Raw genomic sequence first — 57,671 nt, 5'->3', positions numbered from 1 at the left:
GCGTATATGTCTTATATTTCGCAAATTTCTTTAGAGGATATTAAAGATGGTAAGGCTAAAAGGGTTTCGGTTTTTTTAAAATCCTTGATGTTTGTGGTAGGGTTTTCGCTCGTGTTTTTGGGCGTGGGCATGTCTATGGCCAAGCTTATCCATAGCTTTTCGTTTTCCTGGGTGAATTATATCGCTGGGGGGATTGTGATCCTTTTTGGTTTGCATTTTTTAGGCGTGTTTCGTTTTTCATTTTTGTATAAAACTCAAAGCGTTCGTTTAGCGAGCAAATCTAATAGCATGCAACGCTTTTACCCCTTTCTTTTGGGCATGAGTTTCGCTTTGGGCTGGACGCCATGCATCGGGCCGATATTCACTTCCATTGTGATCATGAGCGCGAGCAAGGATACTTATGGCTTAATCCTTATGGTGGTGTTTGTAATGGGCTTAGCGATCCCTTTTTTATTGGTGGCTTTAATGCTAGAAAGAGCGCTTTTATTTTTAAAATCATTAAAGAAATACAACCGTGCGATTGAGATTGTTTCAGGGTTGGTGCTTATTTTAATGGGAATATTGATCATGACAAATTCTTTAGAAAGCTTGACTAACTTTTTACAAAATTAGGAGGGTTTGATGCTGTTAAAAAACGCTTCGTTTTATGATGATGAGGTTTTAAAAAGAGCGGATATTCGCTTAAAAGATTCCCTCATTATAGAGATTGAAGAAGACTTAAGCCCTATTAATAATGAAGAAGTGGTTGAGTGCGGCAATTTATTCGTGCTGCCAAGCTTCATTGATTTGAGCGTTACTGATTTGGAGGGTTATGAAAATTTAAAACAAAAGGCTTTTAAAGGAGGGGTAGGGTTACTCAATGTTTTTAATTGCGATCAAAGCGGCATTAAAAACATCATAGCACTCAAAAACAACCAACTAGCCGACATCGCCACGCTTAAAAATAAAGGAGGGGAAATTTTAATCGCACCATCTGACGCTTTTTTAGAACTCATCAGCCACTACGCCAAATCCTACAACTTACCCCTTTTAATTTCTTTAGAAAATTCTTTTGAAACCCTAAATAGTGGGGCATTAGCCTATGAATTGGGACAAAATTTTGTGGAAAATGCGTTTGAAAACACGCGCTTGGTGCGTTTCATGGAGGTTTCTAGAGCGTTACAAATCCCTGTGCTTTTAGATAAAGTGAATAGCACCACCACGCTCAAACTCATCAAAGCCTTTAATGATTTAGGGGCGAAATTACAAGCCCAAACGCCCTTAAGCCATTTAGTTTTAGATGAGAGCGTGTATGAAGATTATGAGCCACGATTTAAAATCGCTCCTCCTTTAAGGGATAAGGAAGGTCAAAACGCCCTAAAAGAAGCCCTAAAAAATAACGAAATCGCTATGCTCACAAGCCTTCATGCTTCTAAAAATTCTAACGCACAGCTTTTTGAAGAAAGCGCGTTTGGGTGTGAGAGCATAGAGGACGCTTTTAGCGTGGCTTACACTTTTTTAGTTCAAAAAAAGGTTATCAGTTTCCAACAGCTCATTAAAGTCATGGCAATCAATCAAGCGAAGTTTTTAAAACTCAATGCAGGCGAGGTTAAAGAAAACCAATTAGCCAATTTGATGATTGTGGATTTAAACGCTCAAACAAGAGTGAGTAATCAAAATTCGCCCTTTTATGGTTTGGAATTGTATGGCGAAGTGCAAAGAATGATCTTAAAAGGGCAAACCACATTTATTAAGGAGAATGCATGCAAGAAATCATAGGAGCGTCTTTAGTTTTTTTGTGTAATGAAAAATGCGAAGTGTTAGAAGATTATGGCGTGGTCTTTGATGAAAAGATTGTTGAAATAGGCGATTATAAGAATTTAACGCTTAAATACCCCCACTTAAAGGCGCAGTTTTTTGAAAATTCCGTTCTGTTGCCCGCTTTTATCAACGCGCACACCCATTTTGAATTTTCCAACAACAAGGCGAGTTTTGATTACGGGAGTTTTTCTGGTTGGTTAGGGAGCGTGTTAAACAATGGGGGGGCGATTTTAGAAAATTGCCAAGGGGCTATTCAAAACGCCATCATTACGCAATTAAAAAGTGGGGTGGGGAGCGTGGGAGCGATTTCTAACCACCTGATAGAAGTTAATTTATTGAAAGAAAGCCCTTTGAGTGCTGTCGTGTTTTTAGAGTTTTTAGGGAGTAGCTATTCTTTAGAAAAATTAAAAGCGTTTGAGGCCAAATTTAAAGAATTAAAAGATTTGGAAGATAAAAAACTTAAAGCGGCTTTGGCTGTGCATGCCCCTTATTCGGTCCAAAAAGACATGGCTTTAAGCGTCATCCAATTAGCCAAAGATTCACAAAGCCTGCTTTCTACGCATTTTTTAGAATCGCTTGAAGAATTAGAATGGGTAGAAAATTCTAAAGGGTGGTTTGAAAATTTTTACCAGCATTTTTTAAAAGAGTCTAATTTCAAATCGCTCTATAAGGGCGCGAACGATTACATTGACATGTTTAAAGACACGCACACTTTATTTGTGCATAACCAGTTCGCTTCTTTAGAAGTATTAAAAAGGATTAAATCTCAAGTCAAAAACGCTTTTTTAATCACATGCCCCTTTTCTAACCGCTTGTTGAGTGGGAAAGCGTTGGATTTAGAGAGAGTTAGAGAAGCCGGTTTGAGCGTGAGCGTGGCCACTGATGGCTTGAGTTCTAACATTTCGCTGAGCCTTTTAGACGAATTAAGAGCGTTTTTGCTCACCCATAACATGCCGTTATTAGAATTAGCTAAGATCGCTCTTTTAGGAGCTACACGACATGGGGCTAAAGCTTTAGTTTTAAATAATGGCGAGATAGAAGCCAACAAAAGAGCGGATTTGAGCGTGTTTGGTTTTAATGAAAAATTCATTAAAGAGCAAGCGATTTTGCAATTTTTATTGCATGCTAAAGAAGTGGAGCGCTTGTTTTTAGGGGGGAAAAGGGTGATCTAATTTGTTTTAAAGACAGAATGCGTTAAAATGGGAAATCCAAATCAATTAAGGAAAGAGTCAATGAAATTAGTTTTAGCCAAGAATACGAGAAAATCAGACGCTAAGAGCGTGGAATTGGAGGATTTGTATCACAAATTCAGTGAAGATAAGCGTTCTATTTTTTATTTTGCCCCCACGAACGCCCATAAAGATATGCTCAAAGCGGTGGATTTTTTCAAAGAAAAAGGCCATACAGCTTATTTAGATGAGGTGAGGGTCAGCACTGATGAAAAAGATTTTCTTTATGAATTGCACATTATTTAAAGGCTTGTATTGAAAGTTTATATTGAAACGATGGGTTGTGCCATGAATTCTAGGGATAGCGAGCATCTACTAAGCGAACTATCCAAATTGGATTATAAAGAAACTAGCGACCCTAAAACAGCGGATTTGATCTTAATCAACACTTGCAGCGTGCGCGAAAAGCCTGAAAGGAAATTGTTTTCAGAAATCGGTCAATTCGCTAAAATCAAAAAACCCAACGCCAAAATCGGGGTTTGCGGGTGCACCGCAAGCCACATGGGAGCGGATATTTTGAAAAAAGCCCCAAGCGTGAGCTTTGTGTTAGGGGCTAGGAATGTGTCTAAAATCTCTCAAGTGATCCATAAAGAAAAAGCGGTTGAAGTGGCGATTGATTATGATGAAAGCGCGTATGCGTTTGAATTTTTTGAAAAAAAGGCTCAAATCCGATCGTTACTAAACATCTCCATAGGTTGCGATAAAAAATGCGCTTATTGCATTGTCCCGCACACTAGGGGGAAAGAAATTTCTATCCCTATGGATTTAATTTTAAAAGAAGCTGAGAAATTAGCTCATAACGGCACTAAAGAGCTCATGCTTTTAGGGCAGAATGTGAATAATTATGGCGTTCGTTTCAGTAGTGAGCATGCGAAAGTCAATTTTAGCGATTTGTTGGATAAATTGAGCGAAATTCCAGGCATTGAAAGGATACGATTCACTTCGCCTCACCCCTTGCACATGAATGATGAATTTTTAGAACGCTTTGCCAAAAACCCTAAAGTGTGCAAGAGTATCCACATGCCCTTACAGAGTGGATCTAGTGCGGTGTTAAAGATGATGCGAAGAGGTTATAGTAAAGAGTGGTTTTTAAATCGGGTGGAGAGGTTAAAAGCCTTAGTGCCTGAAGTGGGCATTAGCACGGATATTATCGTGGGCTTTCCTAATGAGAGCGATAAGGATTTTGAAGACACGATGGAGGTGCTAGAAAAAGTGCGCTTTGACACGCTCTATAGTTTTATTTACTCCCCACGCCCTTTCACTGAAGCGGGAGCTTGGAAAGAAAGAGTGTCATTAGAGGTTTCATCTTCAAGGTTAGAGAGGTTGCAAAACAGACACAAAGAAATTCTAGAAGAAAAAGCCAAGTTGGAGGTGGGTAAAACGCATGTGGTGTTGGTGGAAAACAGGCGTGAAATGGATAATCAAATCGTGGGTTTTGAAGGGCGCAGCGATACGGGGAAATTCATTGAAGTAACTTGTAAGGAAAAAAGAAATCCGGGCGAGCTTGTAAAAGTGGAGATTGTTTCTCATTCCAAAGGGCGCTTGATAGCGGCCATTAAAGGCAACTAATCAAAATAACCAATGAAGAGCGGGTTTAAAGGCGAGAATTGAGCTTAAAATTTTTCAGGAAAAATATCGTTTTAAAGGTTGTCCCTCGTTTGGCGTTTGGAGTCCTTTGGTTGTTGCATAAAACTTGTAAAAACCGCTATTTTTTAGCTCAAAATTTAAAAGAAAAACCCTTTATTGTAAGCTGTTGGCATGGGGAGCTTGGCATGATCGGGTTTGCGTATTTAAGGCTTGAAAAACCTTCTGTTTATGTGATCGCAAGCCAGCATTTTGATGGCTCTATTGCGGCGGGTTTGTTTGAAAGCTTTGGTTTTAAAAACATTAGAGGCTCTAGCAAAAAAGGGGGGGTTAAGGTTTTGATAGAAGGGCTTAAGCGTTTGAAAGAAGGTTGCGATGTCGCTATCACTCCTGATGGCCCCAAAGGCCCACGGCACAGCATAGCGGATGGGGTGATCGCTCTAGCTCAAAAATCAGGCGTGGGGATTAGCGCTTGTCGGGTGGTTTGCAAAAACGCATGGCAATTGAACACTTGGGATCAATTTGAAATCCCTAAGCCTTTTAGCGAAGTGCATTATTACATGCTAGAATCGGTAATCATCCCTAAAGAATGGGAGCTTTCAAAGGCTAAAGAATATTTAAAGACGCGCATGGATTCTGTTGGGTTTGAAGAACCTCAAAGGGGTTTGGGTGCTTAAAGGGTTAAAAAAAGCGTTTAAGGAGAGGTTTTGCTCTCAAGTGTATATCTCTTTTAATGTGGATCACAATCTTTTATCCACTCAAGTCATAAGGATCAAAAACGATCGCATTAAAGAGAAATTTTTTAAAACTTTTGAGACTAAAGTGGAGACTAAAAATGGTGAAGTCCCTATTCAAGCCTTAAAAATCGCCAGAACTTATAGCCAAAAATACCCCTACACTTATTTTAGTGCAATGAGTAAAGCTAAAGAGGTTTTATGCGAAAAGCAGGCGTTTGAACAAATCAAACAAGAAAATCAAGATTATCATGCTTGCGAAGTCAATCAAAAGTATTGCGTTTATGTGGAATCTAAGGATTTTTTAAAGGATTTTAAGCGTTTTAAAGTCCAGGATGTGGATTTTTTGTTTTCGCCTTTTAGCCTTATTTATGATTTTGTGCGCGATAATTTAGAAAATAAGCCGTTGTTGTATTTGCTTTTGGAGCGTTCAAGATTTTATTTTTTGATTGCGGATAAAAAAGAGATTTTTTTAGCCAAATCCGTGTTTTTAGAAGAACAACCTGAAGAGTTTATAGAGAGCAAAGAAGAAGATTTTATGGGAATGGATAATGAGGCTGTGGATTTGTTTTTGAGTGAAATCCAAGAAGATATTGACAGCCTTGAAGAAGCGATAGGCCTAGACAGCAGTAAGGATAATAGCGAAAAAATAACAGAGGACGCTTATAGTTTGATTGAAGGTATGACGAATATCCCCTTGATTGCAGATGTTTTGCAAGAGGGATTGCGCAGCGTCTATCATTCTAGAGAGATAGACTTTGTAGAAAAAGTGGTTGTTTTAGACAGCTGTCAAATCCACCACAAAGCGTTAGTGCATTTGCAAGAAACTTTGATGATAGAAGTGGATAGGCTTGATTTTTCTTTAGTGGAGCGGTTGAATATTTTAGCGCGCATGGAGAATGAAAAGCATGCGTTTTAGTTATATTGAGCCAAGAGCGAAATACCTTATCAGCAAGCTTTCTAAAATTTGGGTTTTTTACATTTTTTTATCTTTTGTGGTAATAGGGGGGTTAGTGTGGTTTATGCACAACGCCATTAAAAGCACTCAAGACAACGCGTCTAGTTTGACGATCCAAGAAAGGCTCTACCGCCATGAAATCAGCCGCTTACAGGTTAAGACTGATGAAACCTTAAAACTCATTAAAGAAGCCAAAAAGCGTTTGAATTACAACGATGATATACGAGATGTTTTGCAAGGGCTTTTAAATATTGTGCCGGATTCCATCACTATTAATAGCATTGAAATAGACCAGCAAAGCGTGGTGGTTAGTGGTAAAACCCCTTCTAAAGAAGCTTTTTATTTTTTGTTTCAAAACAAACTAAACCCCATGTTTGATTATTCTAGGGCGGAATTTTTCCCTTTAAGCGACGGGTGGTTTAATTTTGTCTCCACCAACTTTTCTAATTCCTTACTGATAAAAAATCCGGAGTCTATTAAATGAAGCCATTGCATTTTTCACACTTAGACAGAGAGCAATCAGGCGATGTAGGGTTTATCATCAAAAACCTTATTTTTTTAGGGGTTTTTTCCTTATTGGGTTGGCTCAATACCGAGTATTTTCTATGGCCTAACATGTTGGAATTAAAAAAAATCCTTTTAGAAGAAAATCGTAAAAAAAGCGTTTTAGAATACGCGCAAAGGCATTTTGAAACAGCCCTAGCGAACTATCGCAATCAAAAAGAAACCAGCGAATCCTTATTAAAGATTTTTAATGATGAAGAGTCCAGGCGGATCTTAGAAAAGATTTTAAAAAAATGTTTTGATGCTTATAAAATCAAACCCTTGCTCTCTCAAAACCCCTCTCAAAAAACCCAATTTTTTATCATGGCCAGAGCGAGCGAATTAGAAAAAACCTATCTTTTTTTCACCTTAATCAACAAGTATTTACCGAGTGCTCAAAGCCAATTGCCCTTAAAAATTTCTAAAGATGATGAAGGGTTGTTGGTGCAATTTAGCGTGAGTATTGATCTCCAATAGGATAGGGGTAGTTTAATGCAAGATTTTGATTTCAGTTTTAATCCTAAGGCATGCGAGGGTTGTGGGGCAAAGTGTTGCGTGGGAGAAAGCGGGTATATTTTTTTAAATATCCAAGAAATGCAACAAATTAGCGCTTTTTTAAAATTAGAATTAGAAGAATTCAGTCAAAAATACGTTAAAAAGGTGGGGTATAAGTTTTCTTTATTAGAAAAAGACGCTAAAGAGTTGGGTTTGGCGTGCGTGTTTTTGGATTTGGAGACGAAAAAATGCCAGATTTATAGCGTACGCCCTAAGCAATGCCAAACTTTTCCTTTTTGGGAGAGCGTGAAAACTTTCTCTAAAGAGCAAAAAAAGGCTTTTTGCCAAAGTTGTCCGGGCATCACACAAAAAACCAAAGAAACTAAAGTGCGCTAAAATTCACTATAGTGATACAAAAAAGGAAATAAAATAATGAATATTCAAACAAAGAAAAGATTTTTAGCAAATTTATTGCTTTTGAGCTTGTTTTCTTGCCTTAAGGCTGAAACCCTTTCAGAAGATCATCAAATCCTGTTGAGTTCAGACGCTTTCCATAGAGGGGATTTTGCTGCCGCTCAAAAAGGCTATATGAATCTCTATAAGCAAACCAATAAGGTGGTGTATGCTAAAGAAGCGGCCATTTCAGCGGCGAGCTTAGGGGACATTAAAACCGCTATGCATTTAGCCATGCTCTATCAAAAAATCACCAATAATCGTAACGATGTTTCTATCAATAAGATTTTAGTGGATGGCTATGCGCAAATGGGGCAGATTGATAAGGCGATTGAACTATTACACAAAATCCGTAAAGAAGAAAAGACCATAGCCACAGATAATGTGTTAGGGACTTTGTATTTGACTCAAAAGCGTTTGGATAAGGCTTTCCCGTTGTTGAATAAGTTTTATAACCAAGTGCATGATGAAGACAGCCTAGAAAAACTCATTACAATCTATTTTTTGCAAAACCGCAAAAAAGAAGGCTTAGACTTGTTGCAATCTCATATAGACAGGTATGGTTGCTCAGAGCAATTGTGCCAAAAAGCGCTCAACACCTTCACGCAATTTAACGAGCTTGATTTGGCTAAAACAACTTTCGCTCGTTTGTATGAAAAAAACCCTATTGTTCAAAACGCCCAATTTTACATAGGGGTATTAATCTTGTTAAAAGAGTTTGATAAGGCCCAGCAAATCGCAGAATTATTCCCTTTTGACAGGCGTTTATTGCTAGATTTATACACCGCGCAAAAAAAATTCGATCAAGCTTCCAAACAAGCTTCTTTGATCTATCAAGAAAGAAAAGACCCTAAATTCTTAGGATTAGAGGCCATTTATCATTATGAAAGCTTGAGCGCGAAAAATAAAAAACTCACCAAACAAGAGATGTTGCCTATCATTCAAAAATTAGAAAAAGCCACTAAAGAGCGCCAAGCTTGGCTTGCTAAAACTAAAGATAAAGAAGACGCGCAAGACGCTTTCTTTTATAATTTTTTAGGGTATTCCTTAATAGATTATGACATGGATATTAAAAGGGGCATGGATTTTGTGAGGAAAGCCTTAGCGTTGGATTCTGGATCAGTGCTTTATTTGGATTCTTTAGCATGGGGTTATTACAAATTGGGGAATTGTTTGGAGGCTAAAAAAATTTTTTCTAGCATCGCTAAAGAGTCTATCCAAGCCGAACCCGAATTAAAAGAGCATAATAAGATCATTCAAGAATGCAAGAAATAGGGATTTTAGAAAATTTACAAAAAAGCTTAGCCTTAAAAGAGGGCATGCTTTCTTATGAAATGCTGGGTAAAAGCCTGTCGTATAACCCTTACTTGCCTAGAATCATTCCTCAAACTAAAGATTGTGTTTTTGTAACCCCTGATGAGGTTTTAGAAACGCTTTTGAAAGAAAACACCCGCACCGATTGCATCATTGTCAATTTCAAAGGATTATACGAAATAGGCGTGCCAAGCGTGTTTGATCTAGAAATCTTAGGGTTGTTGCGCCGTCATGCGAGTTCTTTGATTGTCCATCAGGATCTTTTCATCAGCCACTACCAGCTTTTAGAATCGCTTGTTCAAGGCTCTGATGGGGTCGTTTTAGATGAAGAGCTTTTAAAAGAGGATCTAAAAGGCATGGTAGAGTTCGCTCGGCGTTTGGGCTTGAGCGTGTTTGTAGAGACCCACAAGCCCGATTACACTCATTTAAAAGATTTAGGGGTTTTAGGCGTGCTGGAAAAAAACCCCCATTCTTATAATCAAAAAAAAATAGTCTTTTTAGATTGAATTTTAAGCTAATTTAGAGTAAAAATCGTATTCAAACTTTTTAAAAGGAGTTAGTCATGTCATTATTAGTGAATGATGAATGCATTGCGTGCGATGCTTGCAGAGAAGAATGCCCTAGTGAGGCGATTGAAGAGGGTGATCCCATTTATAGTATTGATCCAGATCGATGCACGGAGTGTTACGGGTATGATGATGATGAACCTCGTTGCGTGAGCGTATGCCCTGTAGATGCGATTTTACCGGATCCTAACAACGCAGAGAGCAAAGAGGAGTTGAAATACAAATACGAAATCTTAAAAGAGCAAGACTAAAGGCTAGTAATGGCTAAAATCACAACCGTGATTGACATAGGCTCTAATTCGGTGCGTTTGGCTATCTTTAAAAAGACGAGTCAGTTTGGGTTTTACTTGCTTTTTGAGACCAAGTCTAGGGTCAGGATTTCAGAGGGCTGTTATGCGTTTAATGGAATCTTGCAAGAAATCCCCATGCAACGAGCCGTTAAAGCCTTGAGTGAATTTAAAGAAATCGCCCTCAAATACAAAAGCAAAAAAATCCTGTGCGTAGCGACCTCAGCGGTGCGCGATGCCCCTAATCGATTAGAGTTTGTAGCGAGGGTGAAAAAGGCTTGCGGTTTGCAAATCAAAATCATTGACGGGCAAAAAGAAGCGCTCTATGGCGGGATCGCGTGCGCGAATTTGTTGCATAAAAATTCAGGGATCACGATAGATATTGGAGGGGGTAGCACCGAGTGCACGTTGATTGAAAAAGGCAAGATTAAGGACTTAATCTCGCTTGATGTCGGTACGATTCGCATTAAAGAAATGTTTTTAGACAAGGACTTAGACGTCAAATTGGCTAAAGCCTTTATCCAAAAAGAGGTCTCTAAACTGCCCTTTAAGCATAAAAACGCCTTTGGGGTGGGGGGGACGATTAGGGCGTTGAGTAAGATACTCATGAAACGCTTTGATTACCCTATTGATTCTTTGCATGGCTATGAAATAGATGCACATAAAAACTTAGCATTCATTGAAAAAATTGTCATGCTTAAAGAAGATAAGTTACGGCTTTTAGGGGTGAATGAAGAGCGTTTGGATAGTATTAGGAGTGGGGCGTTGATTTTATCAGTCGTTTTGGAGCATTTAAAAACTTCCTTGATGATCACTAGTGGGGTAGGGGTGAGAGAAGGCGTGTTTTTGAGCGATTTGTTGCGCCACCATTACCATAAATTCCCCCCCAATATCAACCCCTCTCTCATCTCTTTAAAAGATCGCTTTTTGCCCCATGAAAAGCACAGCCAAAAGGTCAAAAAAGAATGCGTGAAATTGTTTGAAGCCTTATCGCCTTTGCATAAAATAGATGAAAAATACCTTTTCCATTTAAAGATTGCGGGGGAATTAGCGAGCATGGGTAAGATTTTAAGCGTCTATTTAGCCCACAAGCACAGCGCGTATTTCATTTTAAACGCTTTGAGTTATGGCTTTAGCCACCAGGATAGAGCGATCATTTGCTTATTAGCGCAATTCAGCCATAAAAAAATCCCTAAAGACAACGCTATCGCCCACATGAGCGCGATGATGCCAAGCCTTTTAACCTTACAATGGCTGAGTTTCATCCTTTCTTTAGCTGAAAATCTGTGCCTGACAGACAGCCACCATTTAAAATACACGCTAGAAAAAAACAAGCTTGTGATCCATTCTAACGACACGCTTTACTTGGCTAAAGAGATGCTCCCTAAACTCATTAAGCCCATTCCTTTAATGATAGAGTTTGCTTGAAAATAGCGATTGTCAGGCTTTCAGCGCTCGGGGATATTATCGTGAGCGCGGTGTTTTTAGCGGCTATTAAAGAGCGTTTCACTGACGCTCAAATAGAATGGTTCGTAGATGAAAGATTTAGCGCGATTTTAGAGCATTCCCCCTATATTGATAAATTACACCCCATCGCTTTAAAAAGCGCACTCACAACCTTGAACCCTTTGAAGATTTTCAAACTTTTTAAAAATTTAAGGGTTTATGAATACGATATAATCATTGACATGCAAGGCCTAGTCAAATCCGCCCTCATCACGCAAATGTTAAAAGCCCCTAAAAGAGTCGGCTTTGATTACGCTTCGGCTAGAGAGGGTTTGAGCGCGTTTTTTTACTCGCAAAAAGTTTCTATCGCTTATGATGAGCCTGTTTTAAAGCGCAATTTCACGCTCCTTTCTCAAGCCCTAAACTTGCCAGAAAAAGAAATTTCAGAGGGCTTAAGCTCTAGATTTAAAGTGTTTTCTTACCAAGATTCCCCAAAAATCAATGCGTTAAATTGGAATCAAAATAAACCAAAAATCCTTTTTGTTTTAGAAACTTCTAAAATCAATAAAACTTACCCCATAGAGCGTTTTAAAGAATTAGCGTTAATGTTAGAAAATTTTCAAATTTGCTTGTTATGGCATGCTGATGAAAAGAAGGCCACTACGCTTTATCACGCTTTAAAACACCAGCGCGATGTATTATTGCTCCCTAAACTCACTTTAAACGAAGTCAAGGCGTTGCTTTTTAAAATGGATGTGATTATTGGGGGCGATACGGGTATCACGCATTTAGCATGGGCGTTGCAAAAAGCTAGCATCACCCTTTATGGCAACACGCCCATGGAGCGTTTTAAATTAGAAAGCCCGATCAATGTTTCGCTCACTGGTAATTCAAACGCTAGCTATCATAAAAAGGATTTTTCTATCCAAAACATAGATCCTAAAAAAATTAAAGAATGCGTTTTAAACATTTTAAAGGAAAAAGAATGACTTATAAAGAACGACTCATACACGAAAAAATATTGAAACAAGACGACAAGGGTTTTAAAACAGAACTGCTCAATGTTTCGCTCACCGGTAATTCAAACGCTAGCTATCATAAAAAGGATTTTTCTATCCAAAATATAGAGCCTAAAAAAATTAAAGAATGCGTTTTAAACATTTTAAAGGAAAAAGAATGACTTATAAAGAACGACTCATACACGAAAAAATATTAAACAAAGACGACAAGGGTTTTAAAACAGAACTGCGCATTTTGAGTATTTTTATCGTGGAATCTTTAGTGAATATTTTGGGGTTTATTTTGGCTAAAATGCCCCATTCGTGGTTTTTAAGGTGCATTAAAGCTGTGGCGTGGCTGATGAGAACCTTTGATAGGCGCCGTTATTTTGACGCTAAAGCCAATTTGGATTTTGTGTTTGGGGATTCTAAAAGCGAAGAAGAGAAAAAAAGGATCATTAAAAAGGGTTATGAAAATTTTGCTTTCATTATTTTAGAAACCATTAGAGTGATTTTTATCCCTAAAGATGAATACGACGCTCGTTTCACGCTCATCAATGAAGAGAATGTGTGGAAGTCCTTAAACAAGGAAGGCCAAGCGATCACTTTATGCATGCATTTTGGCTATTGGGAAGCGGTAGGCACGACTTTAGCGCAATATTATAAGGATTATGGTAGGGGGTGTTTGGGGCGTTTGACTAAATTCGCCCCCATCAATCACATGATTATGAGTAGGCGAGAAGCGTTTGGGGTGCGTTTTGTCAATAAAGTGGGAGCGATGAAAGAACTCATTAAAATGTATAATCAAGGCAATGGCCTTGTGGGGATTTTAGTGGATCAAAATGTCGTGCCTAAAGATGGGGTGGTGGTGAAATTCTTTAATAAAGACACTACGCACACCACGATCGCTTCTATTTTATCGCGCCGCTACAATATAGATATTCAGCCAGTATTCATTGATTTTAATGACGATTATTCGCATTATACAGCGACTTATTATGAAAGCATTCGATCTAAAATCACCGATAACGCTGAAAACGATATTTTAGAATGCACGCAAGCCCAAGCGAGTTTGTGCGAAGAGGTGATTAGAAACCACCCGGAAAGTTATTTTTGGTTCCACAGGCGTTTTAAAAGCACCCACCCTGAGATTTATCAAAGGTAGGGTTTTGAGTGGAATGATAAAAATTAAAAAATGCTAAAAGGCATTTTTTAAAAATAAATAGTAAAGAGCTTGATTTTAATCAAGCGATAATTTCTTAAGGCGGTCTTCTTGGGTTAGGGGATTTTAAGGAGGTTAAGGGGGAGAGTTAAGCGCAAAATACCCCCCTATCCCCTTAAGAAAATGAGTTTTACTATAAAAATAAAGTTAAAAATCCTATTTTTTTAAAAAAATTAAAAAGTTTTAGTTATTACCACTCAATGCGAACAAGAGTGGTATTTTTCTAAAAATTCTTTTTTAAAACTCAAAAACCGCTTTTCTAAAATGGCGTTTCTAGCGTTCTTCACTAGCTCTAAATAAAAATGCAAATTGTGCAAACTGGCTAAACGAGCGTAAGTGAGTTCTTTAGCCCTAAAGAGGTGGTGCAAATAGGCTTTAGAATAGCGTTTGCAAGCATAACAGGTGCAATTTTCTTCAATAGGGGTATCATCCAATTTATAGGGTGCGTTTTTGATAGAAATTTTGCCAGAATGCGTGAAAAGGGTAGCGTTTCTGGCGTTTCTGGTGGGCATCACGCAATCAAACATATCCACCCCCAAACTGATAGCGTCTAGGATATTTTCAGGCGTGCCTACGCCCATTAAGTAGCGAGGCTTGTCTTTGGGGAGCAAGGGGGCGGTGTGTGCGATGGTTTCTAGCATTTCATCTGCGCTTTCCCCCACCGCTAAACCGCCTATAGCATAGCCATCAAAACCCTCATGCGTTAATCCCACGCTAAGGCTGCGCATTTTCAAATGCGTCCCGCCCTGGATAATGGCAAAAAGGTTGTTGTTGGGGCGGTTTTTTTCTTTGTGGTATTCTAGGCTAAGATTCGCCCATTTAGCGCTTCTTTTAATGGATTCTTCAAGGCGTTTTAAGGGAGCGGGCAAGCCCACTAAATCGTCTAAAACCATCATAATATCGCTATTCAAAGAATATTGAATGTCCAAAACTTTAGCGGGCGTGAAGAAATGCTTGCTCCCATCAATATGGGATTTAAAAACAATCCCGTCTTCTTGCAATTTGATGTTATCGCTCAAGCTAAAGGCTTGAAACCCTCCGCTATCGGTTAAAAAACTCCCCTGAAATTGAGCGAAACGATGCAAGCCTCCTAATTGTCCAACTACTTTCTCGCCCGGTCTTAAATACATGTGATAGGTGTTGGCTAAAATGAGTTTAGTGCCTAAAATTTCTTGCATATCCATAGCGTCTAAAGATTTGATGCAGCCTTGAGTGCCTACTGGCATAAAAATGGGTGTCTCTACTTGAGAATGAGCTAAATTCAAAACGCCAGCTCGCGCGTGTTTGTCAGTAGCTTGGAGGTGAAAATCCATCGTTTAAGCCTTAATCTTGGATATAATGGCGTAATCATTTTTTAGGAAGTTTGGAATTGAAGAAAATCGCCCTTATTTTAGATGGCATTGTAGCAAAAAATTTTTTAGACTTGGTGCTAAGGCATTATTCTAATCATAATTTTTATATAGTGGTTGTCAAAGATGAGAGCCTTATCCCTAAAAACTACCCAAGCACTTTCGCTTTTTATTGTTTTGATGCGACTTCCAGTTTCAGGCTTTTGCAGGTGTTAAACGATGAGGTGAGCGATGCGTTTTTAATCATACAAGATTTTAAAGAGCAACGCATCATTCATAAAATCATTCAAACCCATTTCAAACGCATGCGTGTGGTTTTGAGCGTGAAAAAAGATAGCGAAAAAACTTTAGAAAACAATGGAGAAAATAAAGATGAAAAGCTTATTTTGATTGATGAATTTGAAGTTTTAGCCAATAAATTCATTTCTCGTTTGCCTAATATCCCTAGCACCCCTAGAGAGTTTGGGTTAGGCAAGGGCGAGATCATGGAGATTGATGTGCCTTTTGGGAGCATTTTTGCTTACAGGCATATTGGCTCTATCAGGCAAAAAGAATACAGGATTGTAGGGCTTTATCGTAACGATGTTTTGTTGCTTTCCACTAAGTCTTTGGTTATCCAACCACGAGACATTCTTTTAGTGGCGGGCAATCCGGAAATTTTAAACGCGGTGTATCATCAAGTCAAAAGCAATGTGGGGCAGTTTCCAGCCCCCTTTGGTAAGAGCATTTATTTATACATTGATATGCGCTTACAAAGCCGAAAAGCGATGATGCGCGATGTGTATCAAGCCTTGTTTTTGCACAAACATTTAAAGAGCTACAAACTCTACATTCAGGTTTTACACCCCACTAGCCCTAAGTTTTATCATAAATTTTTAGCGTTAGAAACCGAAAGCATTGAAGTGAATTTTGATTTTTATGGGAAAAGTTTTATCCAAAAACTCCATGAAGACCACCAAAAAAAAATGGGCTTAATCGTGGTAGGCAGAGAGCTTTTTTTCTTGAAAAAACACCGAAGAGCCTTGCACAAAACAGCCACCCCGGTTTATAAAACCAACACTTCTGGCCTGTCTAAAACCACTCAAAGCATTGTGGTTTTGAATGAAAGTTTAAGCATTAATGAAGACATGTCTTCAGTGATTTTTGATGTGTCTATGCAAATGGATTTGGGCTTGTTGCTCTATGATTTTGACCCTAACAAGCGCTATAAAAACGAGATTGTCAATCATTACGAAAATTTAGCCAACACCTTTAACCGCAAGATTGAGATTTTTCAAACCGATATTAAAAATCCTATCATGTATCTCAATTCTTTAAGAAATCCCATTTTGCATTTCATGCCTTTTGAAGAGTGTATCACGCAAACGCGCTATTTGTGGTTTTTATCCACTAAAGTGGAAAAATTAGCGTTTTTAAACGATGATCACCCTCAAATTTTTATCCCCATAGCGGAGTGAAAGAATGCAAGAAATTGTAATCCCTTTAAAAGAAAAAAGCTATAAAGTGTTTTTGGGGGAACTGCCTGAAATAAAATTGAAACAAAAAGCGCTCATCATTAGCGATAGCATCGTATCTGGGTTGCATTTATCGTATTTATTAGAGCGCTTGAAAGCCTTAGAAGTCAGAGTGTGCGTGATAGAGTCCGGAGAAAAATACAAAAATTTTCATTCGTTAGAGCGGATTTTGAACAACGCCTTTGAAATGCAATTAAACCGCCATTCTTTAATGATAGCCCTTGGTGGGGGAGTGATAAGCGATATGGTGGGGTTTGCGAGCAGTATTTATTTTAGGGGGATTGATTTTATTAATATCCCTACGACTTTACTCGCTCAAGTGGATGCGAGCGTGGGGGGGAAAACAGGGATCAATACGCCTTATGGCAAAAACTTAATCGGATCGTTCCACCAGCCTAAAGCGGTTTATATTGATCTGGCTTTTTTAAAAACCCTTGAAAAAAGGGAATTTCAAGCAGGGGTGGCTGAAATCATTAAAATGGCGGTGTGTTTTGATAAAAACTTGGCAGAAAGATTGGAAACAAAGGATTTAAAAGATTGTTTAGAAGAAGTGGTTTTCCAAAGCGTCAGTATCAAAGCTCAAGTTGTTATGCAAGATGAAAAAGAGCAAAACATCAGGGCTGGGTTGAACTATGGGCATACCTTTGGGCATGCGATAGAAAAAGAGACTGATTATGAGCGATTTTTGCATGGCGAAGCGATCGCTATTGGCATGCGCATGGCGAATGATCTAGCTCTTTCTTTAGGCATGCTCACTCTAAAAGAATACGAACGCATAGAAAATTTATTGGAAAAATTTGATTTGATATTCAATTACAAAATCCTTGATCTTCAAAAATTTTACGAACGCTTGTTTTTAGACAAAAAAAGCGAGAATAAGACAATCAAATTCATTCTGCCTAAAGGCGTTGGAGCGTTTGAGGTTGCCTCTCATATCCCTAAAGAAACGATTTTAAAGGTGTTAGAAAAATGGCATTAAGGGTATTGTTATTCTTTTGTTTTTTGTTGTTGCAAGCAGACGATAAAAGCCAAAACAAAAGCCAAGAGCTATTGTCCATACAAAAACAAATGGCTTTGGTGGATAAAAAACTCGCCAAAGACAATAATGTGTGGTTGAAAAAATTTGAAAACTACAAGATCTACAACCAAATTTATACCGAAAAAGAGAGCGTGAGACAGGAGTTAAGGCACTTAAAAAATAAAAAAAGCAAGGATTTATTAAAGATTAGCACCTTAGAGCACACCTTAAAGGCTTTAGAGTCCCAACAAAAAATGTTTGAAAGCTATGGGGTCAATCCTTTTAAGGACTTGATAGAGCGCCCCAATATCCCCAATATCCCCAATATCGCTAACCCTATTGCGATCATTGATGGCATTTCTTTCATTAAAAGCATGCGTTTAAAGCATGAGAATCTTAAAAGCAACCAAACTACTTTAGAAGAAGTTTTAAGGCTTTTAGATCAAAAACACCAGCTTTTAAATGAGTGGCACGCTTTGGATAAAAGCGCGAAATTAAGCGATGAGATTTATCAAACCCAAGCCAAACGACTAGAATTGCAAGGGGCTCAAAACATTCTAAAAACCACGATCGGGATTTTCCAAAAAGACAGCGATGAAGCTATAAGCATTGTCAAATCTCAAGTTAAAAACCAGCTTTTTAAATTGGTTTATGTGTTTTTAGCGGCCCTTTTGAGCGTGGTGTTTGCGTGGATTTTAAAAATCATTTCCAGTAAATACATTGAAAATAATGAGCGCGTCTATACCGTGAATAAAGCCATTAACTTCGTGAATGTGAGCGTGATTATTTTAATCTTTCTCTTTTCTTATTTAGAAAATGTTACTTACTTGGTAACGGTTTTAGGCTTTGCGAGCGCGGGCTTAGCGATCGCGATGAAAGATTTGTTTATGAGCTTGCTTGGGTGGTTTATTATTTTGATTGGAGGGAGCGTGCATGTGGGCGATAGGGTGCGTATCGCTAAGGGGACGGATATTTTTATTGGCGATGTGTTGGATATTTCTATGTTGCACATTACGATTTTAGAAGATGTAACTTTCACCACTTACACGAACAACAGAAGAGCGGGTCGGATTATTTTTGTACCTAATAATTACATTTTCACTACCATGTTTGCCAATTACAGCCATTTTGGGATGAAAACGGTTTGGGATGGGGTGGATTTTTGCGTTACATTTGATTCTGATTTTAAAAAAGCTTCTAAAATTGCGCTCAACATCGCTACGGAATTGTCTAAAGAATACACGGATATTACCTATAAACAGCTCAATAAAATGCGCGACCGGTATTCTTTAAGGAGCTTGAGCGTGAAACCACGATGCTTTTTGATGCCTGAAAATAACGGGATAAAGATCTCGGTGTGGTATCAAACCAATTCGTATGCAACCATGTCTTTAAGGAGCAAGATTGTGGCTGAAATCGTTGAAGCTTTTTTGAAAGAAGAAAATATCCATATCGCTTATACGACCAGCAAGCTGCTTAAAGTGGATGCTGATGCTCTAGGCGATGGTTTTGGGAATAAAAGGGAACAAAAATGAAAAAAGTCTATTTCAAAACTTTTGGGTGCAGGACGAATCTTTTTGACACGCAAGTGATGGGCGAGAATTTGAAGGATTTTAGCGCGACTTTAGAAGAACAAGAAGCCGATATTATTGTGATCAATTCTTGCACCGTGACTAATGGGGCCGATAGCGCGGTAAGGAGTTACGCTAAAAAAATGGCGCGATTAAATAAAGAAGTGCTATTTACTGGCTGCGGGGTGAAGACTCAAGGCAAAGAGCTTTTTGAAAAAGGGTTTTTAAAGGGCGTTTTTGGGCATGACAATAAAGAAAAGATTAACGCGCTTCTACAAGAAAAAAAGCGTTTTTTTATAGATGACAATTTAGAAAACAAGCATTTAGACACCACGATGGTGAGCGAGTTTGTGGGAAAAACCAGGGCGTTTATCAAGATCCAAGAAGGCTGTGATTTTGATTGCAATTATTGCATTATCCCAAGCGTGAGAGGGAGGGCTAGGAGTTTTGAAGAGAGGAAGATTTTAGAGCAAGTGGGCCTTTTATGCTCTAAAGGGGTTCAAGAAGTGGTTTTAACCGGCACCAATGTGGGGAGCTATGGGAAAGATAAAGGAAGCAATATCGCAAGGTTGATTAAAAAATTAAGCCAGATTACTGGATTAAAACGCATAAGGATTGGGAGTTTAGAGCCTAATCAAATCAACGATGAATTTTTAGAGCTTTTAGAAGAGGATTTTTTAGAAAAACATTTGCATATCGCTTTACAGCACAGCCATGATTTCATGCTAGAGAGGATGAATCGAAGAAACCGCACCAAAAGCGATAGGGAATTATTAGAAACAATCGCTTCTAAGAATTTTGCTATCGGCACGGATTTTATTGTGGGGCATCCGGGCGAGAGCGAAAGCGTTTTTGAAAAGGCGTTTAAAAATTTAGAGGGCTTGCCTTTAACGCACATCCACCCTTTTATTTACAGCAAACGAAAAGACACCCCCTCTAGTTTGATGCGTGATAGCGTGAGTTTGGAAGATTCTAAAAAGCGTTTGAATGCGATCAAAGATTTGATTTTTCATAAAAATAAGGCGTTCAGGCAATTGCAGCTCAAGCTCAATACGCCCCTAAGAGCCTTAGTGGAAGCGCAAAAAGACGGCGAATTTAAAGCCTTAGATCAATTTTTTAACCCCATTAAAATCAAAAGCGATAAGCCTTTAAGGGCTAGTTTTTTAGAAATCAAAGAGTATGAAATTAAGGAGAGGGAAAACCATGCCGTTTTCTAAATTTTTAGAAAACCTCACCGCTCCCTTTAAACGCATCAAAAACCGCTCGCTTGTTTTGGCGTTAGGGTTTTTGATCCTTACTTTTTGTTTGCTTCTTTTTTTAGTTTTGAGCGATGTTTCTAGGCTCATATCGGGTAAGGACTTTTTTTATGTGATCCAATCCCACCCTAAGCAAACTCTAATTGAAGATGAAAATTATTTTTATGCTAACAAGGGTCTTTACAAGACCAACAAAGAAGCCTTTTTAAGGGCTTATAAAATCCCAGAAAGCATGCCCATAGAAAAACGAGAAAGTTTAAATAAGGTTTCTAAAATCTTTTTAGCGTTGCTTTTTTTCATTTCTAGCATGCTTTTTGGGATCTTTTGGCGCTTGCCCAAACGATTGGACACTAAAATGAGTTTAGAGAGCGCACACAAAAACGAATTAGAAAATGCATTCCAGCGATACGATGCGCTAGGGGTGCGTTTTGAAGACATTGCAGGGGTGGATGAAGTCAAAGAAGAATTACTAGAAGTGATAGATTATTTAAAAAACCCTAAAAAATACCAGGATTTAGGGATTTTCCTCCCTAAAGGCGTGCTTTTAATTGGGCCTCCTGGAGTGGGGAAAACCATGATCGCTAAAGCCTTAGCGAGTGAAGCCAGAGTGCCGTTTTTTTATGAAAGCGGGAGCGCGTTTTCTCAAATTTATGTGGGGGCTGGGGCTAAAAAAGTGCATGAACTTTTCATGCACGCTAAAAGGCATGCCCCCTCTATTATTTTCATTGATGAAATTGACGCTTTGGGTAAGGCTAGGGGAGGGCATCGGAGCGATGAAAGAGAGGCCACGCTCAACCAGCTTTTAACCGAAATGGATGGGTTTTTACAAAACGATGAGGTGGTGGTGATAGGAGCGACTAACCAAATGGAAGTGATGGATGAAGCGCTATTAAGGAGCAAACGCTTTGATCGGCGTATTTTCATTTCTTTACCGGATTTACTAGAAAGGCAGAGCATTTTAGAAAAGCTTTTAGAAAACAAAAAGCACACGCTAGATTATCTTAAGATCGCTAAAATTTGCGTGGGTTTTAGCGGAGCGATGTTAGCGACTTTAATCAATGAAAGCACTCTAAACGCCCTAAAACACGAACGAAACGAAATCACTGAGAGCGACATTTTAGAAGTGAAAGACAAGATCGCTTACGGCAAGAAAAAGCCCCAAACCTTAGACGAAAACCAAAAGGAATTAGTCGCTTTGTATCAAAGCGCGAAAGCCTTGGGCGCGTATTGGCTAGAAATTGAATTTGATAAAGCGCCATTATTAGGGGAATTTATCGCTTTTAATGAAAATAAAATCCATAGCGAAAGCGAGATTAAAAATTACATTAAAGTGTATTTGAGCGGGACGATTATTTTAGAGTTGCTTTATAAGGAGCGTTATAGTCTGTCTAAACAAGACTTGCAAAAAGCGAAATTTTTGAATGAATTTATGGCTAGCGAGCTTCTTTTAACCCCTACAAAAGAGTCTTTAAGCGTTCTTTATGAAGAGCAATTGGAGTTTTTAAAACCGCAAATTGCAGCTTGTAAGCGGTTGAGCGCTCTACTATTGGAGCAAGAATGTTTAGAACATTCTAATTTGTATGATTTGTTGAACGGGTGAAAATGCGTTTTTTTAGTGGTTTTGGGCTTATCAATGAAAGCGTTTTGTTTGAAGAGTGGCTTTTAAAAGGCGCTTATGATGTCTCAGGATTTTCTATGGGAGCGATTAAGGCGATAGAATACGCTTATAATGAAGTCTTACAACAGCGGCGCATCCATTCCTTATTATTGTTTTCGCCTTGCATGTTAGCGCATAAGAGTTTGGCGTTCAAACGCTTGCAACTTTCTTCGTTTCAAAAAGACCCGCAAAGCTACATGGATAACTTTTATCAAGAAGCGGGATTGAGCGCTCAATTGGAGCGTTTTAAAAAAATGGGTTCTTTAGAAGAATTAGAATTTTTATTGGATTACAAGTATAATGATCGTATAATCAGATTTTTATTAGAAAAAGGCGTGAAGATTGAAGTGTTTATCGGTTTAAAAGATAAAATCACTGACATTCAAGCCCTTTTAGAATTTTTTATGCCCTTAGTTCAAGTGTGGCAGTTTAAGGATTGTAACCATTTGTTGCAAAAATCTTAAAAAAGGTGGAAGATGAAAAAAATTAGTTTAGGGGTGTATTTGCTTATTTTAGGTATTTTGGGCGGCTCTTTGATTATTTTAGGAGCGATAGTTGCGCCCATTGTTTTCAAAGCTTCAAGCATTTTGCCTGAATTGAATCTGACTCCCTTTGAGAGCGGGAAACTCATGGCGCAAATCTTTGTGCGTTTCAATTATGTTTTAGGCGCGATCGGTTTTGTGGTGTTGCTGTATGAAATCGTTTCGTTTATTTATTATAAAAGATCGTTAGTGTATTTGATCCTTGGTGTGGCGATAGGGGCGTTGTGCTTGCTCTTTGTTTTTTATTACACGCCTTATATTTTAAACGCTCAAAAAATAGGCGAAGTTGCGCTTCAAAGCACTGAATTTGCCCGCTTGCACACTCAAAGCGAATGGCTGTTTAAGGAATTGTTTGTGCTGGTGTGTGCTTTGTTTTTTTGGCGTTTGTTTGGAAAAAGTGTGGTTTGATTAAAGAGGAGGTTTTACTATCTAGGAAATGAGAAGGTAGCGTTTAAATGAAACAATTTAAAAAGAAACCAAAAAAGATAAAACGATTGCATCAAAATCAAAAAACAATCTTAAAGCGTCCTTTATGGCTCGCACCTTTACTCATCAGCGGGTTTGCTAGTGGGGTGTATGCGAATAATAATCTGTGGGATTTGTTAAACCCAAAAGTGGGGGGTGAGTATGTGCATTGGGTTAAGGGCATTCAGTATTGCTCATGGTGGGAATTTGGAGGGTGTTTAAGGAATGTATGGGGGGCAAATCATAAAGGCTATGATGCTGGAAATGCCGCTAACTACTTGTCTTCTCAAAACTATCAAGCTATTTCTGTGGGCAATGGGAATGAAACGGGGACTTATAGTTTAAGCGGTTTTACCAATTATGTTGGGGGCAATCTCACGATCGATCTAGGCAATAGCGTTGTTTTAGATTTAAGCGGTTCTAATAGTTTCACTTCGTATCAAGGTTATAATCAAGGTAAAGATGATGTAACATTTACGGTTGGCACAATCAATTTAAACGGCACTTTAGAAGTGGGCAATCGTGTGGGATCGGGAGCGGGCACGCACACGGGAATAGCCACTTTAAACTTGAACGCTAATAAGGTTACTATCAATTCCAATATCAGTGCGTATAAAACTTCGCAAGTGAATATAGGCAACGCTAACAGCACCATTACCATTAATTCGGTTTATTTAAGTGGGGATACTTGCAGTTCTTTAGCTAGCGTTGGTGTAGGGGCTAATTGCTCCACTTCAGGGCCTAGCTATTCTTTTAAAGGGACGACTAACGCTACTAATACGACCTTTAGCAATGCAAGCGGCAGTTTCACTTTTGAAGAGAACGCTACTTTTAGCGGGGCGAAATGGAATGGGGGGGCATTCACTTTCAATAAAGGATTTAGCGCTACCAATAATACCGCCTTTAATAGCGGTAGTTTTAATTTTAAAGGCACAAGCTCTTTTAATGGCGCTTCGTTTAGTAATGCTTCCTATACTTTTGAGAATCAAGCCACTTTCCAAAACAGCTCCTTTAATGGGGGGACTTTTACTTTTAATAACCAAACTAATCCAGCTAACAGCGCTCAGCACCCCCAAATTCTGTTTGAAAACAGCTCTTTTAGTGGTAACGCTACCACTCTTAAGGGCTTTGTGAACTTTCAACAAGCCTTTAACAATTCAAACCACCAACTAACGATCCAAAACGCTTCCTTTAATAACGCCACTTTCAATAATACCGGTAAAATCACCATTAATGAGGGCGCGAGTTTTAACAACACGACATTCAACGCTTCTATTAATACAAACAACATGAGTGTTATCGGTAGCGTTACTTTAAGCGGTAAGAATGACTTGAACAATGGATCAACCCTTGATTTTGGGAGTTCTAAAATCACTCTCACTCAAGGGACGACTTTCAACCTCACAAGTTTAGGGAGCGAGAAGAGCGTAACGATTTTAAACTCTAGCGGTGGGATCACTTACAATCATCTTTTAAACCATGCAATCAATGGTTTGACAAACGCCTTAAAAACGAATGAAAGCTCTTCAAAACCGCAAAGTTTCGCTCAAGGTTTGTGGGAGATAATCACTTACAATGGGGTTACCGGGCAGCTTTTGAGCGAAAGCGCTGCAACATCTAAAAACACTGACTCTTCGCCCCCTAAATCCTCTTCAAACTCTACGCAAGTCTATCAAGTGGGCTACAAAATAGGGGATACTATCTACAAACTGCAAGAAACTTTTAGCCCTAATTCCATTATTATCCAAGCTTTAGAGAGCGGGACTTACACGCCACCCCCTGTTATTAACGGCTCCAAATTTGACTTATCCGCTTCAAATTATATTAATGCTGACATGCCTTGGTATGATCATAAATATTATATTCCTAAATCTCAAAATTTTACAGAGAGCGGGACTTATTACTTGCCGAGCGTTCAAATATGGGGGAGTTACACCAACTCGTTTAAGCAAACCTTTAGCGCGAATAATAGTAATTTGGTGATTGGGTATAACGCAACATGGACTGGAAATAGCGTTTCTTCTAGCGGCACGGTGTCTTTTGGGGACACTTCAGGGAGCGCTCTTAATGGGCATTGCGGGCCTTGGCCCTATTACCAATGCACAGGCACGACTAATGGCACTTATAGCGCTTATCATGTGTATATCACAGCGAATCTGCGTTCTGGCAATCGTATAGGCACCGGTGGGGCAGCCAATCTGGTCTTTAATGGGGTAGATAGTATCAATATCGCTAACGCTACTATCACGCAACATAACGCCGGGATTTATTCAAGCTCTATGACTTTTTCCACGCAAAGCATGGACAATTTGCAGAATTTGAGTGGGCTAAACGCTAACGGCAAACTTTCCGTGTATGGCACCACTTTCACTAACCAAGCCAAAGACGGGAAATTCATTTTCAATGCAGGGCAAGCGACTTTTGAAAACACCAACTTTAATGGAGGGAGTTACCAATTCAGCGGTGATAGCTTGAATTTTTCAAATAACAACCAGTTCAATAGCGGTTCGTTTGAGATTGGCGCAAAAAACGCTTCGTTCAATAACGCTAACTTTAACAACAGCGCTTCTTTTAATTTCAATAACTCTAACGCAACCACTTCGTTTGTGGGGGATTTCACTAACGCTAATTCAAATTTGCAAATCGCCGGGAACGCTGTTTTTGGGACTAATAGTAATGGCTCTCCAAATAACGCTAATTTTAATAATACCGGCTCTGTGAATATTGCAGGGAATGCAACTTTTGATAATGTGGTGTTTAATAGCCCCACAAACACGAGCGTGAAAGGGAAAGTTACTCTCAATAACATCACTTTAAAAAATTTAAACGCTCCTTTGTCTTTTGGCGATGGGACGATTAGTTTTAGTGCTCATTCGGTGATTAATATTGATGAAGCTATCATTAATGGCAACCCTATCACCCTTGTAAGCTCTTCTAAAGAAATTGAATACAACAACGCTTTTAGTAAAAATCTGTGGCAGCTCATCAACTACCAAGGGCATGGGGCTAGCAGTGAAAAACTCGTCTCTAGCGCGGGTAATGGTATTTATGATGTGGTGTATTCTTTCAACAACCAAACCTACAATTTCCAAGAGGTTTTTTCACAAAACAGCATTTCTATCCGGCGTTTGGGCGTTGGCATGGTGTTTGATTATGTGGATATGGAAAAATCGGATCACTTATATTATAAAGATGTTGTCGGTTTTATGACCTACATGCCTAACAGCTATAACAATAATTTAGGGAATGCAAACAACACCATTTACTATTACGACAACAGCATTGATTTTTATGCGAGCGGGAAAACTCTATTCACTAAAGCGGAATTTTCTCAAACGTTCACCGGGCAAAACAGCGCGATCGTTTTTGGGGCTAAAAATATATGGACGAGCGTAAGCGATGCGCCGCAATCTAATGTGATCATTCGCTTTGGGGACAATAAGGGAGCAGGGAGTAATGATGCGAGCGGGCATTGCTGGAATTTGCAATGCATAGGCTTTATCACAGGGCATTATGAAGCGCAAAAGATTTACATCACCGGCAGCATTGAAAGCGGGAACCGCATTTCTAGCGGTGGGGGTGCGAGCCTCAATTTTAACGGGCTTCAAGGCATTCTTTTAACGAACGCGACTTTGTATAACCGCGCCGCTGGCACGCAAAGCTCGTCTATGAATTTTGTTTCTAACAGCGCGAACATTCAGGCTCAAAACTCCTATTTTATAGACGATACCGCACAAAATAAAGGCAACCCTAATTTTAGTTTCAACGCTTTGAATCTGGATTTTTCTAACAGCTCTTTTAGGGGCTATGTGGGGGCAACGCAATCTGTTTTTAAATTCAATGCCGTTAATGCGATCAGTTTCACTAACAGCTCTAATTTAAGCTCTGGTTTGTATCAAATACAAGCTAAAAGCGTGTTGTTTGACAATTCCAATTTAAGCGTTTCAGTGGGGACAAGCAGTATTAAAGCCAATGCGATCAATCTTTCTCAAAACGCCTCTATCAATGCGAGCAACCATTCAACCTTAGAACTTCAAGGCGATTTGAATTTGAACGACACCAGCTCGCTCAACCTCAACCAAAGTGCCATTAATGTTTCCAACAACGCCACGATCAACGATTATGCGAGCTTGATTGCGAGTAATGGCTCTCACCTTAATTTTAACGGAGCGGTTAATTTCAATTCAGCGAATATTACTACGAGTTTGAATAATTCCTCTATCGTGTTTAAGGGATCGGTCTCTTTAGGAGGGCAGTTTAATTTAAGCAATAACTCTTCTTTAGATTTTCAAGGCTCTAGCGCTATCACCTCTAACACGGCGTTTAATTTCTATGATAACGCTTTTTCTCAAAGCCCCATCACTTTCCATCAAGCCCTTGATGTTAAAGCGCCCTTGAGTTTAGGAGGCAACCTCTTAAACCCTAACAATAACAGCGTGCTGAATTTGAAAAACAGCCAGCTTGTTTTTAGCGATCAAGGGAGCTTGAATATCGCTAACATTGATTTACTAAGCGATCTAAACGACAATAAAAATCGTGTGTATAACATCATTCAAGCGGACATGAATAATAATTGGTATGAGCGTATCAGCTTCTTTGGCATGCGTATCAATGATGGGATTTATGATGCTAAAAACCAAACTTATAGTTTCACTAACCCCCTTAATAACGCCCTAAAAATCACCGAGAGCTTTAAAAATAACCAACTAAGCGTTACACTCTCTCAAATCCCGGGTATTAAAAACACGCTCTATAACATTGGCTCTGAAATCTTTAACTACCAAAAGGTTTATAACAACGCTAACGGCGTGTATTCTTATAGCGATGACGCACAAGGCGTGTTTTATCTCACGAGCAGCGTGAAAGGCTATTACAACCCAAACCAATCCTATCAAGCCAGTGGTAGTAATAACACAACGAAAAATAACAATCTAAGCTCTGAGTCTTCTGTCACTTCGCAAACCTATAACGCGCAAGGCAACCCTATCAGCGCGTTGCACGTCTATAACAAGGGCTATAATTTCAGTAATATCAAAGCGTTAGGGCAAATGGCTCTCAAACTCTACCCTGAAATCAAAAAGATATTAGGGAATGATTTTTCGCTTTCAAGTTTGAACGATTTAAAAGGCGATGCATTAAACCAGCTTACCAAACTCATCACGCCTAGCGATTGGAAAAACATTAACGAGTTTATTGATAACGCAAACAATTCGGTGGTGCAAAATTTCAATAACGGCGCTTTGATTATAGGAGCGACTAAAATAGGGCAAACAGACACCAATAGCGCGTTAGTTTTTGGGGGCTTGGGCTATCAAACACCTTGTGATTACACCGACATTGTGTGCCAAAAATTTAGAGGCACTTATTTAGGGCAGCTTTTGGAGTCCAGCTCGGCTGATTTGGGCTATATTGACACGACTTTTAACGCTAAAGAAATTTATCTTACCGGCACTTTAGGGAGTGGGAACGCATGGGGGACTGGGGGGAGCGCTAGCATAACTTTTAACAGCCAAACTTCGCTCATTCTCAACCAGGCTAATATCGTAAGCTCGCAAACCGATGGGATTTTTAGCATGCTAGGCCAAGATGGCATCAATAAGGTTTTCAATCAAGCCGGGCTCGCTAATATTTTGGGCGAAGTGGCGGTGCAATCCATTAATAAAGCTGGGGGATTAGGGAATTTGATAGTAAATACGCTAGGGAGTGGTAGTGTGATTGGGGGGTATTTAACGCCTGAACAAAAAAATCAAACCCTAAGCCAACTTTTGGGGCAGAATAACTTTGATAACCTCATGAACGATAGCGGTTTGAACACGGCGATTAAGGATTTGATCAGACAAAAATTAGGCTTTTGGACCGGGCTAGTGGGGGGATTAGCCGGACTAGGGGGTATTGATTTGCAAAACCCTGAAAAGCTTATAGGGAGCATGTCCATCAATGATTTATTGAGTAAAAAAGGGTTGTTCAATCAGATCACCGGCTTTATTTCCGCTAATGATATAGGGCAAGTGATCAGCGTGGTGTTGCAAGATATTGTCAAACCGAGCAAGGCTTTACAAAACGATGTAGTGGCTTTAGGCAAGCAAATGATTGGCGAATTTTTAGGTCAAGACACGCTCAATTCTTTAGAAAGCTTGCTGCAAAACCAGCAGATTAAAAGCGTTTTAGACAAAGTCCTAGCGGCTAAAGGCTTAGGGCCTGTTTATGAACAAGGTTTGGGGGATTTGATCCCTAATCTTGGTAAAAATGGGCTTTTCGCTCCCTATGGCTTGAGTCAAGTGTGGCAAAAAGGGGATTTTAATTTCAACGCGCAAGGCAATGTTTTTGTGCAAAATTCCACTTTCTCTAACGCCAATGGAGGCACTCTCTCTTTTAACGCAGGGAATTCGCTCATTTTTGCCGGAAACAATCGTATCGCTTTCACTAACCATTTTGGAACGCTTCAATTATTGTCTAATCAAGTTTCTAACATTAGCATCACCATGCTTAACGCTAGCAACGGCCTTAAGATTAATGCCGGTAGTAACAATGTTTCCGTATCTCAAGGCGATCTGTTTATCAACGCTAGTTGCGCGCAACAAAGCGATCCAACGACAGCTAACGCTACAAACCCTTGCGTGCTTAGCGCCCAAAGCGTAAATGGCGCTTCTTCTAGTAATGCGTCAAATAACGCGCCAATCGCTTTGAACAATAACGATGAGAGCTTGATGGTTACGGCGAATGATTTCAATTTTTCAGGCAATATTTACGCTAATGGGGTGGTTGATTTTTCAAAGATTAAAGGTTCTGCAAACATTAAAAACCTGTATCTTTACAATAACGCTCAATTCCAAGCCAACAACCTCACGATTTCCAACCAAGCGGTGTTAGAGAAAAACGCTAGCTTTGTAACGAATAACTTAAACATTCAAGGGGCGTTTAACAACAACGCCACGCAAAAAATAGAGGTGCTTCAAAATTTAGCAATCGCTTCAAACGCTTCTTTAAGCACTGGGATTTATGGGTTAGAAGTAGGGGGGGCTTTGAATAATTTAGGAACGATCCATTTTAATTTAGAAAATTCTCAAACGCCTGTAAATCCACTCATTCAAGCAGGAGGTGTGATCAATCTCAACGCCACCCAAACGCCTTTTATAAACATCAATAACAGCATGGCCAATAACACGACTTACACTTTATTAAAAAGTAGCCGTTACATTGATTACAATATCAACCCCAACAGCTTGCAATCGTATTTGAAGCTCTATACTTTAATCAATATCAACGGGAACCACATAGAGGAAAAAAACGGCGTATTGACTTATTTGGGCCAACGGGTTTTATTGCAAGATAAGGGGTTATTATTAAGCGTAGCGTTGCCTAACTCAAACAACGCCTCTCAAAACCATATTTTAAGCCTTTCTGTCCTTTATGACCAGATTAAAATGTCTTATGGCAACAAGATCATGGATTTTACCCCCCCTACCTTACAAGATTACATTGCGGGCATTCAAGGGCAAAGCGCGCTCAATCAAATTGAAGCTGTTGGGGGGAACGCTATCAAGTGGCTTTCAACATTGATGATGGACACTAAAGAAAACCCGCTTTTTGCGCCGATTTATTTAAAAAACCACTCTTTGAATGAAATCTTAGGCGTAACAAAAGATCTTCAAAACACCGCAAGCTTGATTTCTAACCCTAATTTTAGAAATAACGCTACCAACCTTTTAGAATTGGCGAGTTACACCCAACAAACCAGCCGTTTGACAAAACTCTCTGATTTTAGGGCTAGAGAGGGAGAGTCTGATTTTTCTTTGTTAGAGCTTAAAAACAAGCGTTTTAGCGATCCTAACCCTGGAGAGGTTTTTGTCAAATACTCTCAACTTAGCAAACACCCAAATAACCTTTGGGTTCAAGGGGTGGGAGGAGCGAGCTTTATTTCTGGGGGCAATGGCACGCTTTATGGCTTGAACATGGGCTATGACAGGTTAGTTAAAAATGTGATCCTTGGGGGTTATGTGGCTTATGGCTATAGCGACTTTAATGGGAATATCATGCATTCTTTGGGTAATAATGTGGATGTGGGGATGTATGCGAGGGCTTTTTTAAAAAGAAACGAATTCACTTTGAGCGCGAATGAAACTTATGGAGGCCATGCAACTAATATCAATTCTTCTAATCCCTTGCTTTCTGTGTTGAACCAACGCTACAACTACAACACCTGGACAACGAGCGTGAACGGGAATTATGGCTATGATTTCATGTTCAAACAAAAAAGCGTGGTGCTAAAACCTCAAGTGGGCGTGAGCTATCATTTTATAGGCTTGAGCGGGATGAAAGGCAAAATGAATGATGCCGCTTACAAACAATTTCTCATGCATTCAAACCCCTCTAACGAATCGGTTTTAACGCTCAACATGGGGTTGGAGAGCCGTAAATATTTTGGTCAAAATTCCTATTATTTTGTAACGGCGAGATTGGGTAGGGATCTTTTGATCAAATCTAAAGGCGATAATGTGGTGCGTTTTGTGGGCGGAAACACTTTATTGTATCGCAAGGGGGAAGTTTTCAACACTTTTGCGAGCGTGATCACAGGAGGCGAAATGCATTTGTGGCGTTTGATGTATGTGAATGCAGGGGTGGGGCTTAAGATGGGCTTGCAATACCAAGACATTAATATAACCGGGAATGTGGGCATGCGAGTGGCGTTTTAGCTTTTTTGCTATAATGCTTCGTTTAAATTTTATGGTTAGGTTTTTCCATGTTTAATTATGAAGAGCTGTTTCAAACTCACAAAACCCCTTTTTACCTCTATGATTTTGACAAAATCAAACAGGCTTTTTTAAGCTATAAAGAAGCGTTTAAGGGGCGTAAATCTTTGATTTGCTACGCTTTAAAGGCGAATTCTAATTTGAGTATCCTCTCTTTATTAGCCCATTTAGGGAGCGGGGCGGATTGCGTTTCCATAGGCGAGATATATAGGGCTTTAAAAGCCGGGATCAAGCCTTATAGGATTGTGTTTAGCGGGGTGGGTAAGAGCGCGTTTGAAATAGAACAAGCCCTAAAACTCAATATTTTATTTTTGAATGTAGAAAGTTTTATGGAATTAAAAACGATTGAAACAATCGCTCAATCTTTAGGGATAAAGGCCAGGATTTCCATTAGAATCAACCCCAACATTGACGCTAAAACGCACCCTTATATTTCTACCGGCTTGAAAGAAAACAAGTTTGGCGTGGGAGAAAAAGAGGCTTTGGAAATGTTTCTTTGGGCTAAAAAAAGCGCGTTTTTAGAGCCTGTTAGCGTGCATTTTCATATCGGATCACAGCTATTAGATTTAGAGCCGATTATAGAAGCGAGCCAAAAGGTGGCTAAAATCGCTAAATCTTTGATCGCTCTAGGGATAGATTTGCGTTTTTTTGATGTGGGCGGAGGCATTGGCGTGAGCTATGAAAATGAAGAAACGATCAAGCTTTATGATTACGCGCAAGGGATTTTAAACGCGCTTCAAGGCTTGGATTTGACCATTATTTGTGAGCCGGGCCGCTCGATCGTGGCTGAGAGTGGGGAATTGATCACGCAGGTTTTGTATGAAAAAAAGGCTCAAAACAAGCGCTTTGTGGTTGTGGATGCGGGCATGAATGATTTTTTACGCCCCAGTTTGTATCATGCTAAGCATGCCATAAGGGTTATAACGCCCTCTAAGGGTCGTAAGATCTCGCCTTGCGATGTGGTAGGGCCTGTGTGCGAGAGCAGCGACACTTTTTTAAAAGACGCCAATTTGCCAGAATTAGAGCCAGGCGATAAAATAGCGATTGAGAAGGTTGGGGCTTATGGCTCTAGCATGGCCAGTCAATACAATTCGCGCCCCAAACTCTTAGAATTAGCCCTAGAAGATCACAAAATCAGAGTGATAAGAAAAAGAGAGGTTTTAGAAGATTTATGGCGGCTAGAAGAAGAAGGCTTAAAAGGGGTTTGATTAGATGCAAAAAAGTTTGGATAGTCTTTTAGAAAATTTAAGGGCTGAAATTGATGCGCTGGATAATGAATTGAGCGATCTTTTAGACAAACGCTTAGAAATCGCTTTAAAAATCGCTCTCATCAAACAAGAAAGCCCCCAAGAAAGCCCCATTTATTGCCCTAAAAGAGAGCGAGAAATTTTAAAACGACTCAGCCAAAGGGACTTCAAACATTTGAATGGAGAAATTCTTACGGGTTTTTATACAGAGGTTTTTAAGATTTCTAGAAAATTTCAAGAAAACGCCCTCAAAGAGTTAAAAAAATAAAAGAGAGTTGTTATGTTTGAAAAAATTACCCTAGCACATAAGGACTTGTTTTCAAGATTTTTAAGCGCTCAAAAAATCGTTTTATCGGATGTGAGTTTTACGAATTGTTTTTTATGGCAGCACGCAAGGCTTATTCAAGTGGCGGTGATTAAGGATTGTTTGGTGATTCAAACCACTTATGAAAATCAAAAACCCTTTTATTTCTACCCTATCGGCAAGAATACGCATGAATGCGTAAAAGAGCTTTTGAAATTAGAAAAAAATTTAAGATTCCACTCCCTGACTTTAGAGCAAAAAGACGATTTGAAAGACAATTTTGTAGGGGTGTTTGATTTCACTTACAACAGAGACAGGAGCGATTATGTTTATTCTATTGAAGAATTGATCGCGCTCAAAGGGAAAAAATACCATAAGAAAAAAAACCACCTGAACCAGTTTTTAACCAATTATGCGAATTTTGTTTATGAAAAAATTTCTCCTCAAAATAAAAAGGAAGTTTTAGAAGCCTCCAAAGAATGGTTTTTAGAAAACCAAACCGATGATATAGGGTTAATCAACGAAAATAAGGGTATTCAAAGCGTGTTAGAAAATTATGAAAGCTTGGATGTGAAAGGGGGTCTTGTTAGGGTTAATGGGGAAATAGTCTCGTTTAGTTTTGGAGAAGTTTTAAACGAAGAGAGCGTGCTCATCCACATTGAAAAAGCCCGCACAGATATTGCAGGCGCGTATCAAATCATCAACCAGCAATTGCTTTTGAATGAATTTAGCCATCTAACTTACGCTAACAGAGAAGAAGATCTAGGGTTAGAGGGCTTAAGAAGGTCTAAAATGAGCTATAACCCGGTGTTTTTGATAGACAAATACGAAGCGGTTGCTAGAAATTAAATGATTTTTGGGGATTTTAAATATCAAAAAAGCGTTAAAAAACTCACTGCCACTAATCTTAATGAGCTTAAAAACGCCCTGGATTTCATCTCTCAAAATAGGGGGAAGGGGTATTTTGTGGGGTATCTTTTATATGAAGCACGCTTAGCATTTTTAGATGAAATTTTTCAAAGCCAAACCCCTTTTTTGTATTTTGAACAATTTTTAGAAAGAAAAAAATATTCTTTAGAGCCTTTAAAAGAGCATGCGTTTTACCCTAAAATCCACAGCTCTTTAGATCAAGAAACTTATTTCAAGCAGTTTAAAGCCGTTAAAGAACATCTCAAAAACGGCGATACCTATCAAGTGAATCTCACAATGGATTTATTTTTAGACACTAAAGCCAAACCAAAGCGCGTTTTTAAGGAAGTGGTACACAACCAAAACACGCCTTTTAAGGCTTTGATAGAAAATGAGTTTGGGAGTATTTTAAGCTTTTCGCCGGAATTGTTTTTTGAATTAGAGTTTTTAGACACAGCGATTAAGATTATTACAAAACCCATGAAAGGCACGATCGCTCGCTCAAATAACCCCTTGATAGATGAAAAAAACCGATTGTTTTTGCAAAATGATGACAAAAACAGAAGCGAAAATGTGATGATTGTGGATTTATTGCGTAACGATTTGAGCCGCTTGGCCTTAAAAAATAGCGTGAAAGTCAATCAATTGTTTGAAATCATCAGCTTGCCGAGCGTGTATCAAATGATAAGCGAGATTGAAGCTCAATTGCCCCTAAAAACAAGCTTGTTTGAGGTTTTTAAGGCGTTGTTCCCTTGCGGCTCTGTGACCGGATGCCCTAAAATCAAAACCATGCAAATCATTGAAGATTTAGAAAAACGCCCTAGGGGGGTGTATTGCGGGGCGATAGGCATGGTTGAAGGAAAAAAAGCCCTTTTTAGCGTGCCTATCCGCACTTTAGAAAAAAGAACGCATGAAGATTTTTTGCATTTGGGGGTAGGGAGTGGGGTAACTTATCAAAGTAAAGCGCTAAAAGAATATGAAGAGAGCTTTTTAAAATCCTTTTTTGTGGTGCCCAAAATAGAATTTGAGATTATAGAGACGATGAAAATTATCAAAAGGGATCAAAAATTAGAGATTAACAATAAAAACGCCCATAAAGAACGCTTAATGCATAGCGCCCAATACTTTAACTTTAAATACGATGACAATCTTTTAGATTTTGAATTGGAAAAAGAAGGGGTTTTAAGGGTTTTACTCAACAAAAAGGGCAAGCTCATTAAAGAATATAAAACCTTAGAGCCTTTAAAAAGCCTGGAAATCCGTTTGAGTGAAGCCCCTATTGACAAACACAATGATTTTTTATACCATAAGACGACTTACGCCCCTTTTTATCAAAAGGCTCGAGAGCTCATTAAAAAAGGCATTATTTTTGATGAAATCTTTTATAACCAGGATTTAGAACTCACTGAGGGCGCTAGGAGCAATCTTATTTTAGAAATCCATAACAAGCTTTTAACCCCTTATTTTAGCGCGGGCGCGTTAAACGGGACGGGTGTTATGGGATTGTTAAAAAAGGGTCTTGTTGAGCATGCTAGCTTAAAATTACACGATTTGCAAAGAGCGGACAAAATTTATTGCATCAATGCTTTATATGGCTTAGTGGAAGTGAAAATAAAATAACCATAAAAATAGAAGTGCCTAAAACCTCATTTTTTAAAAATAGGTTATTAAATAGAGCAAAAAAGTTAAAACTCGCCCATAATAATCATAATGATTAAAGTTTTCATATTCGTTATAAATCCGTTTACACAAGTATTTTATAAATCCAATAGAGGGTTTTTGGGAACTCTCATCAAAAAAAATAAGGAACATAACATGAGACATGGAGATATTAGTAGCAGCCCCGATACTGTGGGCGTAGCGGTAGTTAATTATAAGATGCCTAGACTCCACACTAAAGAACAAGTGTTGGAAAATTGTCGCAATATCGCTAAGGTGATTGGTGGGGTCAAACAGGGTTTGCCTGGGTTGGATCTGATTATTTTCCCCGAATACAGCACGCATGGGATTATGTATGACAGACAAGAGATGTTTGACACCGCTGCGAGCGTTCCTGGAGAAGAAACCGCGATCCTTGCTGAGGCTTGTAAGAAAAACAAGGTTTGGGGAGTGTTCTCTTTGACAGGGGAAAAACATGAGCAAGCTAAAAAGAATCCTTATAACACTTTGATTCTTGTCAATGATAAGGGTGAGATCGTGCAAAAATACCGCAAAATCTTGCCTTGGTGCCCTATTGAATGCTGGTATCCTGGGGATAAAACTTATGTGGTTGATGGGCCTAAGGGCTTGAAAGTTTCTTTGATTATTTGCGATGATGGGAACTACCCCGAAATTTGGCGCGATTGCGCAATGCGTGGGGCGGAACTCATTGTGCGCTGTCAAGGCTACATGTATCCGGCTAAGGAGCAACAAATTGCGATAGTGAAAGCCATGGCGTGGGCTAATCAATGTTATGTAGCGGTAGCGAATGCGACCGGCTTTGATGGGGTGTATTCCTATTTCGGGCATTCTAGCATTATTGGTTTTGACGGGCATACTCTGGGCGAATGTGGGGAAGAAGAAAATGGTCTTCAATACGCTCAACTTTCTGTGCAACAAATCCGTGATGCGAGAAAATACGACCAAAGCCAAAACCAACTCTTCAAACTCTTACACAGAGGCTATAGTGGGGTTTTTGCTAGTGGCGATGGGGATAAGGGTGTGGCGGAATGCCCTTTTGAGTTCTATAAAACTTGGGTTAATGACCCCAAAAAAGCTCAAGAAAATGTAGAAAAATTCACTCGCCCAAGCGTGGGCGTGGCCGCTTGTCCTGTAGGCGATTTGCCCACGAAATAAGGGGCAAAAGGAGGGGGGCTTCACAGAAGCTAAAAGCGATTTTAATCCTTCTTTTTAGAACGCTTAAAAACCACCAAAAGATTACAAATATTTCGTTAAAGACAAATTATTGATTTTGTTCGTGGAGGCCAAAACGGCGTTATAGTTGTTAGTGAGATTGGAAAATTTATTGTAAGTTTCTGCCATATCCGTGCCGGTCGTTTCCCCACGAATGCTTTGAACTTGCGTTTTTAAAACTTCATTACGCCTGATAATGTTTTCAAACGCCTTACCATGAGCGCCGTTTTTAGCGATCATTTTTTCTATGTGATCGCTCAAGTGATCGATAAGGGTGATGCCGTTTTGAATGCCTAAATTACGCATGTCGCTAGAATAAGTATCCCCTAAAGCGTCCGGGCGATAAATCCCTTTTCTTACCGAAGTGATGATATTTTCTAATTGATCAAAAAAATTCACGCTTGGCTTGTCAATGATGAGAGCGTTATTAGCGTTTAATTTAAGGCTTGGTTTGTCGCTGTGCAAGGCGTTTTGAGAAAAATCATTCGCGTCTTTATCAAAAAGCATGAACTGCATTTTGGTGTTGGAATGCATGTTGTCTTGGATAATGACTTTTCCCTCTTCATTCAAATTAACAGAAAGGTTGTCTTTAGCTTGTTTTAATAATTCAATGAATCGCTCCTTGCTTTCTTTTGAAGTAGGGTTATCGCTGATTTGTTGGTAGATTGCAGGATCAGTATTGCTGTAATTGAGCGCAATACTCATCGCATCCATGAGCTGCCTATAAGTTACTTCATTGGGTTTAGACGCTTGAATATCAGCGGTTGTGGGGTCATAAAGCGGGATTTTAACGCCATTAGGCAAACTCAAAAAAGCCCCATTATTATCCAAGTTTATTTGCGCTTCCAAAAATAAGCCATTCACATCGTTTAATTTCATGTTAAAAACGCTATTTTCTAAACTCCCTTTAGAGACTTCACTCAGTTTAGTAGAGCCATTAGCCGCGCCATTTTGAGCGATCTGAGCGACATTGCTTTCTAATTTGGCCCCTTCTTTATTGAAATAGGTTTTTTGGTATTCGCTCGCGTTATTAGTGGGGATACCGGCCACTTCTAGCCCTTTTTGATCTAGGGTGCTTAAAGCCAAAGAAATAGGCGATTCTTTAGAAGAATTATCAATGATCCTCAAACGCCCGTTCGTTGCAATTTCCACATCCACTTCATTATTGAAGCGTTCTTTAATCGCGTCTTTCAAATCTTTAATCGTAGAGTTTTTCATGTCTAAAAGAATGGGAATATCCAAATAAACAGGGAGGTTTGGGATTTTAATAGCACCTGTATCGTCCAAACGGCTAGCACTGATTTTTAAAGTTTCCACGCTATCGCCAAAAATCTCGCTCAATTTAGTGTTTTTGTTGGCTAAAACATTGTCTTTAGTTACAAACACGCTAGGGATTTCAAGCACCTTGGGATTATACATGTTAGGCACCGCTTTAACTTGGCTCAAACTCCTATCCGTTACAAACGCACTTTTGACGTATTCAGTAACCCTTTTACCACTAGATCGTAAGGCGTCTAAATCATCAAAATCCCCATCGCTAGAAATCAAATGAAAATCCAAATTTTCACTGCCAGGCGTTAGGTTTTTGATCTCAATTTGCCCCCAATTGTTCAAACTCACATCCACGACCTTATTTTGCGAAGTGTTCCCGTAAGCATGACCGATTTTATCCAACAAATCGCTCACTTTAGTCGCGCTCTCTTTGTTTTGATAGGCTTTAGAGAGCGCGAATTTTTCTTTAAAACTAGAGCCATCAGGCCTAACGCCTTGCAAATAAAAAAATTCTTTAGGGTCATTGGTGGGGTCTTTATCGTTATCGCCGATGAGTTCTCGCAAGGTATCGCTGGGTTTAATAAAAACTTCCTCAGGCAATGAAGAATGCTCTAAAGCGTCCATCACATCAGGGTGGAGCTTGTTTTGATTGAATAATTTAATGTTGGTGGTAATGAGTTTGTGTTTGTCTTTATCCGCGCCTAAAAACAAATCTTGCCCGCTGATATTATAAGGCACAAGGTTATCAGAGCTAATAAGCGCGTTTAAATCTTCGCCATTGCCATGGTATTTCCCATTACTATCAATGGGAGGTCTATCCACCTTACTGCCCCCAAATAAAAATTCCCCCCCTATGGAGGTGTTAGCAACATTCATCATATGCTCTTTTAAGCGTTCTAAATCGTTAGCGATAGCGGCGCGAGAAGTTTCTGAATGCACATCGTTAGCGGATTGGATGAGCTTGGTTTTAAACGCCTCCATCGTTTTAGAAAATTCTTGCAAGGCCTTGTCGGTATTGAGCGTTGAAGTGTAAGCGTTTTGCGCCACATCAATGCCTTGATCTAAGGTGTTTTCTTCGTATTGGAATTTTAAATTCTGGTTGTTAATGTCGCTGTTTTGATAACCATAACGGATTTTTAGCCCTGAAGCGATCTGCGTGTTAGCGTCGTTGATTTTATTTTGTAAAGCGTTTTGATAATTATTCATTTGGTTGTATTTTGAGCCAAAGGTAACGCGCATGATCAAATCCTTATTGGTTTTTTAACAAACAAGCTAAAAGTATTCCAAAACAAGTTAATAGCAATTGTGAGTGGTTTGAGTGGGGCAATGCGGGTTAATAATGGCGGGGTAAATGGGGGGTTTTTGAGTAAAAAAATTCTTTTAATGTGGATTTAACCTCAATTTAAAGTTAAATTTTAGCAAATACTCACTATAATAAGCGTTTATTTTAAAAAGAGCGTTCAATTTTTAAGGAATAGAAATGTCATACGCAATATTCAAGCATGGCGGTAAGCAATATAAAGTCGTTGAAGGCGATATTGTTTTACTGGATAAAATGGATAAAGAGCCTAAGGCTTTAGTGGAATTAGTGGAAGTGTTAGCCGTATCCAAAGAGGGCAAGCTTTCTTTTGGGAAACCCTTTGTGAATGGGGCTAAAATTGAAGCGGAAGTGATCAATGAAGGGCGCGCTAAGAAAGTCATCACTTTCAAAAAACGCCGCCGAAAAGACAGTAAAACCAAGCGTGGTTTTAGAAGAGATTTCACTCGTGTGAGAATCACTAAAATTGTAGCATAAAGGAGTATTAAACAATGGCACACAAGAAAGGTCAAGGGAGCACGCAGAATAACAGAGATTCTGCAGGAAGACGCTTAGGCGTGAAAAAATTTGGCTCAGAGTTTGTGAGAGCAGGGAATATTATTGTGCGCCAAAGAGGCACTAAAATGCACCCCGGTAATAATGTAGGCATGGGGAAAGACCATACCTTATACGCACTTACAGATGGCGTTGTGAAGTTTGAGCATAAAGACAGAAACCGCAAAAAAGTTTCTGTGGTTAGTCAAAATTTTGGGGAATAGGGTAACCTTTAAAGGTCAATTAAACCTTTGGGTGTTCGTTAAAAGCCTATAAACGCAATAAAATATTTATAATTTAGATCTCTATCCTTTATAGAATTTGTTGTGGAGATTGGCTTATGAATAATGTTTTTGTTAAGGGTTTGTTTTTTTTTCTTTTATTGTTTGGGTTTTTTTTAAAAGCTTCAGAAAACACCACTCTTAATCCGTCCAATGTTTCTGTTGAAGAGCAAAAGCGTTTTGGAGGCGTTTTGGTTTTTGCTAGAGGCGCTGATGGCTCAAGCATGGATCCGGCCTTAGTAACTGATGGCGAAAGCTATGTGGCAACGGGCAATATTTATGACACGCTCGTGCAATTCAAATACGGCACCACAGAAATTGAACCAGCCTTAGCGACAAGCTGGGACATATCCCCAGATGGTCTTGTATATACTTTTCATTTACGCAAAGGGGTTTATTTCCACCAGACGAAGTATTGGAATAAAAAAGTAGAGTTTAGCGCTAAAGACGTGCTGTTTTCGTTTGAGCGCCAAATGGATAAGGCTAAACGATACTACAGCCCAGGGGCTAAAAGCTATAAGTATTGGGAAGGCATGGGCATGTCTCATATTATTAAGAGCATTGAAGCTTTAGATGATTACACGATCAAATTCACGCTTAATGGGCCAGAAGCCCCGTTTTTAGCGAATTTAGGCATGGATTTTTTGAGCATTTTGAGTAAGGATTACGCTGATTATTTGGCTCAAAATAATAAAAAAGACGAGTTGGCTAAAAAGCCTGTTGGGACAGGGCCTTTCAAATTCTTTTTGTGGAATAAAGATGAAAAAATCATTCTTTTAAAAAATCAAGATTATTGGGGGCCTAAAGCTTATTTAGACAAAGTGGTGGTGCGCACCATTCCTAATTCTTCCACTCGCGCCTTGGCGTTAAGAACTGGCGAAATCATGCTCATGACCGGGCCTAACCTCAATGAAGTGGAGCAGTTAGAAAAACTTCCTAATATCGTGGTGGATAAAAGCCCCGGGCTGATCGCTAATTGGCTTTCATTAAACACGCAAAAAAAGTATTTTAACAACCCTTTGGTGCGCTTGGCCATCAATCATGCGATTAATGTGGATGATTACATTAAGGTGATTTATGAAGGCTTTGCCCAAAAAATGGTCAATCCTTTCCCGCCCACCATATGGGGTTATAACTACAACATCAAACCCTATGAATACGATTTGAAAAAGGCTAAAGAGTTACTGAAAGAAGCGGGTTATCCTAACGGCTTTAAAACCACGATCTTTACCACTTCCACTCGTAACCCAAAAGGAGCGGTGTTCATACAAGCGAGCCTGGCTAAAATTGGCGTTGATGTGAAAATTGAAGTGTATGAATGGGGGGCTTATTTGAAAAGAACGGGCTTAGGAGAGCATGAAATGGCGTTTGCAGGCTGGATGGCAGACATTGCGGATCCGGATAATTTCTTATACACCTTATGGAGCAAGCAAGCCGCCTCAGCTATACCCACTCAAAATGGTTCCTTTTATAAGAGCGACGCCTTTTCCGATCTGCTCATAAAGGCTAAACGGGTTTCGGATCAAAAAGAGAGGGAAGCCCTTTATTTAAAGGCTCAAGAAATTATCCATAAAGATGCGCCCTATGTGCCTTTAGCCTACCCTTATTCAGTGGTGCCGCACTTGTCTAAAGTCAAAGGCTATAAAACGACCGGAGTGAGCGTGAATCGCTTCTTTAAAGTGTATTTAGAAAAATAAAAGGGGTTGCATGCTGAGTTTTATCATTAAGCGTATTTTGTGGGCGATCCCCACGCTGTTTGGAGTGAGCATTATCGTGTTTATGATGGTGCATTTAGTGCCAGGAGATCCGGCGTTAGTGATTTTAGGCGAAAAGGCCAATCAAGCCGCTATTGACGCTTTAAGGGAGCAATTTGGCTTGAATAAGCCCTTGATAGAGCAGTATTTTTTCTTTATCAATAATGTGTTGCATGGCAATTTTGGCGCTTCTATCATGACCGGTGAGCCTGTGATGCATGAGTTTTGGCAACGCTTCCCAGCTACGGTGGAATTAGCTTTGATCGCTTTGTTTATGGCTCTTGTTTTGGGTATTAGCGTTGGCGTGTTAGCTGCGATCAAACGCTATAGCATGTTTGATTATTCTAGCATGACTTTCGCTTTAGCCGGGATTTCTATGCCCGTGTTTTGGCTAGGGCTCATGCTGATTTATATTTTTAGCGTGCAATTAGGGTGGTTGCCTGTTTTTGGGCGTTTGAGCGATGTGTATTATTTAGATGGCCCCACAGGTCTTTATTTGATAGACAGCCTGATCGCAGGAGATTATGGGGCGTTTGTGGATACGATCAAGCACTTGATTTTGCCTAGCATTGTGTTAGCCACGGTTTCTACCGCTGTTATTGCCAGAATGACTCGCGCGAGCATGGCAGAAGTGTCTAAAGAAGATTACGTGCGCACCGCTAAAGCTAAGGGGTGCAGCTCCTTTAGGGTGATTTTTGTGCACACTTTGCGTAACGCTTTAATCCCTGTAACGACTATCGCAGGCTTGATGCTGGCCGGGCTTTTAGGGGGGAGCATGATAACTGAAACGGTTTTCTCATGGCCTGGGATTGGTAAGTGGATCGTTAATGCGCTTAACCAGCGCGATTTCCCGATTATCCAGTCCATGTCTTTGATCATCGCCATGATGTATATTGGGGCTAATCTCTTAGTGGATATTTTATACGCTTTTATTGATCCCAGAATAAGGTTGTCATAATGGAGTCTTTTAGAGAGTTTATCCAACAATTCAAAAAAAATAAGGCGGCGGTCGTTGGGGCATGGATTGTGCTTTTATTGGTAATTTGCGCGATTTTTGCGCCCCTTTTAGCCCCGCATGATCCTTATGTGCAAAACGCGCAAGATCGCCTTTTAAAGCCTATATGGGAGCATGGGGGGAATGCTAAATACCTTTTAGGCACCGATGATTTGGGGCGCGATATTTTGAGCCGCTTGATCTATGGGGCCAGGATTTCTTTAACCATAGGGATTGTGTCTATGGGGATTGCGGTCTTTTTTGGCACGATACTAGGGCTGATAGCGGGGTATTTTGGAGGGAAAACAGATGCGATTATCATGCGTATCATGGACATCATGTTCGCTTTGCCCTCTATTTTATTGATCGTGATTGTGGTCGCTGTGTTAGGGCCTTCACTCACTAACGCCATGCTCGCTATTGGGTTTGTGGGGATTCCTGGGTTCGCAAGATTGGTGCGCAGTTCCGTGCTGGGCGAAAAAGAAAAAGAATACGTGATCGCTTCTAAAATCAATGGCTCTTCGCATCTTCGTTTGATGTGCAAGGTGATTTTCCCTAATTGCATCATCCCTTTAATCGTGCAAACGACAATGGGTTTTGCTTCCACGGTTTTAGAAGCGGCTGCGCTGAGCTTCTTAGGTCTTGGGGCCCAACCTCCCAAACCTGAATGGGGAGCGATGCTGATGAACTCCATGCAATACATCGCTACCGCTCCTTGGATGCTTGTTTTCCCTGGGGTGATGATTTTTTTAACGGTCATGAGTTTTAATCTGGTAGGCGATGGCATCATGGACGCTTTAGATCCTAAACGGGCCTCTTAAAAGGAGCTTGCATGATTTTAGAAGTTAAAGATTTAAAAACTTATTTTTTCACCGATAAAGGCGTGAATAAAGCAGTAGATGGCGTGAGTTTTGGCTTGAAAAAGTCTCAAACGCTTTGCATTGTAGGGGAGAGCGGGAGCGGGAAAAGCATCACTTCGCTCTCTATTTTAGGGCTTATTGAAAAACCGGGTCAAATTGTGGGAGGGAGCATTCAATTTTTAGGGCAGGATTTGTTGCAGCTCAAAGAAAAGCAGATGCAAAAAGAAATCAGGGGTAAAAAAATTGGCATGATCTTTCAAGAGCCTATGACAAGCTTGAACCCTTCCTACACGGTGGGGTTTCAAATCAATGAAGTGTTGAAAATCCACCACCCTAACCTTAACAAAAAAGAACGCTTAGAAAGGGTGGTCTATGAATTAGAGCGCGTGGGCATCCCCCATGCAGGGGATAAATACCACGAATACCCTTTCAATCTCAGCGGAGGGCAGCGCCAAAGAGTGATGATCGCTATGGCTATGGTGTGTGAGCCTGAAATCTTGATCGCTGATGAGCCTACGACAGCGTTAGATGTAACCATTCAAGCGCAGATTTTAGAATTGATGAAAGAATTGCAACAAAAAAAAGGCACTTCTATTTTGTTTATCACCCATGATTTAGGCGTGGTGGCGCAAATCGCTGATGAAGTGGTGGTGATGTATAAAGGGCATGTGGTGGAGCAAGCGAGCGCAAAAGAGCTTTTTGCTGATCCAAGACACCCTTATACGAAAGCTCTTTTAAGCGCGATCCCTAAACCGGGCAAAGAATACCGCAAAAAACGCTTAGAAACCGTGGATGAAAATATAGATTATTTGAGTTTTCCAAAGGAGTTACGATGAAGCTCTTAGAAATTAAAGAATTGAAAAAATCCTATGCGATAGACAGGGGGTTATTCAAGCCTAAAAGAGTGATCCATGCGCTCAATGGGATCAGTTTTGAAGTGGAGCAAAATGAAGTTTTAAGCATCGTGGGGGAGAGCGGTTGCGGGAAAAGCACGACAGCCAAAATTTTAGCCGGGATTGAAAGGCAAGATAGCGGGGCGATTTATTTCAATGGCAAGCGCCATTTGCATTTTAGCAAACAGGATTGGTTTGATTACCGCAAAAAGGTGCAAATGATTTTTCAAGATCCTTATTCTAGCCTGAACCCTCGCTGGAAAGTGGGCGAGATTATCGCTGAACCCTTGCTGTTAAATTCTCACTTTTCAAAAAAAGAAATCAAAGCCAAAGTGCTAGAGATCATGCAAAAAGTAGGCTTGAAATTAGAATGGATCGATCGTTACCCTCACCAATTTTCAGGCGGTCAAAGGCAACGAATCGGCATTGCTAGGGCGCTCATTTTGCACCCTAGCGTGGTGATTTGCGATGAGCCTGTGTCTGCGCTAGACGTGTCCATTCAAGCGCAAGTGTTGAATTTGCTCTTGGATTTGCAAAAAGAAATGGGGCTGACTTATATTTTTATCAGCCATGATTTAGGGGTGGTGGAGCATATTAGCGATAAAATCATCGTGATGAATCAAGGGCAAATCGTAGAAACCGGGGATGTGGATAGCGTGATAAGCGCTCCAAAGCACCCCTATACGCAGAAATTACTCAATGCGGTGCCGCATTTGGAAAAATCCATGCAAAGATTTGCTGAATAGAAGAAAGGGTATTAAGCTGTGTTTATAGATAGCGTGGAAATCATCATCGCTTCGGGTAAGGGGGGGCCTGGAATGGTGAGTTTTAGGCGAGAAAAGTTTGTCATCAAAGGAGGCCCTGATGGGGGCGATGGAGGCGATGGAGGCGATGTGTATTTTGAAGTGGATAACAATACCGACACTTTAGCGAGTTTTAGAGGCACTAAACACCATAAGGCTAAAAACGGGGCTCCAGGAGGCACACGAAATTGTGCGGGCAAAAAGGGCGAAGACAAGATCATTATTGTGCCGCCAGGAACGCAAGTTTTTATAGGTGATGAGTTGTGGCTTGATTTGATCACGCCTAAAGAAAGGGTGTTAGCCTTAAAAGGAGGCAAGGGGGGGTTAGGGAATGCGCATTTTAAAAGCGCGACTAAACAGCAACCCACTTACGCGCAAAAAGGCTTAGAGGGGGTTGAAAAATGCGTGCGTTTGGAATTAAAGCTCATCGCTGATATAGGGTTAGTGGGCTTCCCTAATGCGGGTAAATCCACGCTCATTTCCACCATCTCTAACGCTAAGCCTAAAATCGCTAACTATGAATTTACGACTCTAGTGCCTAATTTAGGGGTTGTGAGCGTGGATGAAAAAAGCGGATTTCTAATGGCGGATATTCCTGGCATTATTGAAGGGGCTAGTCAAGGAAAAGGCTTAGGGATTAGCTTTTTAAAGCATATTGAACGCACCAAAGTTCTAGCCTTTGTTTTAGACGCTTCTAGGCTGGATTTGGGCATTAAAGAGCAATACAAACGCTTGAGATTGGAGTTGGAAAAATTTTCACCCGCTTTAGCCAATAAGCCTTTTGGGGTGTTGCTCAATAAATGCGATGTTGTAGAAAACATTGATAAGATGACTAAGGATTTTTGCGCCTTTTTAAATTTAGAAGCGCAAAAATTAGAGGCGTTTGATTTAGAGCCGTATTTGGGGTTTTTACACCCCAATTTAACCAATGATTTTGAAAATAACCCTAATGAAAAATCCGCGCTCTTTGTCTTACCCCTTTCAGCGGTTAGCACTTTTAATACGCATGCGCTTAAATTTGTGTTGTTAAAAGCGTTACCTTAAAACGCTATTTTTAAACCAATCCATTCAAATAAAGGCGAGAAATGAAAAGATTTGTTTTGTTTTTATCACTCATGGGTGTTTGCGTTTGCGTTCAAGCTTACGCCGAGCAAGATTACTTTTTTAGGGATTTTAAATCTAGAGATTTGCCCCAAAAACTCCATCTTGATAAAAAGCTCTCCCAAACAATACAGCCATGCACGCAACTTAACGCATCGAAACACTACGCTTCTACTGGGGTTAGAGAGCCTGATAAATGCACAAAGAGTTTTAAAAAATCCGCTATCATGTCCTATGACTTAGCGTTAGGTTATTTGGTGAGTAAGAATAAGCAATACGGCTTAAAAGCTATAGAAATTTTAAACGCCTGGGCTAAAGAGCTTCAAAGCGTAGACACTTATCAGAGCGAGGACAATATCAATTTTTACATGCCTTATATGAACATGGCTTATTGGTTTGTCAAAAAGGCATTCCCTAGCCCAGAATACGAAGACTTCGTTAAGCGGATGCGCCAGTATTCTCAATCAGCTCTTAACACTAACCATGGGGCGTGGGGCATTCTCTTTGATGTGAGTTCTGCGCTAGCGTTAGACGATAATGCCCTTTTGCACAATAGCGCTAATCGGTGGCAGGATTGGATATTTAAAGCCATAGATGAGAATGGGGTTATTGCTGACGCGATCACTAGGAGCGATACGAGCGATTATCATGGCGGCCCTACAAAGGGCATTAAGGGGATAGCTTATACCAATTTCGCGCTTCTTGCGTTAAGCGTATCAGGCGAATTGCTTTTTGAGAACGGGTATGATTTGTGGGGTAGTGGAGCCGGAAAAAGGCTCTCTGTGGCCTATAACAAAGTTGCAACATGGATTTTAAACCCTGAAACTTTCCCTTATTTCCAGCCTAACCTTATTGGGGTGCATAACAACGCCTATTTCATTATTTTAGCCAAGCATTATTCTAGCCCTAGCGCGGATGAGCTTTTAAAACAAGGCGATTTGCATGAAGATGGTTTTAGGCTGAAACTCCGATCGCCATGAATTTTTTTGTATTCAAGATAATAGCGATAGCCATGCACTTTAATCTTTTTATGAATGATTGAGAATGTTTGGTTCAGTCGGCATTATTTACAAAAAGAGTTTAAAATAAACGCAATTGCATCTCTTGAGTTGTCTTTAGAGTGCAAATGATTATCAAAATGAATCATTTTGGTTGTAAGCATGCTTGTTTACACTAAAATAATAAGCGTTATTGATAAGACCACATTAAAGGATAATGAATGAAAAAAATGGTTTTGGTATCGGTTTTACTAGCAGGGTTTTTGCAAGCGGTGAATTTGGATTTATCTTCGGCTAAGCTAACATGGACGGCCTTTAAAACTAAGGCTAAAACACCAGTAAATGGGAGTTTTGAAAGCATCACTTATAAACTGGGTAAATCTCAAGATAGTTTGAAAACCCTTTTAGAGGGAGCGAGCGCGAGCATGGATAGCTTGAAAGTCAATTTAGGCGATGACACTAAAAACAAAAATGTTAAAGAAGCTTTTTTCGCTCTTTTTAAAAACACTAACATCAAAGTAACCTTTAGAAATGTGATAGAAGGCGATCATGAAGGTTCTCTTACAGCTTATGTGAGGATGAATGAAAAGCTAGTGAAAGTGCCTATGCAATACACGATTGCTGAGGATAAGCTCGTGGTTAAAGGGGTCTTGGATTTGTTGAATTTTGGCTTGAAAAACGAATTAGCGAGCTTGGCCAAACGATGCGAAAGCTTTCATGAGGGCTTGACTTGGTCGCAGGTGGAAATCCAATTTGAAAGCATGATTAAGGGATAATTTAAACTCATGGAGTTGTTGCACAGCATTAATGATTTTAATGAAGCCAAGCAGGTGATCGCTGGGGGGGTCAATTCGCCTGTGAGGGCGTTTAAGAGCGTTAAAGGCACTCCCCCCTTTATTTTAAAAGGTAAGGGGGCGTATCTTTATGATGTGGATAACAACCATTATATAGATTTTGTGCAAAGCTGGGGGCCTTTGATTTTTGGGCATGCTGATGAAGAGATTGAAGAAAATATTATTAATGCATTAAAAAAAGGCACTTCTTTTGGCGCTCCCACAGAGTTAGAAACCACTTTAGCTAAGGAAATCATTTCTTGTTATGAAGGCTTAGATAAGGTGCGTTTAGTGAGTAGCGGCACGGAAGCGACCATGAGCGCGATACGACTCGCTAGAGCTTTTAGCCAAAAAGACGATTTGATCAAGTTTGAAGGGTGCTACCATGGGCATAGCGACTCTTTATTGGTGAAAGCGGGTAGTGGGTGTGCTACTTTTGGATCTCCTTCTTCTTTAGGCGTGCCGAACGATTTTAGCCAACACACTCTAGTGGCTCGTTATAACGACTTGAACTCCACAGAAGAATGCTTTAAAAAAGGCGATGTGGGTTGCGTCATCATTGAACCCATTGCTGGGAATATGGGGTTAGTGCCGGCTCAAAAAGAGTTTTTATTGGGGTTAAAGGCTTTGTGTGAAAAATACCAAGCGGTGCTGATTTTAGATGAAGTGATGAGCGGGTTTAGAGCGAGTTTGAGCGGTTCGCAAGAATTTTATGGCGTCGTGCCGGATTTGGTAACCTTTGGTAAGGTGATAGGTGCAGGGCTTCCTTTAGCGTGTTTTGGGGGGCGTGCGGAAATTATGGACTTGCTTTCACCCATTGGAGGCGTGTATCAAGCAGGCACTTTAAGCGGTAACCCTCTAGCGGTGTGTGCGGGGTTGAGTGCACTTTATAAAATCAAAAGAGACAAAACCCTTTATGCTCGCTTAAACGCTTTAGCCGTTCGTTTGACTCAAGGCTTAAAAAAGAGTGCTCAAAGCTACAACATCGCTTTAGAGACGCTCAACAGAGGGAGCATGTTTGGCTTTTTCTTTAACGAAAATGCGGTGTGCGATTTTGATGACGCTTTAAAAAGCGATACGGAAATGTTTGCAAAATTCCACCAAAAAATGCTCTTTAAAGGCGTGTATTTGGCATGTTCAAGCTTTGAAACCGGCTTTATTTGTGAGCCTATGACTGAAGAGATGATTGATTTAACGATCGCAAAAGCCGATGAAAGTTTTGATGAAATCATAAAAGGTGTGTGAATTTTTTGAAAAAGCCAAAGTATTATAAATTCATAGAGGGGGCGAATTATTTGAGCTTGGGGCTTTCTATGGTGGTAGCGATCCTTATGGGCGTGGCTATAGGCTATGGGCTTAAAAAGCTCACTCACATTTCGTGGCTTTTTTGGCTTGGGGTTATCTGGGGCGTGTTAGCGAGCTTTCTCAATGTCTATAAGGCTTATAAAAACATGCAAAAAGACTATGAAGAACTAGCCAAAGACCCTAAATACACACAAAATAAAACAAAATAAATCCAATCAAATCCCATGTGCCAAATCCAATGCTTGCTTATTTTACTTTTTATCAATATAGTTAGTGCGATTACCGTTTATTTTTTCCAAGCGTTTCAAGGGGTTTTGAATTTTGAAGGGGGGTTTTTAGGGTTTTTTATCGTGGCGTTGTCTTCGTATTACGGCGTTAAAAAGCGTTTGGATTTAAGGAAACAAAATGGAGAAAAAGACGAAAAGCAAAAATTCCAAAAATTCGCCCTGGGCTTGGAAATGTCTTTCAATGTGTGGCGTTTAGGGGGGTATGGGGTTTTATTAGGCATTTTAGGAACGCTTTTATTCTTGCATCTTTTTAACGGATTGTCGTTTCTTATTGGCGTGTTTGTGAGCTCACTCTCTAGCGCGTTATTACGATTCTTAAACAATAATGGTAAGTTTTGACACAAATGCATGCGGATTTTAACCCCTTTAACCCTCTTTTAATTTTTAATCCTATACAATAAAAACAAAAATGGGAGTGGATCTTGAAAACAAAAAATCCCGCTAAAAGAATCCTAAAAACCGCCGTGATTCAAATGCAATCCAAACCCTACGCCTTAAATGAAAACCTGCAATTAGCGCTCAACCTAGCCAAAGAAGCCCACAACAAAGGTGCGAATCTCATTGTTTTACCGGAATTGTTTGATAGCGGTTATTGTGTGAATGATAAGGATGCGGATTTTGGGTTGGATTTTAAAGCGATAGAGCGTGGCGAGGAAACGCTAAAAAGCGAGTCGTTGAGCGCGTTAAGCGATTTTGCAAAATCTAATAAAGTGCATCTAGTGGCATGCAGCATTGAAAAAACCAATCAAAAACTCTACGACAGTGCTTATATCATTTCACCAAAAGGAAAAATCGTTGGAAAACACCGCAAGATTTATTTGTGGGGCGATGAAAAATCGCGCTTCAAAAGGGGTAAAAAATACGAGGTTTTTACGCTGGATTTTGGGGATTTTAGCGCGAAAGTGGGTTTGCAAATTTGCTATGAAATCGGCTTTGGCGTGGGTGCGAATCTGTTAGCGTTACAAGGAGCAGAGGTTTTAATCTATCCTAGTGCATTTGGCAAAGCTAGGGCTTATAATTGGGATTTATTGAGCAGGGCTAGAGCGTTAGAAAATGGCTGTTTTGTGTGTGCGTGCAATCATAGTGGGGAAGAAACTAACGCTCAATTAAAACAAACGCTAGAGTTTGCCGGCGATTCAAGAATCATTGCGCCCAATGGGAAAATCATCGCACAAGCCACTAAACTCAATGAGGTCATTATCGCTGAAATGGATTTGAACGAAGTGGCACTACAACGCCAAAAAATCCCTTATTTACAAGATTTTGACACCAAACTCACCAAAAAGGGGTTTGGAAAACTCACTTAAAAAGGAGCGATTATGGCAAAAGAAATTTTAGTGGCTTATGGCGTGGATATTGATGCGGTGGCTGGTTGGTTAGGGAGCTATGGTGGGGAGGATTCGCCTGATGATATTTCGCGCGGGCTTTTTGCGGGTGAAGTGGGGATCCCACGGCTTTTGAAATTGTTTAAAAAATACCATCTCCCTGCGACTTGGTTCGCACCGGGGCATTCTATTGAAACTTTTCCTGAACAAATGAAAATGATCGTGGATGCAGGGCATGAAGTGGGCGCGCATGGGTATTCGCATGAAAACCCTATCGCTATGACGGCCAAGCAAGAAGAAGACGTTTTGTTAAAAAGCGTTGAATTGATTAAAGATCTCACCGGCAAAGCCCCCACAGGCTATGTGGCGCCGTGGTGGGAGTTTTCTAATATCACTAATGAATTGCTTTTAAAACACGGCTTCAAATACGACCACTCGCTCATGCACAATGATTTCACACCCTATTTCGTGCGCGTGGGGGATAGTTGGAGCAAGATTGATTATAGTTTGGAGGCTAAGGATTGGATGAAGCCTTTAATCCGTGGGGTTGAGACAGATTTAGTGGAAATCCCTGCGAACTGGTATTTGGACGATTTACCGCCGATGATGTTTATCAAAAAATCCCCCAATAGCTTTGGTTTTGTAAGCCCGCACGATATAGGGCAAATGTGGATCGATCAATTTGATTGGGTTTATCGTGAGATGGATTATGCGGTGTTTAGCATGACAATCCACCCTGATGTGAGCGGACGCCCGCAAGTGTTGCTCATGCATGAAAAAATCATTGAGCATATCAACAAGCATAAGGGCGTGCGTTGGGTAACATTCAATGAAATCGCTGATGATTTCTTAAAACGAAACCCTAGAAAAAAATAGCGATAACGCTAAAGGGTTTTTGGCGTTTGATTAAGAGGTTGAAAGATGTGCGTTTTATGCGGGGAGCTTATCAGTTCTTTTCATTGGACCGATGGGAGTAATGAAAATTATGGGAGCGATGAAAATTTGAGAGAGCCAAATGCGCTTATTAGCGCGAATGAAAACGCTAGGGAACGCAAAAGAGCACGGCTCAAACGAGTAAGATTACTCAATCAAATCCTAGCGTTTTATGGGCTAAAAATTAATGATTGGCAAGGCGCGAAGTTTGTGCTGTGCGATCAAAAAGGGCAGAGCGTGATCGTGAATGATTTAGGCGATTTGTGGGATAAGGCGCAAAATTTAGCCAAAAAAAAGATGGACGCTCTAGATTCTAATCTGTTAGCGTTTTTAAATCAAAATACACAAGCCGCTCACTGATGCCCAAAATCCCTATCACGCTCATCACAGGTTTTTTAGGTAGCGGTAAAACGAGTTTTTTAAGCGAATATTTAAACCAAACAGATCACCAAGGCGTTGCCCTTATTGTCAATGAAATCGGTCAAGCCGCTTTGGATCAGCGCATCTTAAGCGTTCAATATTGCGGTGAAAAAATGCTCTATCTTAACGCAGGGTGCGTGTGTTGCAACAAACGCTTAGATTTAGTGGAGTCTCTAAAAGCCACGCTCAACAACTATGAATGGCGCGGCGAAATTCTAAAGCGCATCATCATTGAAACCACCGGTTTAGCCAACCCGGCACCGATTTTATGGACGATTTTGAGCGACACTTTTTTAGGGGTGCATTTTGAGATTCAAAGCGTGGTGGCTTGCGTGGATGCATTGAATGCTAAAACGCATTTAACAAACAACGAAGCTAAAGAGCAAATCGTTTTTGCTGATAGCGTTTTATTGACCAAAACGGATTTGCAAAATGACAGCGTGGCTTTAATAAAATTAAAAGAGCGGATACAAGCCCTTAACCCTAGCGCAGAAATTTTTGACAAGAAAAATATAGATTACGAAAGCTTTTTTTCACGCAAAAATAGGGCACGAAATTTTATGCCAAGAATGCCAAAAGATTCGCACTCGCAAGGCTTTGAGACTTTAAGCATCAGGTTTGAAGGCGCGATGGAGTGGAGCGCGTTTGGGATTTGGCTGAGTTTGTTGTTGCATCAATACGGCACGCAGATTTTACGCATAAAGGGGATTATTGATATTGGAAGCGATCTTTTAGTGAGTGTTAACGGCGTGATGCATGTCATTTACCCGCCCAAGCACATTTTAAAGGATCAAAACGGCTCTAATCTCGTTTTTATCATGCGCCATTTAGAGCGTGAAAAAATCTTAAATTCCTTAAAAGGTTTTAAAAATTTGCTCGGTATCAAGGGTTTTGAAACCCCATAATTTTTCTATTTATTGGTAGCTGTTTGCATTTTAATAGGGAAAAGAACGATGAAGCTTAAAACCAAACACACCCCACAAATAACAAAAATCAAAACATAGCCCAAATCCCCCAAAAAGATCGTAAAAAGATACGAGAAAAGCGCTTGAAAAATACCAAAAGAAAACACCACCCACGAAGACGCTTGAGCGAAATGCTTCGCGCCTGCAATTTTTAAAGCCATCATGCTGAATAAATTGATATTAGCGGTTGTGGCCGCTCCCATTATAAAGATGCTTAAATTGAGTAAAGAAATTTGGTGGAAAAAAATGGGTAAAAAGCATGCGATAGATTTTAAAATGAGGATAAAGATATTGGCGTTTTTAGCCCCTAGCTTTTGAGCCATGGGACCGCTGATTAAAGAGCCAAGCGTAGCGCCAAAGCCAAAAAACGCCCACGAAGTTCCAGCGATAGTGGGGGAGATATTTAAATGACGGATCAAATAATCCACCCAAAAAAGCGTGTGCGGTAAAAAACCAATCGCATTGAGCGCGCAAGAAATGAGCAATAACCACAAATGAAAGGGGATTTTAAACGCGCTTTCTTCTTTTTTAACGGATTTTTTCCTTAAAGAACGGGTTTTTAACCCCACTAAGGAAAGGATAAAGGCTATCAAACAACTGCCCCCTAAAAAAATCCACGCCCATTTGATATTATAAGAGCTGATCCAAGGCAGAACAAACCCGCTAAAAACAGATCCAATGCCTACAGCGCTAAAAATAAGCCCTCCCACTAAGGCTTTTTTATGTTCTTTGACATAGGGCAAAGAGAGAGGAGCGACTAAAATCATTAACGCGCTACTAGCCACACCGGCGATAAAACGCCAGATCCAAAGCCAAAAGAAAGGGATACTATCAAAATAACAGACTAAAAAACTCAAAGCGATTAAGCCAAAACTGATTTTAGCGATGCTTTCTAATGACATTAACGGGCTTAAAAATTGGATTAAAAAACTCCCAAAAACATAGCCCATTAGCACCGCAATACCCAGTTGGAAGCTTTGGTGTGGGGTTAAACTCCCTGATAAAATGAGTAGGGGGATTAAAACCACATAGCCAAAACGAGCCAAGCCGTTAGACACAAAAACCCCTAAAAAGCAAACAAACACGCGCATTTTGATCCTTAATACATGACAAGTTATAAAAAGATCTTGTATTATATTGAAACTTGTTAATTGATAGTGCATAATGGGAGCGAGATGAGAATAAATTTAAGGAGCGTTCATGCTATTTAGTGAGCGCGCGTATCATTAAAGAGGTCTCACGATTGAATGAAAAAGAGTTGGTTATTAGCGTTACAGAGCTTGTGTCTAAAGCGCTTCATAAAAACAAGGCTTCTACTAGAATAAGGCTTCTTTGCGGTGGTTTTCATTGCTGCAAACAGACGCTAATAACTATGGGCTAGGCTTAAAGGAGAGAATCACTGAGAAAAAGTAGAATTGAACGCTTAAGTTATTTTTTATAGCGGTTTAGAGTTAACTGCGATTGTTACGTTCTTTTTAGGCGTTATGGGTAGTTTATAAAACAACTCGCTATGACTGCCTAACCTTAACAAAACAAGCTCATCATCTTTCACTAAATACACAAGCAAAATGTCGGCTTTGATGTGGCATTCCCTAAAAGGTTTCCACTTGCCTTTTAGGGCATGATCTTGAAATTGTGGATCTAGCGGTTCTTTTTTTCTTAAGGTTAGAATGACTTTGTTCAAAACGCTATCATCAAACCCATTCAAAAGCAATTTATCAAAATCTTTTTGAAAAGATTTTTTAAGATTAAGCTTCAACACCTAAAGCCTTTTTTCTCTCATTGCTATAACTAGAAAAATCCTCAACGAATAAATCTGTCTCTTTGTTATACACATCTCTCATGGCTTATTGCGTTTTAAGGTTTGGTGTTTCATGCCCCAAACAACAATCATTAGCTCTTTTATTGATCTCTTGTAAGATTTTGTTCAACTCTTCTGACTTATTTTTAAAACCTTTATCTTTTTTCTCTAGCTCTTTAGCCATTTTTTTTTCAAGATACGCCCTATCTCTTTTTAGCTTTTCTATTTCTTGTTCTTTTTTATTCATGAGATTAAAAAGCTGTCTTTGGCTGTATTTTGTGTAATCTTTGTTGGTGGTGTTTGGCATGTTTATCCCTTTTTTTAAAAATACCAATTCATTATAGCGCAAGCGATAGAGTGGGAAAAGCTAGAAAAATCAAAACTTAAAGATTAAAAAGCGGATTGAAAAATCAGTGAAAAGATCAAAAGATCTGTTAGTAAAAAATTTTAAAAAAGTTTAAAAAAATAAAAGTTTGTGAGTGAAAAATAATCGTTTTAGATTTGATTTTATAATAAAACGCATTTTATTGAGTTTTATTTTATTTTTTTAAAGAGATAGGAAGTATTTTGGAATAACTATCCCCCTTTTACCCCACTAAACCCCCCTAAAGAAGCGCTTTTTTAAAAACTATCGCTTAAATTAGCGTCAAGTTTTCCACTAAATAATCATCAAAAACGCTAAAAAGGATTTTTTCATTTTTAAAATTATCGCTTGCTTTTGGCAAGCTCTTTGATTGTTGGTTGTAAAAAACGCCTTTGAATGTTTTTTATGATTAGCGTTTGAAAATAAAAACTTTGTTTTTAAAAAATTAAAAAGAATTAAAAGATCAGTGAAAAGAAAAAGATTAAACCCCCAAAAAGGGAGTTTAAAAAAGAAATCCTTAAAAAGGGAGTTTAAGAAAGGGTTCAAAAGAAAAAAGACTTTCATTAAACCCCCCAAACAAGAAAGAGTTTAAGAGAGGGTTCAAAAAAACAAAGGGTTTAAATAAGAAATCTCCAAAAAAGAGGGTTCAAAAGAAAAAGGATTTTTCATCAAAATCCCCCCAAAAAGAAAGAGAGTTCAAAAAAGAGAGTTCAAAAACAAAGAATTTAAAACAAAGAGTTCAAATGAAACCCCCTAAAAAAAGAGAGTTTCACAAAGGGTTCAAAAGAAAAAAGATTTTTCATTAAAATCCCCCCAAAAAGAAAGAGGGTTCAAAAGAAAAAGGATTTTTCATCAAACTCCCCAAAAAAATAAAGAGTTCAAAAAGAAACCCCTTAAAAAGAAGCCCCCTAAAAAAAGGGAATTTAAGAGAAAGGGTTCAAAAAAGAGAATTTAAAACCCCCAAAAAAAGATAATTTAAAATAAAGGGTTCAAAACAAAGGGTTTTAAAAAAGAGAGTTTAAAACCCCCAAAAAAGGAGTTTCAAAAAAAGAGTTTCACAAAGAGCTAAACATCAATAAGCGAACACATAATTCAAATACACGCTATAGAGCCTTCTGTATTTGAGTTCAGCCCCCATGAAGGAATAGTAGTTCGTGTTGATGGTGGGGATTTTAAGCCCTAGTTCAATCCCGTGTTGCGCCACATGATCGCTGTCTTTTTTCTTAGGTCTGGCTAAATTCATTCTCACTCCCATGTTGAATAAGAATTGGAAGTTCGCCACATTCATTTTAGCGTTATAGACGTTATTCACGGTGGCTAAATTCACATACTCAGAGTTAAGCCAAGAAGTGCCCGCTAACGCGATCCCGCCAAAAAGCCCTACAGAAAGCTTGTTGTTTTTGCCTAAAAAGTTAGTGGCTTTATCGTTGATGAAGTTATAGAGAGCGTCCGCCCCAAAACCATAAGTCCACACATCCGAAGCCGAGTTGAAAAAGCTGGATTTGATAAACGCATGGTTGTAATCAA

At 39.6% G+C, this 57,671-nt stretch carries 51 protein-coding genes and 2 pseudogenes (1 of these 53 running past the window's edge); 47 read left to right on the top strand and 6 right to left on the bottom strand.

Going from position 1 to position 57,671, the window contains the following annotated elements; genetic code table 11:
* The 17 genes and pseudogenes from EAL44_RS05965 to EAL44_RS05885 all read left to right on the top strand — a co-directional run.
* Nucleotides 1-612, top strand: partial view of a cytochrome c biogenesis protein CcdA gene (locus EAL44_RS05965; protein ID WP_162970383.1) — the 3' portion only. It extends 108 nt beyond the left edge of the window; only the last 612 of its 720 coding nucleotides appear in the window; its start codon lies beyond the left edge, outside the window; its stop codon occupies nt 610-612.
* 9 nt (nt 613-621) lie between these two features.
* Nucleotides 622-1,758, top strand: a complete 1,137-nt coding sequence (locus EAL44_RS05960) for an amidohydrolase family protein (RefSeq protein WP_121075807.1) — start codon at nt 622-624, stop codon at nt 1,756-1,758.
* The gene (locus EAL44_RS05955; RefSeq protein WP_121075803.1) at nt 1,743-2,972 is read left to right on the top strand and encodes an adenosine deaminase; all 1,230 of its coding nucleotides are present in this window, start codon (nt 1,743-1,745) and stop codon (nt 2,970-2,972) included. Before EAL44_RS05960 ends, EAL44_RS05955 begins: the two co-directional genes overlap by 16 nt.
* 60 nt (nt 2,973-3,032) lie before the next feature.
* Nucleotides 3,033-3,275 (top strand): nuclease, encoded by a 243-nt coding sequence (locus EAL44_RS05950; RefSeq protein WP_000780044.1) that lies wholly within the window; start codon nt 3,033-3,035, stop codon nt 3,273-3,275.
* Nucleotides 3,276-3,284: 9 nt separating this feature from the next.
* Entirely contained in the window at nt 3,285-4,598 is a 1,314-nt protein-coding gene (miaB, locus tag EAL44_RS05945) for a tRNA (N6-isopentenyl adenosine(37)-C2)-methylthiotransferase MiaB (protein ID WP_121075798.1), read from the top strand.
* Between the two features lie 38 nt (nt 4,599-4,636).
* On the top strand, nt 4,637-5,290 hold the full coding sequence (locus EAL44_RS05940) for a lysophospholipid acyltransferase family protein (RefSeq protein ID WP_114992172.1): 654 nt from the start codon (nt 4,637-4,639) through the stop codon (nt 5,288-5,290).
* Nucleotides 5,283-6,266 carry a hypothetical protein gene (locus tag EAL44_RS05935; RefSeq protein ID WP_121075795.1) on the top strand — a complete coding sequence of 328 codons (984 nt, stop codon included), beginning with the start codon at nt 5,283-5,285 and terminating at the stop codon, nt 6,264-6,266. Before EAL44_RS05940 ends, EAL44_RS05935 begins: the two co-directional genes overlap by 8 nt.
* Nucleotides 6,256-6,789 (top strand): hypothetical protein, encoded by a 534-nt coding sequence (locus EAL44_RS05930; RefSeq protein WP_001212813.1) that lies wholly within the window; start codon nt 6,256-6,258, stop codon nt 6,787-6,789. The genes EAL44_RS05935 and EAL44_RS05930 overlap by 11 nt, the downstream gene beginning before the upstream one ends.
* Nucleotides 6,786-7,325: a hypothetical protein gene (locus tag EAL44_RS05925; protein WP_000803087.1), complete on the top strand. Its 540-nt coding sequence runs from the start codon at nt 6,786-6,788 to the stop codon at nt 7,323-7,325. The genes EAL44_RS05930 and EAL44_RS05925 overlap by 4 nt, the downstream gene beginning before the upstream one ends.
* Before the next feature lie 15 nt (nt 7,326-7,340).
* The gene (locus EAL44_RS05920) at nt 7,341-7,739 is read left to right on the top strand and encodes a YkgJ family cysteine cluster protein (protein WP_001150534.1); all 399 of its coding nucleotides are present in this window, start codon (nt 7,341-7,343) and stop codon (nt 7,737-7,739) included.
* A 36-nt stretch (nt 7,740-7,775) separates the two neighbouring features.
* Entirely contained in the window at nt 7,776-9,071 is a 1,296-nt protein-coding gene (locus tag EAL44_RS05915; protein WP_121075791.1) for a tetratricopeptide repeat protein, read from the top strand.
* A complete protein-coding gene (locus EAL44_RS05910; protein WP_121075788.1) occupies nt 9,059-9,616 on the top strand; it encodes a beta/alpha barrel domain-containing protein in 558 nt (185 codons plus the stop codon). The genes EAL44_RS05915 and EAL44_RS05910 overlap by 13 nt, the downstream gene beginning before the upstream one ends.
* A 56-nt stretch (nt 9,617-9,672) precedes the next feature.
* Nucleotides 9,673-9,927, top strand: a complete 255-nt coding sequence (locus tag EAL44_RS05905) for a YfhL family 4Fe-4S dicluster ferredoxin (RefSeq protein ID WP_000055473.1) — start codon at nt 9,673-9,675, stop codon at nt 9,925-9,927.
* A gap of 9 nt (nt 9,928-9,936) precedes the next feature.
* Nucleotides 9,937-11,391, top strand: a complete 1,455-nt coding sequence (locus EAL44_RS05900) for a Ppx/GppA family phosphatase (protein WP_121075785.1) — start codon at nt 9,937-9,939, stop codon at nt 11,389-11,391.
* Nucleotides 11,388-12,398, top strand: coding sequence for a lipopolysaccharide heptosyltransferase I (waaC, locus tag EAL44_RS05895; protein WP_121075782.1), 1,011 nt, complete (start codon nt 11,388-11,390; stop codon nt 12,396-12,398). Before EAL44_RS05900 ends, waaC begins: the two co-directional genes overlap by 4 nt.
* Nucleotides 12,365-12,481, top strand: a pseudogene (locus EAL44_RS08130) (lipid A biosynthesis lauroyl acyltransferase); the annotation flags it as partial. The gene waaC and the pseudogene EAL44_RS08130, both read left to right, overlap by 34 nt.
* A 104-nt stretch (nt 12,482-12,585) precedes the next feature.
* Nucleotides 12,586-13,572, top strand: coding sequence for a lipid A biosynthesis lauroyl acyltransferase (locus EAL44_RS05885; RefSeq protein WP_121075779.1), 987 nt, complete (start codon nt 12,586-12,588; stop codon nt 13,570-13,572).
* Nucleotides 13,573-13,826: 254 nt separating this feature from the next.
* Here EAL44_RS05885 and tgt read toward each other — a convergent pair whose 3' ends face one another.
* Nucleotides 13,827-14,942, bottom strand: a complete 1,116-nt coding sequence (tgt, locus tag EAL44_RS05880) for a tRNA guanosine(34) transglycosylase Tgt (RefSeq protein WP_121075776.1) — start codon at nt 14,940-14,942, stop codon at nt 13,827-13,829.
* Between the two features lie 56 nt (nt 14,943-14,998).
* Here tgt and EAL44_RS05875 point away from each other — a divergent pair, with 56 nt between their 5' ends.
* The 13 genes from EAL44_RS05875 to EAL44_RS05815 all read left to right on the top strand — a co-directional run bounded on the left by EAL44_RS05875 (nt 14,999) and on the right by EAL44_RS05815 (nt 37,046).
* Entirely contained in the window at nt 14,999-16,435 is a 1,437-nt protein-coding gene (locus EAL44_RS05875) for a COG3400 family protein (protein WP_162970382.1), read from the top strand.
* 4 nt (nt 16,436-16,439) lie between these two features.
* On the top strand, nt 16,440-17,471 hold the full coding sequence (aroB, locus tag EAL44_RS05870) for a 3-dehydroquinate synthase (RefSeq protein WP_121075768.1): 1,032 nt from the start codon (nt 16,440-16,442) through the stop codon (nt 17,469-17,471).
* Nucleotides 17,462-19,045, top strand: coding sequence for a mechanosensitive ion channel family protein (locus tag EAL44_RS05865; RefSeq protein ID WP_121075765.1), 1,584 nt, complete (start codon nt 17,462-17,464; stop codon nt 19,043-19,045). Before aroB ends, EAL44_RS05865 begins: the two co-directional genes overlap by 10 nt.
* Nucleotides 19,042-20,298 (top strand): tRNA (N(6)-L-threonylcarbamoyladenosine(37)-C(2))-methylthiotransferase MtaB, encoded by a 1,257-nt coding sequence (gene mtaB / locus EAL44_RS05860; protein ID WP_121075761.1) that lies wholly within the window; start codon nt 19,042-19,044, stop codon nt 20,296-20,298. Before EAL44_RS05865 ends, mtaB begins: the two co-directional genes overlap by 4 nt.
* A complete protein-coding gene (locus EAL44_RS05855) occupies nt 20,285-21,937 on the top strand; it encodes an AAA family ATPase (protein ID WP_121075758.1) in 1,653 nt (550 codons plus the stop codon). Before mtaB ends, EAL44_RS05855 begins: the two co-directional genes overlap by 14 nt.
* 2 nt (nt 21,938-21,939) lie before the next feature.
* Entirely contained in the window at nt 21,940-22,458 is a 519-nt protein-coding gene (gene bioV, locus EAL44_RS05850; protein WP_121075755.1) for a pimelyl-ACP methyl ester esterase BioV, read from the top strand.
* A 12-nt stretch (nt 22,459-22,470) separates the two neighbouring features.
* The gene (locus EAL44_RS05845; protein WP_121075751.1) at nt 22,471-22,944 is read left to right on the top strand and encodes a DUF4149 domain-containing protein; all 474 of its coding nucleotides are present in this window, start codon (nt 22,471-22,473) and stop codon (nt 22,942-22,944) included.
* A gap of 47 nt (nt 22,945-22,991) precedes the next feature.
* Complete coding sequence (gene imaA / locus EAL44_RS05840; protein ID WP_121075748.1) at nt 22,992-31,694, top strand: immunomodulatory autotransporter protein ImaA; 8,703 nt, start codon at nt 22,992-22,994, stop codon at nt 31,692-31,694.
* A gap of 47 nt (nt 31,695-31,741) precedes the next feature.
* Complete coding sequence (gene lysA / locus EAL44_RS05835) at nt 31,742-32,959, top strand: diaminopimelate decarboxylase (RefSeq protein WP_121075745.1); 1,218 nt, start codon at nt 31,742-31,744, stop codon at nt 32,957-32,959.
* Nucleotides 32,960-32,963: 4 nt separating this feature from the next.
* Entirely contained in the window at nt 32,964-33,266 is a 303-nt protein-coding gene (locus tag EAL44_RS05830; RefSeq protein WP_121075743.1) for a chorismate mutase, read from the top strand.
* Between the two features lie 12 nt (nt 33,267-33,278).
* Nucleotides 33,279-34,151 carry a DUF2156 domain-containing protein gene (locus EAL44_RS05825; protein ID WP_121075740.1) on the top strand — a complete coding sequence of 291 codons (873 nt, stop codon included), beginning with the start codon at nt 33,279-33,281 and terminating at the stop codon, nt 34,149-34,151.
* Nucleotides 34,152-35,831, top strand: a complete 1,680-nt coding sequence (locus tag EAL44_RS05820; RefSeq protein WP_121075737.1) for a bifunctional chorismate-binding protein/class IV aminotransferase — start codon at nt 34,152-34,154, stop codon at nt 35,829-35,831.
* 195 nt (nt 35,832-36,026) lie between these two features.
* Nucleotides 36,027-37,046 carry an aliphatic amidase gene (locus tag EAL44_RS05815; RefSeq protein WP_001215714.1) on the top strand — a complete coding sequence of 340 codons (1,020 nt, stop codon included), beginning with the start codon at nt 36,027-36,029 and terminating at the stop codon, nt 37,044-37,046.
* 81 nt (nt 37,047-37,127) lie between these two features.
* Here EAL44_RS05815 and flgL read toward each other — a convergent pair whose 3' ends face one another.
* Nucleotides 37,128-39,614: a flagellar hook-associated protein FlgL gene (gene flgL, locus EAL44_RS05810; protein ID WP_121075734.1), complete on the bottom strand. Its 2,487-nt coding sequence runs from the start codon at nt 39,612-39,614 to the stop codon at nt 37,128-37,130.
* 241 nt (nt 39,615-39,855) lie between these two features.
* Here flgL and rplU point away from each other — a divergent pair, with 241 nt between their 5' ends.
* From rplU to EAL44_RS05725, 17 genes are all read left to right on the top strand, one after another.
* On the top strand, nt 39,856-40,170 hold the full coding sequence (rplU, locus tag EAL44_RS05805) for a 50S ribosomal protein L21 (protein ID WP_101004525.1): 315 nt from the start codon (nt 39,856-39,858) through the stop codon (nt 40,168-40,170).
* Between the two features lie 14 nt (nt 40,171-40,184).
* Nucleotides 40,185-40,451 (top strand): 50S ribosomal protein L27, encoded by a 267-nt coding sequence (gene rpmA, locus EAL44_RS05800; protein WP_033744743.1) that lies wholly within the window; start codon nt 40,185-40,187, stop codon nt 40,449-40,451.
* 116 nt (nt 40,452-40,567) lie between these two features.
* The gene (locus EAL44_RS05795; protein ID WP_121075731.1) at nt 40,568-42,205 is read left to right on the top strand and encodes an ABC transporter substrate-binding protein; all 1,638 of its coding nucleotides are present in this window, start codon (nt 40,568-40,570) and stop codon (nt 42,203-42,205) included.
* A gap of 10 nt (nt 42,206-42,215) precedes the next feature.
* Nucleotides 42,216-43,220, top strand: coding sequence for an ABC transporter permease (locus EAL44_RS05790; RefSeq protein ID WP_121075728.1), 1,005 nt, complete (start codon nt 42,216-42,218; stop codon nt 43,218-43,220).
* A complete protein-coding gene (locus EAL44_RS05785) occupies nt 43,220-44,077 on the top strand; it encodes an ABC transporter permease (protein WP_000443357.1) in 858 nt (285 codons plus the stop codon). Before EAL44_RS05790 ends, EAL44_RS05785 begins: the two co-directional genes overlap by 1 nt.
* 11 nt (nt 44,078-44,088) lie before the next feature.
* Nucleotides 44,089-44,952, top strand: a complete 864-nt coding sequence (locus tag EAL44_RS05780; RefSeq protein ID WP_000599881.1) for an ABC transporter ATP-binding protein — start codon at nt 44,089-44,091, stop codon at nt 44,950-44,952.
* Complete coding sequence (locus tag EAL44_RS05775; protein ID WP_000770466.1) at nt 44,949-45,755, top strand: ABC transporter ATP-binding protein; 807 nt, start codon at nt 44,949-44,951, stop codon at nt 45,753-45,755. Before EAL44_RS05780 ends, EAL44_RS05775 begins: the two co-directional genes overlap by 4 nt.
* A gap of 18 nt (nt 45,756-45,773) precedes the next feature.
* Nucleotides 45,774-46,856, top strand: coding sequence for a GTPase ObgE (obgE, locus tag EAL44_RS05770; RefSeq protein ID WP_121075725.1), 1,083 nt, complete (start codon nt 45,774-45,776; stop codon nt 46,854-46,856).
* A 41-nt stretch (nt 46,857-46,897) separates the two neighbouring features.
* Nucleotides 46,898-47,893, top strand: a complete 996-nt coding sequence (locus EAL44_RS05765) for an alginate lyase family protein (RefSeq protein ID WP_121075722.1) — start codon at nt 46,898-46,900, stop codon at nt 47,891-47,893.
* Nucleotides 47,894-48,132: 239 nt separating this feature from the next.
* Nucleotides 48,133-48,687, top strand: a complete 555-nt coding sequence (locus tag EAL44_RS05760) for a YceI family protein (protein ID WP_000738958.1) — start codon at nt 48,133-48,135, stop codon at nt 48,685-48,687.
* 9 nt (nt 48,688-48,696) lie between these two features.
* Nucleotides 48,697-49,989, top strand: coding sequence for a glutamate-1-semialdehyde 2,1-aminomutase (gene hemL / locus EAL44_RS05755; RefSeq protein WP_121075719.1), 1,293 nt, complete (start codon nt 48,697-48,699; stop codon nt 49,987-49,989).
* Nucleotides 49,990-49,994: 5 nt separating this feature from the next.
* Nucleotides 49,995-50,258, top strand: a complete 264-nt coding sequence (locus EAL44_RS05750) for an AtpZ/AtpI family protein (RefSeq protein WP_000743087.1) — start codon at nt 49,995-49,997, stop codon at nt 50,256-50,258.
* A 15-nt stretch (nt 50,259-50,273) separates the two neighbouring features.
* Complete coding sequence (locus EAL44_RS05745; RefSeq protein WP_120910912.1) at nt 50,274-50,675, top strand: hypothetical protein; 402 nt, start codon at nt 50,274-50,276, stop codon at nt 50,673-50,675.
* A gap of 83 nt (nt 50,676-50,758) precedes the next feature.
* Nucleotides 50,759-51,643, top strand: a complete 885-nt coding sequence (locus EAL44_RS05740) for a carbon-nitrogen hydrolase family protein (protein WP_121075716.1) — start codon at nt 50,759-50,761, stop codon at nt 51,641-51,643.
* Between the two features lie 12 nt (nt 51,644-51,655).
* The gene (locus tag EAL44_RS05735; RefSeq protein ID WP_121075713.1) at nt 51,656-52,537 is read left to right on the top strand and encodes a polysaccharide deacetylase family protein; all 882 of its coding nucleotides are present in this window, start codon (nt 51,656-51,658) and stop codon (nt 52,535-52,537) included.
* 45 nt (nt 52,538-52,582) lie between these two features.
* Nucleotides 52,583-52,954 (top strand): hypothetical protein, encoded by a 372-nt coding sequence (locus EAL44_RS05730; RefSeq protein ID WP_121075710.1) that lies wholly within the window; start codon nt 52,583-52,585, stop codon nt 52,952-52,954.
* Nucleotides 52,954-53,919 (top strand): CobW family GTP-binding protein, encoded by a 966-nt coding sequence (locus tag EAL44_RS05725; RefSeq protein ID WP_121075707.1) that lies wholly within the window; start codon nt 52,954-52,956, stop codon nt 53,917-53,919. The genes EAL44_RS05730 and EAL44_RS05725 overlap by 1 nt, the downstream gene beginning before the upstream one ends.
* Before the next feature lie 5 nt (nt 53,920-53,924).
* Here the strand turns inward: EAL44_RS05725 and EAL44_RS05720 are convergent, their stop codons facing one another.
* The 4 genes and pseudogenes from EAL44_RS05720 to EAL44_RS05700 form a co-directional block, all read right to left on the bottom strand.
* Nucleotides 53,925-55,070: a YbfB/YjiJ family MFS transporter gene (locus tag EAL44_RS05720; RefSeq protein WP_001263617.1), complete on the bottom strand. Its 1,146-nt coding sequence runs from the start codon at nt 55,068-55,070 to the stop codon at nt 53,925-53,927.
* Nucleotides 55,071-55,414: 344 nt separating this feature from the next.
* On the bottom strand, nt 55,415-55,741 hold the full coding sequence (locus EAL44_RS05715; RefSeq protein WP_121075704.1) for a type II toxin-antitoxin system RelE/ParE family toxin: 327 nt from the start codon (nt 55,739-55,741) through the stop codon (nt 55,415-55,417).
* Nucleotides 55,728-56,087: pseudogene (locus EAL44_RS05710) on the bottom strand (hypothetical protein). The gene EAL44_RS05715 and the pseudogene EAL44_RS05710 overlap by 14 nt, the downstream one beginning before the upstream one ends.
* A 1,129-nt stretch (nt 56,088-57,216) precedes the next feature.
* On the bottom strand, nt 57,217-57,671 hold a 455-nt coding region (locus tag EAL44_RS05700; protein ID WP_162970375.1), incomplete at its 5' end, for an outer membrane protein.

It is taken from the genome of Helicobacter pylori, from assembly GCF_003637685.1.
Lineage (GTDB): Bacteria > Campylobacterota > Campylobacteria > Campylobacterales > Helicobacteraceae > Helicobacter > Helicobacter pylori_CJ.
The sequence above is the reverse complement of the archived record's forward strand: the minus strand, read 5'-3'. Positions and strand labels throughout refer to the sequence as shown.

Bases quoted from the DNA above. Each gene is read 5' to 3' on its own strand.
- EAL44_RS05960 (WP_121075807.1), top strand. From the start codon at position 622: ATGCTGTTAAAAAACGCTTCGTTTTATGATGATGAGGTTTTAAAAAGA.
- EAL44_RS05955 (WP_121075803.1), top strand. From the start codon at position 1,743: ATGCAAGAAATCATAGGAGCGTCTTTAGTTTTTTTGTGTAATGAAAAA.
- EAL44_RS05950 (WP_000780044.1), top strand. From the start codon at position 3,033: ATGAAATTAGTTTTAGCCAAGAATACGAGAAAATCAGACGCTAAGAGC.
- EAL44_RS05930 (WP_001212813.1), top strand. From the start codon at position 6,256: ATGCGTTTTAGTTATATTGAGCCAAGAGCGAAATACCTTATCAGCAAG.
- EAL44_RS05925 (WP_000803087.1), top strand. From the start codon at position 6,786: ATGAAGCCATTGCATTTTTCACACTTAGACAGAGAGCAATCAGGCGAT.
- EAL44_RS05920 (WP_001150534.1), top strand. From the start codon at position 7,341: ATGCAAGATTTTGATTTCAGTTTTAATCCTAAGGCATGCGAGGGTTGT.
- EAL44_RS05915 (WP_121075791.1), top strand. From the start codon at position 7,776: ATGAATATTCAAACAAAGAAAAGATTTTTAGCAAATTTATTGCTTTTG.
- EAL44_RS05910 (WP_121075788.1), top strand. From the start codon at position 9,059: ATGCAAGAAATAGGGATTTTAGAAAATTTACAAAAAAGCTTAGCCTTA.
- EAL44_RS05905 (WP_000055473.1), top strand. From the start codon at position 9,673: ATGTCATTATTAGTGAATGATGAATGCATTGCGTGCGATGCTTGCAGA.
- EAL44_RS05900 (WP_121075785.1), top strand. From the start codon at position 9,937: ATGGCTAAAATCACAACCGTGATTGACATAGGCTCTAATTCGGTGCGT.
- EAL44_RS05885 (WP_121075779.1), top strand. From the start codon at position 12,586: ATGACTTATAAAGAACGACTCATACACGAAAAAATATTAAACAAAGAC.
- tgt (WP_121075776.1), bottom strand. From the start codon at position 14,942: ATGGATTTTCACCTCCAAGCTACTGACAAACACGCGCGAGCTGGCGTT.
- aroB (WP_121075768.1), top strand. From the start codon at position 16,440: ATGCAAGAAATTGTAATCCCTTTAAAAGAAAAAAGCTATAAAGTGTTT.
- EAL44_RS05865 (WP_121075765.1), top strand. From the start codon at position 17,462: ATGGCATTAAGGGTATTGTTATTCTTTTGTTTTTTGTTGTTGCAAGCA.
- mtaB (WP_121075761.1), top strand. From the start codon at position 19,042: ATGAAAAAAGTCTATTTCAAAACTTTTGGGTGCAGGACGAATCTTTTT.
- EAL44_RS05855 (WP_121075758.1), top strand. From the start codon at position 20,285: ATGCCGTTTTCTAAATTTTTAGAAAACCTCACCGCTCCCTTTAAACGC.
- bioV (WP_121075755.1), top strand. From the start codon at position 21,940: ATGCGTTTTTTTAGTGGTTTTGGGCTTATCAATGAAAGCGTTTTGTTT.
- EAL44_RS05845 (WP_121075751.1), top strand. From the start codon at position 22,471: ATGAAAAAAATTAGTTTAGGGGTGTATTTGCTTATTTTAGGTATTTTG.
- imaA (WP_121075748.1), top strand. From the start codon at position 22,992: ATGAAACAATTTAAAAAGAAACCAAAAAAGATAAAACGATTGCATCAA.
- lysA (WP_121075745.1), top strand. From the start codon at position 31,742: ATGTTTAATTATGAAGAGCTGTTTCAAACTCACAAAACCCCTTTTTAC.
- EAL44_RS05830 (WP_121075743.1), top strand. From the start codon at position 32,964: ATGCAAAAAAGTTTGGATAGTCTTTTAGAAAATTTAAGGGCTGAAATT.
- EAL44_RS05825 (WP_121075740.1), top strand. From the start codon at position 33,279: ATGTTTGAAAAAATTACCCTAGCACATAAGGACTTGTTTTCAAGATTT.
- EAL44_RS05820 (WP_121075737.1), top strand. From the start codon at position 34,152: ATGATTTTTGGGGATTTTAAATATCAAAAAAGCGTTAAAAAACTCACT.
- EAL44_RS05815 (WP_001215714.1), top strand. From the start codon at position 36,027: ATGAGACATGGAGATATTAGTAGCAGCCCCGATACTGTGGGCGTAGCG.
- flgL (WP_121075734.1), bottom strand. From the start codon at position 39,614: ATGCGCGTTACCTTTGGCTCAAAATACAACCAAATGAATAATTATCAA.
- rplU (WP_101004525.1), top strand. From the start codon at position 39,856: ATGTCATACGCAATATTCAAGCATGGCGGTAAGCAATATAAAGTCGTT.
- rpmA (WP_033744743.1), top strand. From the start codon at position 40,185: ATGGCACACAAGAAAGGTCAAGGGAGCACGCAGAATAACAGAGATTCT.
- EAL44_RS05795 (WP_121075731.1), top strand. From the start codon at position 40,568: ATGAATAATGTTTTTGTTAAGGGTTTGTTTTTTTTTCTTTTATTGTTT.
- EAL44_RS05790 (WP_121075728.1), top strand. From the start codon at position 42,216: ATGCTGAGTTTTATCATTAAGCGTATTTTGTGGGCGATCCCCACGCTG.
- EAL44_RS05785 (WP_000443357.1), top strand. From the start codon at position 43,220: ATGGAGTCTTTTAGAGAGTTTATCCAACAATTCAAAAAAAATAAGGCG.
- EAL44_RS05780 (WP_000599881.1), top strand. From the start codon at position 44,089: ATGATTTTAGAAGTTAAAGATTTAAAAACTTATTTTTTCACCGATAAA.
- EAL44_RS05775 (WP_000770466.1), top strand. From the start codon at position 44,949: ATGAAGCTCTTAGAAATTAAAGAATTGAAAAAATCCTATGCGATAGAC.
- EAL44_RS05765 (WP_121075722.1), top strand. From the start codon at position 46,898: ATGAAAAGATTTGTTTTGTTTTTATCACTCATGGGTGTTTGCGTTTGC.
- EAL44_RS05760 (WP_000738958.1), top strand. From the start codon at position 48,133: ATGAAAAAAATGGTTTTGGTATCGGTTTTACTAGCAGGGTTTTTGCAA.
- hemL (WP_121075719.1), top strand. From the start codon at position 48,697: ATGGAGTTGTTGCACAGCATTAATGATTTTAATGAAGCCAAGCAGGTG.
- EAL44_RS05745 (WP_120910912.1), top strand. From the start codon at position 50,274: ATGTGCCAAATCCAATGCTTGCTTATTTTACTTTTTATCAATATAGTT.
- EAL44_RS05735 (WP_121075713.1), top strand. From the start codon at position 51,656: ATGGCAAAAGAAATTTTAGTGGCTTATGGCGTGGATATTGATGCGGTG.
- EAL44_RS05730 (WP_121075710.1), top strand. From the start codon at position 52,583: ATGTGCGTTTTATGCGGGGAGCTTATCAGTTCTTTTCATTGGACCGAT.
- EAL44_RS05725 (WP_121075707.1), top strand. From the start codon at position 52,954: ATGCCCAAAATCCCTATCACGCTCATCACAGGTTTTTTAGGTAGCGGT.
- EAL44_RS05720 (WP_001263617.1), bottom strand. From the start codon at position 55,070: ATGCGCGTGTTTGTTTGCTTTTTAGGGGTTTTTGTGTCTAACGGCTTG.